Here is a 57205-nt window from a genome sequence, read left to right as displayed (position 1 = left end):
GTCCCCGTCCTCGTGCTGTACGAAGGTCCGGCGCGCCTCGGACCAGCCGTGGCTCATGATCCGCCGGTAGATGGTGTCGCGGCTCGACCGCCAGCCGGGAAGGTCGGCGGGCAGACCGCGCCGGGTGGCCATGCGGACGGCCCGCTCGATCGCCACCCAGCACATCAGCTGCGAATAGAGGAACTTCCTGCGTCCGCCGCGCGTTTCCCAGATGCCCTCGTCGGGCTGGTCCCAGTGCGTGCACACCCAGTCCACCAGCGCGCACACGCGGTCCCACTGCTCGCTGGAGATCGGCTCGGCCCACTTGTCGTACAGATAGAAGGAGTCGATCAGCGCCCCGTAGATGTCGAGCTGCAACTGGTCGGCCGCCGCGTTGCCGACCCGCACCGGTGCCGAACCCCGGTACCCCTCCAGATGGCCGAGTTCGCGCTCGGACAGGTCGGTACGGCCGTCGATGCCGTACATGATCTGCAGCGGGCCGGAGGGGCACCCGGCGCCGGGGCTGACGTGCCGGGTCACGAATCCCATGAACGCCTTGGCCTCCTCGGAGAAGCCCAGCCGCAGCAGCGCGTACACGCAGAAGGCCGCGTCCCGCATCCACACGTACCGGTAGTCCCAGTTGCGTTCCCCGCCGAGCCTCTCCGGCAGGCTCGTCGTGGGCGCCGCCACGATCGCCCCGGTCGGCGCGTAGGTGAGCAGCTTCAGGGTGAGGGCGGAGCGGTGCACCATCTCCCGCCACCGGCCGCGGTAGCGCGAGGAGGACAGCCAGCGCCGCCAGTACCGCACCGTCGCGCCGAACTGCTCCTCCGCCTCCCGGTGCGCGCAGTGGCGGGGGGCCACCTCGCCGCCGACCTGGTCCAGGGTGAACACCGCGGTCTCGCCCTCCGCCAGTTTGAAGTCGGCCCGCGCGTCCGGGCCGTCGGCCTCCAGCGGGACGGTCGAGGTGAGCGCGAGGGACAGCGCCTCGGACTCGAACACCGCCAGGTCGCCGGCCAGCCGCAGGGTGTGCGGCCGGGTGCCGTACTCGAACCGCGGGGCGGCCCGCATCCGGAACGGGAGGGCGCCGCGCACGCACAGCACCCGCCGGATCAGCCGGTGCCGGCCCTCCTCGGCCGGCTCCGGCTCCCCGGTGACCGGCATGAAGTCCTGCACCTCGCCCACGCCGTCCTCGGTGAAGAACCTGGTGATCAGGACATTGGTGTCGGGGAAGTAGAACTGCTTGGTGCGTGCCGGCACGGCCGCCGTCAGCTCGAAGGAGCCCCCGCGCTCGGCGTCCAGGATCGCGGCGAAGACACTGGGCGCGTCGAAGTCCGGGCAGCAGTACCAGTCGATGGTGCCGTCGGTCGCCACCAGCGCCACGCTGCGCAGATCGCCGATCAGGCCGTGGTCGGCGATCGGCGCGTACCGCTGCCCGCCGGACGTTCCCCGCTCCCTCGCCGTTTCGTCCATCGCAGCCTCCCTGGCCCGCGGTACGTGCCGCTCTGTCTGCCAGCTTAGGCAGGCCCGGCCGGCCCGCGGTGCGCGGTTCACGCCACGACGACGCGCAGTCCCGCCTCCTCGAACCGGCGCACCGTCTCCGGGGCCGCCGCCGCGTCCGTGACCAGGATGTCCACCGACTCGGCCGAACAGATCCGGGCGAACGCCCGCCGGCCCAGCTTGCTGGAATCGGCCGCCACGATCACCCGCTCGGCCCGCTCGCACAGCAGCCGGTTGATCGCCGCCTCCGCCTCGTCGTGCGCCGCCGCACCGTGTACGACGTCGAAGGCGACGACGCCGAGCACCGCCACGTCGAGCGTGATCTGCCCCAGCACCCCGTCCGCGAGCGGCCCGACCAGCTCGTACGACTGGGCCCGCGCCACACCGCCCGTCACCACGATCTTGAACTGCGGGCGCACGGCGAGTTCATTGGCGATGTTGAGCGCGTTGGTCACCACCGTCAGCGCGGGCGATCCGGATGCGAGATCGCCGCGTACCGCCAGCGCACGCGCCACCTCCGTGGTGGTGGTGCCGCCGGTCAGCCCGACCGCCTCGCCCGGTGCGAGGAGGCCCGCCACCGCCTCGGCGATCCGCTGCTTCTCGGAGGCGCGGCGAGCGGTCTTGTAGCGCAGCGGCAGCTCGTACGACACCCCGTGCGCCACCGCCCCGCCCCGGGTGCGCACCAGCATCTGCTGCCCGGCGAGGGTGTCGAAGTCCCGGCGGATCGTCGCGGCCGACACCTCCAGTTCGGCGGCGGCCTCGTCCACGTCCAGTCGGCCCCGCTCGACGAGCAGTTCCAGCAGCGCCCGCCAGCGGGCGTCCCGCGACATCCGCCCTCCCGTTCTGCGGTCACCCGCCGTCTCCCGGCCTCCGGCGACCTTAGCGTCTGTCCGCCGGACAGGCGCCGGCGCACTCGACGATCTCTGCCCGGATGCTTGATCGTGCTTGAAACTCCCCTCTATCTTGCAACAACAATCACCGAGGAGGGTGGGGCGGACATGACGCACGTCGAGGACGAACTGAGGAGTCAGCCCGAGTGCTGGACGCGGGCCGCGACGCACGCGGCCGAGCACACCCGGGTCCTCCCGGCACCGGGGGAGCGGGTCGCGGTCGTCGGCTGCGGCACCTCGTACTTCATGGCGCAGGCGGTGGCGGCCCTGCGCGAGGGAGCGGGCCAGGGCGAGACGGACGCCTTCGCCGCCTCGGAATTCCCGCACGGACGCGCCTACGACCACGTCGTCGCCCTCACCCGCTCCGGCACCACCACCGAAGTCCTGGCCCTGCTCGACCGGTTGAAGGGCAGCACCCGCACCACCGCGCTCACCGCCGACCCGGACACCGCCGTGACGGCATCGGCGGACGAGACCGTCGTACTCGACTACGCGGACGAACGCTCCGTCGTCCAGACGCGGTTCGCGACCACGGCCCTCACCCTGCTCCGCGCCCACCTCGGCCTGCACACCGAAACAGTCGTCGAGGACGCGCGAACCGCCCTCGCGCGGCCGCTGCCCGAAGGGCTCGTGCACTGCACCCAGTTCACCTTCCTCGGTCGCGGCTGGACCGTGGGCCTCGCCCACGAGGCGGGTCTGAAGATGCGGGAGGCCGCCCTGGCGTGGACGGAGGCCTACCCGGCCATGGAATACCGGCACGGCCCCATCAGCGTCACCACGCGTGGTACGGCCACCTGGATGCTGGGCGACGCACCGGACGGTCTGGCCGCACAGGTACGGGACACCGGTGGATCGTGGATCCAGGGCACCCTCGACCCGCTGGCCGAACTCGTCCGCGCCCAGCGCCTCGCCGTCGCCGTCGCCGAGGCCCGCGGACTCGACCCCGACCGCCCCCGCCACCTCACCCGCTCAGTCGTTCTCGAGCCCTGACCCCGCCGGAAGGACCGGAAAGAACCGGAAAGGAGCGGACGTGCCCCTCACCACCACCGGCGAACTCGTCGACCGCGCCGCCGCGGCAGGCTCCGCCGTCGCCTCGTTCAACGTCATCACGCTGGAACACGTCGAAGCCGTCATCGCCGGGGCCGAGTCGGTGGACGCCCCCGTGGTCCTCCAGGTCAGCGAGAACGCGGTCAAGTTCCGCTACGGTCGTCTGCTGCCGCTCGCCCGCGCCGCCGTCGCCGCCGCCGAACGCGCCGCCGTTCCCGTCGCGTTGCACCTCGACCACGTCCAGAGCGACGCCCTGCTGCGCCAGGCCGCGGACGCCGGCTTCGGCTCCGTGATGTACGACGCGGCCCGGCTGCCCTACGCCGAGAACCTCGCCGCGACCCGGGCGGCCGCCGACTGGGCGCACGCCCGGGGCCTGTGGATCGAGGCGGAACTGGGGGAGATCGGCGGCAAGGGCGAAGCGCCGCCGCTGGACGCCCACGCGCCCGGCGCCCGCACCGACCCCGACCAGGCCCGCGCCTTCGTCGCCGACTCCGGCGTGGACGCCCTGGCCGTCGCCGTCGGCACCACCCACGCCATGACCACCCGCACCGCCACCCTCGACCACGCCCTCCTCGAACGCCTCTCCGCGACTCTGGACGTCCCCCTCGTCCTGCACGGGTCCTCGGGCCTGCCGGACACCGAACTCACCGCGGCCGTCGGATCGGGCATCGCCAAGGTGAACATCGGCACCGCCCTGAACGTCGCCATGACCGGCGCCATCAGGAACTTCCTCGCCGCCCACCCCGAAGCGGTCGACTCCCGCGGCTACCTGACCGTGGGCCGGGAAGCGATGACCCGCGCGGTGGCGGACGTCATCGTGACGCTCACCCCCCACTGACGCGGGCCGTCAAGGGCGCTGCGTCGCTAACGCTTCACGGACTTCAGAACGACGAACTTCGGGTCGCTCGCCACCACTTCACTGTTCCCGAACAACCGCCGCAACTTCACGTGGTACCCCAGATGGCGGTTGCCGACCACCCACAGCTCACCACCGGGGCGCAGGGTGCGCCTCGCGCCGGTGAACATGCGCCAGGCCGTCGCCTCGCTGGTCGCCTGGTGGGAGTGGAACGGCGGGTTGTTGAGTACCAGGTCGACGCTGCCGTCCGGCACGCCCGCCAGGCCGTCGCCGACCCGGAACTCGGCATGCCCGGGTACGCCGTTGGCCCGGTACGTGGCCTCCGCGGACGCCACCGCCTGGAACGACTCGTCGACGAACAGCACCTCGGCCCGCGGGTCGGCCAGCGCCACCGCCGTACCGACGACACCGTTGCCGCACCCGAGGTCCACCACCCGGAGCCCGGTCCGCCCGGTCGGCAGGTGCTTCAGGAGGAACCGGGTGCCGATGTCGAGCCGGTCGGCGCAGAAGACCCCCGCGTGGTTGACGACGGTCCGGCCCGAGACCGCGCCGACGCCGTCGGGCAGCGCGTAGCTATACGGCCAGGGACTGGGGGGCCGGGCCAGGGCAGGGTCCGGGGTGCAGAAGATGAGCCGCGCCTTCTTCTCGGCGAGGGAGGTCCGGGTGGGGCCGATGATCCGCTCGAAGAGTTTCAGCGTCGAGGTGTGGATCTCCTTCACCATGCCGGTTCCGACGACGACCGTGCCCTCGTGCACGGCGGGCGCCAGCCGCAGCAACTGGTCCTCCAGCAGCGCCAGACTCTTCGGCACCCGCACCAGCAGCACATCGATCCGGCCCGGCGGCGGATCCTGCGTGGTGAGCAGCCGGACCGTGCCCGGCTCGACACCGGCGCGCGCCAGGTTCGCGCGGGTCGCCTCCTGCCCCAGCCAGGAGTCGGTGATCTGTGTCGGCCGGTGCGCGGCGAGCGCCGTGACCAGCGCCCCCCAGCGGTCTCCGACGACCACGACCGTGCCGTCCAGCGGGATCGGTTCCCGGTCGAGGTGCCCGAGGAGGTACTCGTCGGAGGCGTCCCAGGCGCGCAGCCTGTCGCGGGGGTCCTCGGGGAAGCGGGACAGCACCGGCGCGCCCCACGGAGTCGTCATACGGTCGTTCATCGTGCGACCAGGCTAGCGGAGCCCGGAGTTCCAGCCCGGGCGGTGTCGGACGGGAGGGAGACCTCGGGCGCCGGGCTGCCCCCGGCCCGGGAGACAGCCCGACCTCGGTCCCGGGGACAGCCCGGCCTCGGTGCCGCCCGTGTCCTCCGTTTCGGCGGGCCGTCACGGCTCGCCCACCACGGGGACCCGCGCGTGCACACGGGTGCGGCACCACCGGAGTGGGGACCGGCCGGGCGGCCGAGCATCCCGCTCCGGGCCGGCGGCCGACAGCCCGCCGCCGTTTCGGATCATGGGAGACTCACCCTCATGAGCGGGAAGGCGGACCCCCGGCCGGCGGGGGAAGGGATCACCTCGAGGACGCGGCTGGACCGGGGACGCGGAGCGCTCGGGCCCGCGTTGGAGCTCGTGCACACCGGACGTGCCCCGACCCGTGCGGTGCTCACCGCGGAACTGGGCGTGACGCGGGCGACCGCCGGCGCCGTCGCCGCCGAACTGGAGGCGCTCGGCCTGATCAGGGTGGACGCCCGGCCCGGCGCGGCCGCCGGTTCGCAGGGCAGGCCCTCGCACCGGCTCTCGATCGCCGAGGACGGACCGGTGGCACTGGCCGCGCAGGTGCACTCCGACGGGTTCCGGGCCGCCCTCGTCGGCCTCGGCGGCCGGATCGTCGCCACCGCGCCCGGCAGCGAGGTCATCGACGCCGACCCGGCGAAGGTGCTCGGCTCCGTCGTCGCGGCCGGCGCCGAACTGCTCCGCGAGACCGGACGCCGGTGTGTCGGAGCGGGGCTCTCCGTGCCGTCAGCGGTGGCCGAACCGGAGGGGCTGGTGTTCAGCCCGCTGCGCCTGGCCTGGCCCACGGGCGCCCCGGTGCGGGAGATCTTCGCCGAGCAGGTGCGCGCCGCCGGTCTCGACGGCCCCGCCTTCGCGGCGAACGACGTCAACCTCGTCGCCCTCGCCGAGCACCGGCACGGCGCGGGGCGCGGCTCGCGCGACCTGCTGTGCGTGGCCACCGGCCACCGGGGCGTCGGCGGCGCGCTGGTGCTCGACGGCCGTCTGCACACCGGCAGTTCCGGTCTCGCCCTGGAGGTCGGCCACCTCGCCGTCAACCCCGGGGGCCGCCCCTGCTACTGCGGCAGCCGGGGCTGCCTGGACGTGGAGGCCGACCCGCTCGCCTTCCTCACCGCGGCCGGACGCGAACCCGGCCCCGAGATGTCCCTTCTCAAACAGGCCGACACACTGATCCACGAGCACTACGACGACCCGGCCGTCCGCGCCGCCGTCGCCACCCTCGTCGACCGCCTGGGGCTGGGTCTCGCCGGCCTGGTGAACATCCTCAATCCGGACCGGATCATCCTCGGCGGCCTGCACGGCACCCTCCTGGACGCCGCCCCGGACCGGCTGCGCGCCGTCGTCGCCGACCGCAGCCTGTGGGGCCGCAGCGGCGGCGTTCCGATCCTGGCCTGCACCCTGGACCACAACAGTCTGGTCGGCGCCGCCGAACTGGCCTGGCAGCCGGTCCTCGACGATCCGCTGGGGGCCTTGGCATAACGGTCCGGCCGGTGGGCAGGCGGATGCCCGAGTCGACAGGCGGAACCACGGCCGGGGACCGCACAATGATCCACGAAACGCGATCGGTGAAGCACTGCCGGACAGTGCGCGCGCCGACCGGGTCCGGGACACCCGCCCCGGACCCGGCACCGGAGCACGAGGCACTGCCCACCGCACACGGAGCGACCGCCCCGACCCGCAGAAAGCCGAGGCCATGACCGACCAGCTCACCGTGACCGTCCTGGGCACCGGCATCATGGGTGCCGCGATGGCCCGCAACCTCGCCCGGGCCGGCCACGCCGTCCGTGTCTGGAACCGCACCCGCGCCAAGGCCGACCCGCTCGCCGCCGACGGCGCACACGTCGCAGGCACCCCCGCCGAGGCGGTCGAGTCCGCCGACGTCGTCCTGACCATGCTCTACGACGGTCCCGCCACGCTGGAGACGATGCGGCTGGCCGCCCCCGCCCTGCGGCGCGACACCGTCTGGGCGCAGTCCACCACCGCCGGTCTCGAGGGTGTCGCCGAGCTGGCCGGCTTCGCGCGCGAGCACGGCCTGATCTTCTACGACGCCCCGGTGCTGGGTACCCGGCAGCCGGCCGAGGCCGGACAGCTGACCGTGATCGCCGCCGGACCGGCCGCGGGCAGGACCACGGTGACCCCGGTGTTCGACGCCGTCGGCGCCCGCACCGTGTGGACCGGTGAGGACGGGGCGGCCGGCAGCGCGACCCGGCTCAAACTCGTGGCCAACAGCTGGATCCTCGCGGTCACCTCCGCCGTGGGGGAGACCCTCGCCCTGGCCGAGGCGCTGGACGTCGACCCCGGCGGCTTCTTCGACCTCATCGCGGGCGGCCCGCTCGACATGGGCTACCTGCGCGCCAAGGCGGGGCTGATCCTGGACGGGCCGCTGACCCCGGCCCAGTTCGCCGTGACCACGGCCGCCAAGGACGCCGGTCTGATCGTCCGGGCCGGCGCACAGCACGGTGTACGCCTGGACGTGGCCGCGGCCGGTGCCGAACGCCTGGAACGCGCCGCGGCCCAGGGCCACGGTGATGAGGACATGGCCGCCGCCTATTACGCCAGTTTCGCCCGTCACGACGAATCCACCACCTGAGCACCCGGTACGAAGCGTCCGGGGAACCCGTTCGACGACCCACCGAGGAGTCCGTAGTGTCCAAGCCCCCGCTGCCTTCCGAGGCCGACGGCCTGCTGCGCCGCCCCAACCCCTGCGTCATGGCCACCCTCCGCTCCGACGGCACACCCGTCTCCACGCCCACCTGGTACGTGTGGGAGGACGGCCGCGCGCTGATCAGCCTGGACGAGGGCAGGGTCCGACTGAAGCACCTGCGCCGCGACCCGCGCGTCACCCTCACCGTGCTGGACGAGGACAACTGGTACACCCATGTCACCCTCATCGGCCGCGTCGTCGAGCTGAAGGACGACGAGGGCCTGGCCGACATCGACCGCCTCTCCCGGCACTACACCGGCAACCCGTACCCGAACCGGGACCGGGCCCGGGTCAGCGCCTGGATCGAAGTCGACCGCTGGCACGGCTGGGGCGCGATGAAGGACAGCGACCAGGCGTCCACCTGAACCCGACGGGGGAGGGGGCAGGTGCCGCCGTCCCGGGCACTTCCCGTGGGGTGCACGCGGTGCCGCCGGCCGTACGACGACCCGGTACCCCCTGGGGGCGACTCTCGGAAGTGTCGCGTCACCACGACGCGACAGCGCGTCCGAGGAGCTGAACGATCGTGCAGACCCCGGCGCACCTCGGTGCAGGAGGGCCCGGCCCGTGGATCCTGCTCTTCCCCTCCTGATCCGGGCTCTGGTCATCGGCGGCGGCATCGCACTGCTGCGCCGCACGGTACGGCGGGGACGCCGTGGCCAGGCTCCGGCCCACCGTGGCGGACGGCCCGCCCGTCAAGGTGCCCGGCCACCGCTTCGCCTCCGGCGAGAGCGACCGAGAGCGACGAGGACGAGTACCGGCGGCGGCTCTCCGTCCTGGACGAGGGGTTCGGCCGGCGCGGCGAGGGCGGCGCGGCATGACCACCGGAGTCACCGCCCGGTCAGCCGACAACGGCGGACCGGGCGGGTTCCGGTTCGTGCCGGTGTCCCTCGACGGCGTGCTCGACGAGTGCGACCTCCGCGAACCGGTGTGCGGCGTGCTCGACGGCATTGATCCTCGGACACCGCTCCCAGTCCGCGACGGGAGTCGCGGACGGCGTCGGCAGCGTGAACCACACGACCTTGCCCGACTCGCCGTCCGGCAGCGCGCCCCAGCTCTCGCTCATCGCGGCCACCATGGCCAACCCCCGCCCGCAGGTGGCGAGCGGACCGGCGTCCGCCACGACCGGCAGCCGCGGGTCGTGGTCGCGCACCGAGACCTTGAGCCGGTCGAGCAGTACTTCCAGCTCGACCGTGCAGCTCTTGTCGGGCTGGGCGTGCCGGTGGACGTTGGACAACAGCTCCGTCACACCGAGCGAGGCCCGGTCTATCAAAATCTCCATGTGCCAGTAGCGCAATTGCGCAGATACGATTCTGCGGACCTGGCCGATCCTCGAAGGCAGAGCCTGGAGCTCCACCGTGCAGTGTCTGCTTGGGTGAGTGATCACAGCTGCGACTCCCCGGTGTCAGGCCCGGACGGACGTCCGGAAGAACACGGAGTACGGATCCAGCAGGGTGCCCGCGTGACGTGGCCGCCTGCTGTCGTGGCCGGCGGGCTGGTTCGCAGCGTTATCGCCGGTAAACCCAGAGTGACGTGAAAACAGCGTGACGCAGGGCCTGAAGTGACGCAACTCACGGGCATATCAGGCGCCGCGGCCCGATGCCCGGCGTACGGCTTCGATGAAGCGGCGGGCCGCGGGCGGTCCCGGCTCGCCCGGCGCCGGGTCGTGGTCGCCCAGCGTCAGCAGGTACCGATGGCCGTTGAGGTCGGCCAGGGCACGGTCCTCGGGGGCGAACCAGGGCCGGGAGGCGCGTACGGCCTGCACCGGCGCGCTGTCGATCTCGGTTCCGTGGCTGGTGAGCAACTCGAGCCTGCCGTCGCTGATCCGGACCTGCCCGGCCCGGGTGAGCGACCGCAGCCGCCTGCCGATCCGCACGCCCCTGGCCGTGAACTCCGGCTCGGCCATGCCACCCGCCCCCTCGTGCGCGTCGGTGTACCGGACCGTGCTCCGCGGGCCGGCTCATGTCCAGATCCAGTGTGCCCCCGTCCGGGACCCTGCTCCGCCGGTGCAGTCTGCCCGCCCCCGCCGCCGAGCACCAGTGCACGCACCTCCGTTCCCCGCGGTGCCCGAAGCACTCGCGCGAATGCGCCCCCGCAGCCGCGCCCCGGGCGCCCCGGGCAGGGGGCCGGGACCCCCGTGGTGCCAGGGTTGTCTTTGGGGCGCTCAAAGAGATGTTTATGCAGGTGAGGCGGCGATTCTGGGGTGCATATGATCGGGGGTGTCGGCCGCGTGGGACGCCGTCGGCGTTCAGCGTGAGGAGCCCTGCCGTGAGTACCCCCCAACAGCCCCCGAGCGGCGTCACCCTCGATGTCGACCACAGCGACCCCGGCTACCGCGACTGGCTGAAAGAGGCCGTGCGCAGGGTGCAGGCGGACGCCAACCGGTCGGCCGACACCCATTTGCTGCGCTTCCCGCTGCCCGAGCGGTGGAACGTCCACCTTTACCTCAAGGACGAGTCGACGCATCCGACCGGCAGCCTGAAGCACCGGCTGGCCCGCTCCCTCTTCCTCTACGGGCTGTGCAATGGCTGGATCCGTCCGGGCCGCCCGGTGATCGAGGCGTCCAGCGGTTCGACCGCCGTGTCGGAGGCCTACTTCGCGAAGCTGATCGGTGTGCCCTTCATCGCCGTCATGCCGCGCACGACGAGCGCCGAGAAGTGCCGCCTCATCGAGTTCCACGGCGGCCGGTGCCACTTCGTGGACGACCCCCGCACGATGTACGAGGCCTCGTCCGTCCTCGCGGCGGAGACCGGCGGCCACTACATGGACCAGTTCACCTACGCCGAACGGGCCACGGACTGGCGGGGGAACAACAACATCGCCGAATCCATCTTCCGCCAGATGGAGTCGGAGCCGTTCCCGGTACCCGAGTGGATCGTCGCCACGGCCGGCACCGGCGGAACCTCGGCGACCCTCGCGCGCTATGTCCACTACATGCAGTACGACACCCACGTCTGTGTCGCCGATCCGGAGAACTCCTGCTTCTTCGAGGGCTGGACCACCGGCGATCCGGACGTCACCTGCGACAACGGTTCCCGCATCGAGGGCATCGGCCGGCCCCGGATGGAACCGAGCTTCGTGCCCGGTGCCATCGACCGGATGATGAAGGTGCCCGACGCGGCCGCCGTCGCCGCCGTACGGGCCCTGGAGCGGGTCATAGGCCGCAAGGCGGGCGGCTCCACCGGCACCGGGCTGTGGAGCGCGCTGAAGATCGTCGCGGAGATGGTGGCCGAAGGACGGCAGGGGAGCGTGGTGACGCTGCTCTGCGACCCGGGGGACCGCTACCTCGACAAGTACTACTCGGACGCGTGGCTGGCCGACCAGGGTCTGGAGATCGCCCCGCACACGGCGTCGATCGAGACGCTGCTGCGCACCGGGGTCTGGCCGGACTGACGGCTTTCGGGCGGTCCGAACGGCGGGGTCAGCCGTCCGCGGGATCCGCGGGGCCGTCGGGTTCCCCCGCCACGATCAGGTGCCGCAGATGCTCGGAGACCTCGAGGCGGGCCTCGGCCGGCAGCCCGGAGTCCGTCACCAGCGTGTCCACCTGGTTCAGAGAAGCGAACGAACTCAGGCCCACCGTGCCCCACTTGGTGTGGTCGGCGACCACGACCACCTGCCGCGCCGACTGCACCAGACGCCGGTTGGTCTCGGCCTCCGCGAGGTTCGGCGTCGACAGCCCGGCCTCGACCGATATGCCGTGCACCCCCAGGAACAGCAGATCGAAGTGGAGCGTCGCGATCGCCTGGTCGGCCACCGGCCCCACCAGCGAGTCCGACGGCGTGCGCACACCGCCGGTCAGCACGACGGTGGCCGTGCCCTGCCGGGGGCCCGAGGTGCGCTGCGCCGCGTGGAAGACGTCCGCCACCCGCACCGAATTGGTGACCACCGTGAGGTCGGGCACCTCGAGCAGCCGGCCGGCCAGCGCGTACGTCGTCGTGCCGCCCGAGAGGGCGATCGCCGCACCCGGGGCGACCAGTTCGGCCGCCGCCCGCGCGATGTCGTCCTTCGCGCTCAGCTCCAGACCCGACTTGGCCTCGAAACCGGGTTCGTGCGTGCTGGCCTCGACCAGCGGGACCGCGCCGCCGTGCACCTTCTCCAGGACGCCCTGCCGGGCCAGCGCGTCGAGGTCGCGGCGGACCGTCATGTCCGACACGCCGAGCTTGCGGGTCAGTTCGTTGACCCGGACCCCGCCGCGGCGCCGGACCTCGTCGAGGATCAGGGCGCGCCGCTGCTCCGCGAGGAGGTTCTGATTCTCGCTCACGTACGCTCCGGTCCTTTCGCCGCCAAGCCGTCCGACACGCCGCACACGCCCGGCCCGACTGGCACGTTCTTCTGGTCACCGGTGCGTCGGCGTCCCATCCTCGCATGCCGGTACAGGGGCGGCGCACCCGGCTGTTCGTCGCGAACATGCCATCGTTGTCCCGTGGATCCGTTCTGCGGGCCGCCCGAACCTCCCCCGGATCGGGGAGATTCCGTGAGAACAGGTGTGGGCCGCTCCGGCAGGGGAGATCCTGTGCCCGCACGGACGGATCCGACGGCGTGTCACGGGGGAAGTGCGAAGCAGTGGAGCGTGCGCGGGAACACGGACCGGCCGAGGGCGCGGACGACCCGGCCGAGCGGGCCGGGGAAGCCGGAGCGGCCCTGGAACTCCTGGTCCACGGGGTGGGCGGCACCACCCCGCAGGAGATGCTGAATGATCCGCGCACGGTGCGGATCACGGGTGACGACATCGCCGCCGTGTTCCGGCGTGCCGACGACGCCGACGCGGAGCGCCGGCCCGCCGACCGCCAGGACGGCCCGGTCCCCGAGGCGTACGTCTGGTGCAACCTCACCTCCGGCAACGGCACCCGCGCCCTGTGGCTGTTGCTGCTGCCCTTCATGGTGGTCAACCTCGCCCACTGGATGCGCCCGACGGCCCGGGGCCGCAGACGCCTCGTGAGGCTGTACGGACTGCTGGTGCGGCTGGCCGGACTGAGCCTGACGGTGCTGCTCGTCGCGGCCGCCTGCGAGGTCGCCCTGGACCTCGCGGCCTGGCAGTGCGCGGGCACGCACGCGTGCGCCGCGCGGCACTCCTGGCTCGGCTTCCTGTCGCCCGAGGCCTCGGACGGCGGCTGGTGGAGCCTGCCGGGCCGCCGGCTCGCCCTCGCCGCCCTGGTGCCCACAGCCCTGACCGGGTTGCTGTGGTACCTGTCCCTGCGCACCTGGAGCGCGTACGAGTCCCAGCAGCCGATGGCCCACGAGATCGAGCCCGAGGGGCCCGAGGAGGAAGTCGGCCCCACCGCCCTGGGCCGGCCCGGCTTCTGGTACGGCCGTCGCCTGGTCGCCCGGCTGCGCGCCGCGCACACCGCCGCCGGACTGCTCACCGTCGCCGCCGCGGTCGGCAGCGCGGCCGCCCGCCACGACCGTGCTCCCGGCGGCCCCGCGGCGCTGGGTGTCCTCGGCCCGCTCCTCGAGGCGGCGCTGTTCGCCGGCGCGGCCGCCGTGGTGTGGGTGGTCTGCCGCCGCGGCCGCACCGACCGCCGGCTGGACGGCGCACTCGACACCCGCGTGGTGCGCCTGCTGCCCCTTGCCGCACTCGCCCTGCTCGTCCTGACCCTGGTGTACGCCGGATGGCAGCGCCCCGGCTGGGAGTCGGCGGGCCGGCTGTCCGGTGATGCGACCTTCGGAACCATCACCCTCGCACAGGGCCTCCTCGTGATCGTGCTCGCCGGGGTCGCCCACGCCCTGCACCGGAGCGCCCCCGACCGGCGTGCCGCCATGCGGGGACTGGCCGGACCCGCGGTCGCGATGCTGGCCTGCGCCCTGGGCGGCGTGATGTCCGGCGGCGTGGCCCAGCGGGTCTCCGACTGGCTGGACGGCACCGGGGCGTCGATCCCCGGGCCACCGGTGGTGCTCACCTGGCAGGCGTCCGTGATCCCGCCCCTGCTCGTCCTGCTGCTGGGGCTCTGCGGCTGGCTGGCCCGGCGGGCCTGGCGCATCGCCCGCGACGAGCGCGCCGCCGTGGCGCACGAGTTCCCGGGTGAGACCGGCGACCCCGCCCGTACCCGGCGGATCGCCTACGTCCGCGCCATGGCCACCCTCACCGACCGGGCACCCCGCATCGTCGCCGTCACCTCCGCCGCGACCCTGCTGCTGGGCGCGGGCGCCCTCGTCGGTGCCCTGACCACCGACCGGACGCCCGGCCAGGCCGCACGAGGCACCTACGCCGTGGTGCACGGCGCCGCCGAGACGGCGCAGGCACTGGGCTCCTGGCTGATCGGACTCGGCTTCATCCTGTTCGTCACCTGGGGCCGGCGCGCCTACAAGGACGCCGCCGCGCGGCGCACGATCGGCATCCTGTGGGATGTCGGCACCTTCTGGCCGCGCGCCGCCCACCCCTTCGCACCACCCTGCTACGCCGAACGGGCGGTGCCGGACCTGACCTGGCGGATCGAGACCTGGACGCGGTCCACCGGCGGACGGCTGGTGCTCTCCGGACACTCCCAGGGAAGCGTCCTCGCCGCCGCCGCGGCCTGGCAGCTCACCCCCGCCACCCGCAACCGCGTCGCCCTGCTCACCTACGGGTCCCCGCTGGAACGGCTCTACGGCCGCTGGTTCCCGGCCCACTTCGGGCCCGCCGCGCTCGGCGCCCTGCACCAGGAGGTCGACTGCTGGCGCAACCTCCACCGGCTCACCGACCCCATCGGCGGCCCGGTGCGGCTGCCCGGCGACTGCGGCCCCGAGGTGGACCGCCCTCCGCTGGGGGACCCCCTGGCGTACGGCCGCACCGAGGCCCACCCGCTGCCCGCGCCGATCCTCGGCCACTCCGACTACCAGGCGGACCCGGCCTTCGCCGAGGAACGCCGACGCCTGCTGGCCCGGCTGCGGCCGGAGGTTCCGGCACCGCGGCACCCGGGAGAACCCGACGGCGGCGTCCGCAACGGCTCCGGCGCGCCCACCGCGTGAGGCCCGCGCCGCGTGACGCGCGGCGGTGGGATCAGGGCAGCTCGGGCAGGTCGTCGGCGTAGAGCAGGGTCAGGTCGTCCGTACTCGGCTCCGGCAGCTGGGCGACCCGGCTCGCGTGCCGCTCCACCATCGCCTCGAACGTCTGCCGCGCGGTGCGGCCGTTGCCGAACGCGGGACCCTTGGGGATCTCCGTGAAGTACTTCAGCAGCCCCTCCGAGGCACCCGCCGCCAGCCGGTACTCGTGCTCCTCGGCCTGCTGTTCCACGATGCGCAGCAGTTCTTCGGCCCCGTAGTCACCGAAGGTGATGGTCCGGGAGAAACGGGACGCCACCCCCGGGTTGACGGACAGGAACCGCTCCATCTCCGCCGTGTACCCCGCGACGATCACCACGACCGCGTCCCGGTGATCCTCCATCAGCTTCACCAGCGTGTCGATGGCCTCCTTGCCGAAGTCCCGCCCGGAGTCCTCGGGGGAGAGCGCGTACGCCTCGTCGATGAACAGCACACCGCCGCGCGCCTTCTCGAACGCCTCCTGGGTGCGGATCGCCGTGGAACCGATGTGCTCGCCGACCAGATCGACCCGGGAGACCTCGACCAGATGGCCCTTCTCCAACACGCCGAGGGAGGCGAGGATCTCGCCGTACAGGCGGGCGACCGTGGTCTTGCCGGTGCCGGGGGAGCCCGTGAACACCAGATGGCGCTTGACGGAGGCCGCCTTCAGCCCGGCCTGCTGTCGGCGCCGGCCCACCTCGATCATGTCGGTGAGGGCCCGCACCTCCCGTTTGACGCTCTCCAGGCCCACCAGTGCGTCGAGTTCACCGAGCACGGTCTTCGACGGCCGCAGCTCCTTCTCCGGTTCGGCGACGGGGGCGGGCGGTGCCTGCTCGGCACGGGGCCCGGGCACGGCGCCCAGCAGACCGGGGGAGTGGGCCACGGTCTGCACGGCCGGTTCCGGTGCCGTCGGCGACGCGGGATGGCCGCTCTCGTCACTGGTGCAGTCCTCCACCACGGGACCGCCCGCCCCGGCCGCTCCGCCGCTCTCGGCGAACTCGTAACCACCGCGCGCGCAGCGCTCCGTGCGGCACTTCCGCAGCGTGGTCCGGCTGCCGTCTATCACGTGGAAGCCGTACCCGCCGCTGCCCGTGACCCGGCAGCCCAGGAAGCTGCCGCGGCCACCGGCCGAGACGTAGACACCGGCCTCGGCCGGGGAATCGATGGTGCAGCGCTCGACGGTCGGATCGGCTCCCTTGGTGACGATCACACCGGTCTGCATGCCGTCCAGGGTGCAGTTGCTGAGGGTGCCCCCGCTGCCGTGGTCCCGGAACCAGGCCCCCGTGGCCGCCTCCCGGATCCGGCAGTCGTCGAGCTGCGCGGTGGCGCCGTCGCTCACCGACACCGCGGTGTTGCGTACCTGCGACAGGTCGCTGTCGACCACGTCCGCGCGTGAACCGCGGTCGAGGACGAACAGGGCGTCCGGCACGTCGTGCACCCGGCAGGAGTCCAGTACGACGGTCGCGCCGTCACTCACCCACACCGCCGGATAGTCGCCGGTGCTGTCGGAGATCTCGCACTGGTTGGCGTCCGCGCGGGTGCCCGGGTCCCACAACGACAGGCCGTTGCGGCCGAACTGCCGAACGACGGTGCGGGTCATGGTGAGGACGGAGCGGGAACGCAGATCGACCGCGTTCTCCGGGATGTCGTGGATACGGCAGTCGGCCAGTGTCAGTACCGCGTCGGTGTCGAGGGTGACACCGTCGCCGGTGGTGCGGTGCACCTCGCAGTCGGTGAGGTGCGCGGTCGCCCGGCCGGTCACCTGGACACCGCTGCCCCGCACCTCGTAGACCTCGCAACCCACCGCCTCCAGCGCCGAGTCCTCCCCGGTGGCGGTGAGTCCCGAGCCGGCCGTGTGGTGCACGCGGCAGCGCTCGAGCCGGGGGTGCGCGCCTCCGCGCACCGCGACGCCCGCCTGCCCGGCGGCGACGACCTCGCACTCCTCGAACACCCCGCCCCCGCCGTCGAGTACGGCGATGCCGACCCCCGCCGGGTTGTCGACCGTGCAGTGGCGGACCGTCGGCCGGGCGCTGCCGCGCACCTCTATGCCGACAGCCGACCGGGTGACCACCCGTACGTCCCGCAGCTCCGGGGTGCCCTCCTCTATCAGCAGGGCCGGCGCCGCGGAGTCCTGCCCCTCCACATGCAGGTCCTGGACCATCGCGGACGCGCGTACGGTCAGCGGGACCCCGTCCACCGGGGCGATGCGCACCGAGCCGGGCGAACCCTCGGGTCCGCGCAGGGTCACCGCCCGCTCCACGACGAGGTTCTCCCGGTAGGTCCCGGGAGCGACGGTGAGGATGTCGCCCTCGGCCGCGGCCTCCAGGGCGGCGGCGAGCGACGCGTATTCACCTGTGCGGCGCCGCCATCGCGATGTGCCGGTGTGCGTCACCTGGACCGTGCCCTGTGCCATGGCGTAGCTGTGCCCCCACCTTGTCGTACGCGGGTTTGCCGTCGAATGCTCCGGCCGGACCACCGTAGCGTGCGCACGGCTGTCGCATTGACCAGAGGCACCAGGCCGTCAGCTTCCGGTGCCGGTCCTGCCCCAGTCGGGGCCCACCCGCTCCCAGGCCCGGTCCAGGCGGACGTACCGGTGGTGGACCATGCGCCGGACGACCAGCCGTCTGACGCCCTCGATCAGAACAGCCGTCAGCAGGGTCACGCCGAAGCCGGCGAGCACGGCGTGCGTCGTCGCCGTCACCGTGTCCATCGGCCGTGCTGTGATGCGGCCCCCGGCGTCGGTCCACAGGGGAAAGCGGTCGTCCGGCCGCGGGTCCTTCAGACGCGTCGACACCGGGCCGCTGTGCTCGGTGCCGTCGGAGGCGGTCCAGCGGGCGAGGACCCGGGTGCGCGGCTCCCCGCCGACGGAGCCCTCCGGGTCGACGCTCAGCGGGGAGGGGGCCAACTCGCGCATCACCGTGGCCCGCACCTGGTGCCGGTTCTCGTGCTGTTCGCGCACGGAACGCTGCAGGACGTCCTCGGTGGCGCCCCCGGCGAGGACCCCGGCGACCGGGGCGGCGAGGACGACGAGCACCAGCGCCACGAGCCCCACCCAGCCCTCGGCCAGATCGGTCGGGCGGCACAGCGGGTTGTGCCGCCAGCGCCACAGTCCGCTGATCGCCCGCACCGGCCGCACCGCCTTCCCGCTTCCGTGATTCCCGCTTCCGTGATAGCTCCCGGCGGAACGGCTCGTCCGGGGTTCCGTGGAAGAGAGAGGCACATCACCTCCCGTTCTTCGGGCGGGTACCCGCTCCGGCGCACGGCTCCCGTCCGGATCGGAAGCGGGACGACGAGGTGGAGCCCGGCCTGCCGTCCTGACCGCCGCCTGCCTCCTGACGACCGTCTGCTCGTGCCGCACCCCCACACGCCTGCCCCGCCCAGGACCGAGCGTCCCTGAACGTCTGTGCCGCCCCGGCGTGTCCTGCCGCCGGTCGGGGACACTGGAAGACGACGAACGTTCCTCGGGCGCTGACGAGGCGGGCCTGAACGGAGGGATCGCGTGGACCAGCCGGTCACACTTGGACGGAACGGGGAGAGGACCGGGGGCGGTGCACCCGCAGGCGACGGGAATGTGCCGCCCGGAGCCGGGCCGGACGCCCGGCGGCGCATTCCCCGTACCGACGCCGTCCTGCGTGATCCGCGTCTGCTGGAGGCGGCGAACCGACTGGGGCCCGGGCTGGTGAAGTCGGCGGTCCGGCAGGCGCAGGAGAGGGCTCGCGAAGGCGCCCTCGCGCCGGATCAGGTGGCCGACGCGGCCTGTGCCCTGCTGCCGCACACGGTGGGCGGACTGCGGCCGGTGATCAATGCCACCGGCGTGGTGCTGCACACCAACCTCGGACGGGCACCGCTGTCGGCGGCGGCCCGGCAGGCGGTGCAGGAGGCCGCCGGCCCCACGGACGTCGAGGTGGACCTGCACACCGGCGTACGGGCCCGCCGGGGCCGCACCGCCCTGGCGGTCCTTCGGGACAAGGTGCCCTCGGCCGCCGCGGCGCACCTCGTCAACAACGGTGCCGCCGCACTGGTCCTGGTGGCCACCGCGCTCGCGGCCGGACGGGAGATCGTCATCAGCCGGGGGGAGATGGTGGAGATCGGCGACGGCTTCCGCCTGCCGGATCTGCTGGTCTCCACCGGAGCACGGCTGCGCGAGGTGGGAACGACCAACCGCACGACCGCCGCGGACTACGCGGCGGCCATCGGCCCGGAGACGGCGTTCGTGCTGAAGGTGCATCCCTCCAACTTCCGGATCACCGGGTTCACCCATGCCGCCGACGTCGGCGAACTCGCCGCACTGGGAGTCCCGGTCGTCGTCGACATCGGTTCCGGTCTGCTGACTCACCACCCGTTGCTGCCCGGGGAACCCGATGCCGAGACCCAGCTGCGGTCGGGTGCGGCGCTCGTCACCGCGAGCGGCGACAAACTGCTGGGCGGACCCCAGTGCGGACTGCTCCTGGGGCGGGAGGACGTGATCCGCACCGTGTCCCGGCATCCGCTCGCCCGCGCCCTGCGCGTGGACAAGCTGACCCTGGCCGCGCTGGAGGCGACGCTGACCGGTCCCGAAACCCCCACGGGCGCGGCGCTGGCCGCCGACCCGCCGTGGCTGACGCGCCGCGCCGAGCGGCTCGCCACGGCACTGGCCGCCGACGCCATCGACGTCCGGGCCGTCGGGAGCACCGCGACGGTGGGCGGTGGCGGCGCCCCCGGCGTGACACTGCCCAGTGCCGCGCTGTCCCTGCCCGAACGCTATGCCGCCGCCCTGCGCACCGGGCCGGTCCCCGTCGTCGGTCGCCTGGAGGCGGGACGGTGCCTGCTCGACCTGCGGGCGGTGCCCGCGGAGGACGACGAGAAGTTGGCCGAGGCCGTGCGAGCGGTCGCGGGGAGGTAGGAGGGATGCGGGTACTGGCCACCGCCGGGCACGTCGACCACGGCAAGTCCGCCCTGGTGCGCGCGCTGACCGGGATGGAACCCGACCGTTTCGAGGAGGAGCGGCGCCGGGGGCTGACGCTGGACCTCGGGTTCGTGTGGACCCGACTGGACCCGTGCGGCGCCGACGGCTCCGAGGGGGAGCACATCGCCTTCGTGGACGTGCCGGGCCACGAGCGTTTCGTCGCCACCATGCTGGCCGGCGTCGGCCCCGTGCCCGCCGTGCTGTTCGTGGTGGCCGCCGACCAGGGCTGGCAGGAGCAGTCGCAGGAGCACCTCGAGATCCTGCACGCCCTCGGAGTGCGGCACGCCGTGCTCGCGGTGACCCGAAGCGACCTCGCCGACCCCGGACCCGTGCGAGCGGACGTGGTCCGGCGCATGGCCGCCACCACCCTGGGCACCGTGCCGTCCGTCGCGGTCAGCGCCGTGACCGGCGACGGGCTGGGCGAACTGCGCGCCGAGTTGAGCCGGTTGGCCCGGTCGCTGCCCGTCCCACCGGCCGACGCGGACGTGCGGCTGTGGCTGGACCGCGCCTTCACCGTGCGCGGCCGCGGCACGGTCGTCACCGGCACCCTGGGCGCGGGCACCCTGCGCGTCGGCGACCGGCTGGTGACGGGGGACGGCACGGACGGGCTGCGGGTGCGCGGGCTGCAGTGCCTGCACGAGGACAGGGCCGCCGTGCCCGGCGTGGCCCGTGTGGCGGTCAACGTGCACGGAGCCCCCGACGGCGTACTCGGCCGCGGCCGGGTGCTGCTGACCCCGGACCGCTGGTTGTCGACCGGGCTGATCGACGTCCGTGTCACCGGAACGCCGGCCGAGGAACTGCCCCGGACGGTGACCCTGCACATCGGCACCGCTGCGGTGCCCGTGACCGTCCGCCCGCTCGGTGCGGACACCGTCAGACTCACCCTGGCCCGGCACCTTCCCCTGCGCGTCGGAGACCGGGCCGTCCTGCGGGAACCGGGCGGACGGCGCGTGCCGTCCGGAGCGACCGTGCTGGACGTCCGTCCGCCGCGACTGGTCCGGCGTGGAGCAGCCCGCGCCAGGGCGGCCGAACTGGCGGGCATGACCGGTCGCCCGGACGGCGCGGCGGAACTGCGGCGCCGCCGGCTCGTCCGCCGCGCGGAGCTGGAAGCCATGGGAGTGCCCGCCCCCGCGCCGCCCGTCGCCGGGGACTGGCTGGCCGATCCGGCCCACTGGACGGCACTGCGCGACCGCCTGGCCGTCGAGGTGGCACGGCACGCGGCACGGCACCCGCTGGACCCCGGCCTGCCCACCGAGGCCGCCCGGCACCTGCTCGGCCTGCCCGACCGGGCCCTCGTCGACGCGCTCGTCGCGTCCTCGGACCGGCACCGACTCCGCAGCGAACAGGGCCGGTTGCACGGCCCCGGAAGCACGAAGCCCACTCTGCCGACTCCCGTCCGGAAAGCCGTCGACGCCGTGCGGCGGGAGCTTGAGCGGGCCCCCTTCCGTGCCCCGGAGGCCGACCGGCTGGCCGCCCTCGGACTCGATCGCAGGACGGTGGCGGCCGCAGCCGCGGCGGGTGCGCTGCTGCGGGTCGGTGATGGCATCGTGCTGCTGCCGGGGGCGGACGCCCGGGCCGCCGCCGTCCTGCGCGGGCTCCCACAGCCGTTCACCCTGAGCGAGGCCCGCAAGGCCCTGGACACCACGCGCCGGGTGGCCGTACCGCTGCTGGAGTTCCTGGACGGCCGGGGCCTCACCGAACGCGTGGACGGTCAACGCCGGCGTTGCCGGGCCGATGCGGGGAGCGGAGGCGGACGGGAATCGAACCCGCCTGCCCGAGATCCTCGGACACCTCGGTTTTGAAGACCGGGAGGGCCACCAGGCACCCACACGCCTCCACCGCCCGCCCAGGCTACCGGAGGACACCGGTGCCACCGCCCCCGGAACACGACAGCGACCACGGAGACAGGTATGACCACGACACGTGAAACCCCGGTACGTCTCACGCAGTTCGCCCACGGCGGCGGCTGCGCCTGCAAGATCCCGCCCGGCGAGCTGGAGGACGTCCTCGGCGACCTCGCCCGGCCGGTGCCGCCCTCCGGCGACACGCCGCTCCTGGTCGGGCTGGCCACCGGTGACGACGCGGCCGTGGTCGGCCTGCCCGCGCAGGACGGGGCCGCGGGCCGGGCCGTGGTCTCCACCGCGGACTTCTTCACCCCCGTCGTGGACGACGCCTACGACTGGGGCCGCATCGCCGCCGCCAACGCCCTGTCCGACGTGTACGCGATGGGCGGGCGCCCCGTCCTCGCCGTCAACCTCCTGGCCTGGCCGCGGGACGTCCTGCCCTTCGAGCTGGCGCGCGAGGTGCTGCGCGGCGGGCTGGACGTCGCGGCCGAGGCGGGCTGCCACGTGGGGGGCGGACACAGCGTGGACGACCCGGAGCCCAAGTACGGCATGGCCGTCACCGGCCTGGCGGACCCGGCCCGGCTGCTGCGCAACGACACCGGCCGACCGGGTGTGCCGCTGTCACTCACCAAGCCCCTCGGGGTGGGGGTGCTGAACAACCGCCACAAGGCCACCGGCGAGCGGTTCGAGCAGGCGGTGGCCACGATGGTGACGCTCAACCGGGACGCCTCGGCCGCCGCCCTGGCCGCCGGGGCGAGGTGCGCCACCGACGTCACCGGCTTCGGCCTCCTCGGCCACCTGCACAAGCTCGCCCGCGCCTCGGAGGTGACCGCCGTGATCGACACCGCCGCCGTGCCCTACCTCGAAGGGGCCCGCGAGGCGGTGCGGGAGGGCTACGTCAGCGGCGGCACCCGGCGGAACCTGGAGTGGGTGGCGCCGTTCACCGACTTCGGGACGGCGGACGCCGACACCCGCCTGCTCCTGGCCGACGCCCAGACCTCGGGCGGGCTGCTGGTGGCCGGGGAGGTGCCGGGCGCCCCCGTCATCGGGGAGCTCGTCCCGAAGGGTGCGCACTCCGTCGTACTGAGGTGAGCCCCTCGACACGCGATGCTCAGGGCTCGGTGCCGGTGTGCTCGTCGATGCCGGCCCGTGCCCGGTAGGCCCGCACCAGCTCCACGGCGGCCGGGCCCCTGGGACGGCGCCCCGCGCGGATGTCGACGGCGAACGCCTTGGCCTCCTGGATGTGGGTGTTGGGGTCGAGGGACAGGTGGAGCAGTTCGTTGGCCGCGTCGCCCGTGGTGTAGCCGTTCGGGCCCCAGTGGTAGGGCAGTCCCACCTGGTGCAGACGGCGGCCCTGCACGGTGAGGGGTGCCATGCGGTCGGTGACGAGCACCCGCGCCTCGATCACGCCGCGGGCGCTGACGATGGTCGCCCAGCCGGTGTGCTCCAGGCCGCGCTCGGCGGCGAGTTCCGGTGACACCTCGCAGAAGAACTCCGGCTGCAGCTCGGCCAGATAGGGCTGCCAGCGGGACATGCCGCCCGCCGTGTGGTGCTCGGTGAGCCGGTAGGTGGTGGCCACGTACGGGAACACCTCGGAGCCGGGCTCCCGGCCGCTGGGCTGGTAGCGGTTGTCGGGGTGCGGCGGCGGCAGATGCCGCACCGGGTTGCGCTGCTGCCGGTACAGCAGGTTCGGGAACGGCGAGTCCTGCGGCTCGTAGTGCGTCGGCAGCGGGCCGTCGGTGAGGCCGGACGGCACGTACAGCCACGCCTTGCCGTCGGCCTGCATGATGAACGCGTCGGTGCCCGACAGCGCCTCGGGCCCGGTCGCGTCCGGCGGCGGCTCGTGGTCGGGGGACTTGTCGGCCTTGAAGTCCGGGATGTCGTGACCGGACCACGATCCCTTGTCCGCGTCCCACCACACCAGCGCCTTGCGTTCGCTCCACGGCCTGCCCTCCGGGTCGGCCGAGGCGCGGTTGTACAGGACGCGGCGGTTGGCCGGCCAGGCCCATCCCCACTCGCCCGCGACCCAGTTCTGCTCCTTGCCCGGTTTGCGGCGCGCGGCCTGGTTGACGCCGTCGGCGTACACCCCGCAGTAGATCCAGCAGCCGCACGCGGTGGAGCCGTCGTCGTCGAGCTGCTCGTACGAGGCCAGGGGGTTGCCCTCGGCGTCGTAGCCGTTGATCTCGGCGAGCACGGCCTCCGCCTCGGGCTCGGCGTGTTCGCCCTTGGTGGGGTAGTCCCAGGTCAGGTCGAGCAGCGGCCGGTCCATCGGGTCGGTGGACGCGGCGAGCTTCTCGCGGATGATCCGTCCGAGGTGGAAGGTGAACCACAGGTCGCTGCGGGCCTGGCCGGGGGGCTCGACGGCCTGGTGGTGCCACTGCAGCAGGCGCTGGGTGTTGGTGAAGCTGCCGTCCTTCTCGGTGTGCGCGGCGGCCGGCAGGAAGAACACCTCGGTGCCGATGTCCTCGGTGCGCAGCTCACCCGTCTCGATCTCCGGGCCGTCCTTCCACCAGGTGGCCGACTCGATGAGGGAGAAGTCCCGCACGACGAGCCAGTCCAGGTTGGCCATGCCCAGGCGTTGCATCTTGGCGTTGGCGGAGCCGACCGCGGGGTTCTCGCCCATGAGGAAGTAGCCCCTGCAGGTGCCCTCCAGCTGGGCCATGATCGTTTCGTAGGTGGAGTGGGAGCCGGTCAGCCGCGGCAGGTAGTCGAAGCAGAAGTCGTTGTCCTCGGTGGCGGCTTCGCCCCAGTACGCCTTGAGCAGGCTCACCAGGTAGGCGCGCATGTTGCCCCAGTAGCCCTTGCGCGCCGCGTCGGCCCGGACGAAGGTGTCCAGATCCTGCTGCGCGTGCGCGTGCGGCATGGGGATGTAGCCGGGCAGCAGGTTGAACAGCGTGGGGATGTCCGTCGACCCCTGGATGGAGGCGTGTCCGCGCAGGGCGAGGATGCCGCCGCCGGGCCGGCCGATGTTGCCGAGCAGGGACTGCAGCACGGCCGCCGCGCGGATGTACTGGACGCCGACGGTGTGCTGGGTCCAGCCGACCGCGTAGGCGAAGGCGGTGGTGCGCTCCCGCCCGGAGTTCTCGGTGACCAGGTCGCACACCTGGTGGAAGTTCTCCTGCGGCACGCCGCAGATCTCCTCCACCATCTCCGGGGTGTAGCGCGCGTAGTGCCGCTTGAGCACCTGGAAGACGCAGCGGGGGTGGGTCAGCGTCTCGTCCCGCTCGGGCTCGCCCCCGGGGATCGCGGCGCCGCCGGAGCCGTGGGCCTCGCCGCGTGCCGCCTCCGCCACCGTGCTGTCCTCGTGGGTGCGCTTCTCGTACCACTGGTCGCGCTGGCCCGACGCTGCCTGGACCTCCCTCCCCGCATACTGCCAGCTGCTGTTGTCGTAGCTGCGGCTGTCGGGGTCGAGGCCGGAGAAGACGCCGTCGAGGTCCTCGGTGTCGCGGAAGTCCTCCCGCAGGATGTCGGGCCCGTTGGTGTAGGCCACCACGTAGTCGCGGAAGTACTTGTCGTGCTGCAGCACGTGGTTGATGATGCCGCCGAGGAAGACGATGTCCGAGCCGGCCCGCAGCGGCACGTGCACGTCGGCCAGCGCGCTGGTGCGGGTGAACCGCGGGTCGACATGGATCACCTTCGCCCCGCGGGCCTTGGCCTCCATCACCCACTGGAATCCGACCGGATGGCACTCGGCCATGTTCGAGCCCTGGATGACGATGCAGTCGGAGTGCTGCAGGTCCTGCTGGAAGGTGGTCGCGCCGCCGCGGCCGAACGAGGTTCCCAGACTGGGAACGGTGGAGGAGTGTCAAATACGCGCCTGGTTCTCGATCTGCACCGCCCCCAGGGCGGTGAACAGCTTCTTGATCAGGTAGTTCTCCTCGTTGTCCAGCGTAGCCCCGCCCAGGCTGGCGATGCCGAGGGTGCGCCGGGTGCGCGTCTCGTCGACCTCCCACTGCCAGCCCGCCCGGCGGGCCTCGATCACCCGGTCGGCGATCATGTCCATCGCCGTGTCGAGGTCCAGGCGCTCCCACCGCGTTCCGTGCGGGCGGCGGTACAGCACCTGGTGCTCGCGCGCGCCGCCGGTGGTCAGCTGCAGGCTGGCGGCGCCCTTCGGGCACAGCCGGCCGCGGGAGATGGGAGAGTCGGGGTCGCCCTCGATCTGGGTGACGTGCTCGTCCTCGACGTAGACGTTCTGACCGCAGCCGACGGCGCAGTACGGGCAGATCGACTTCACGACCCGGTCCGCGGAGGCGACCCGGGGCGTGAGCCGCGCGCTGGGTCCGCTCTTGGCGGCGGCGCCGCGGCCCAGGGGGTCGGTGCCCTTCAGCTGGCGGTAGACCGGCCAGGAGTCGATCCAGGTGCGTACGCCCATCACGCCTGCCTTTCCGTGGTGCTCGGTGCCGTTGCGGGTGCCCGGTTCTCCTCCGTTCAGTCGGATCGACGCGTGGACGGGACAAAGCGTCTTCCGCCGAACGACCTGGCGGCCTGGTGCTCTCTCCTCCTTGCGGCACATTCTCCTGCAGTCGCGCGGACACGGCATCCTCGGACACCGTGTGCGTGCGGTTGTGCCACGAGGTGTCCGACGGGCCCGTGCAGCCGCAGGACGGGGTCCAGCCCGTCAGGTGTTCCGCGCCTGCGCGGTCCGGTGCATCCGGGCAGCACGGCCGACCCGGCTTCTCAGCCACTCGCGCACGGCCTGTGTGCCGGTCGGATCGTCCTCCGGCGGGTTCGCCTGCTGCTGAGTGGATGCCTGGGGCGTGCCGGGACGGTGCTGCCCCCGGTGGTGAGGACGCCGTCGCCGTCGGACGGGCGCGTCCCGCCGCGCGCCCGTCAAGGACTCTCCGGTGCTTCTTCCTCCGCCTGTCCGCGCCGGTCGTTGTGCCATGCGACGGCGCGCCGGATCTCCGGCTCGTGCAGACCGGTGCGGCAGGCGAGCTGCAGGAGGGTGAGAGTCGGCGGGCCGGTGGTCAGGGCCTGGTGGATCTTCGCGGCCCAGAGCTCTTCCTCCACGAACGGGCGTCGCCGGTACTCCTCCCGGAGATCCCGGAGGTGGTCCTCACCGCATGCGGTGATGCGGCGGAGGCCGTCGAGCCAGTCACAGGTCGCGTGCACGGAGGAGGAGTCCGGCGCGTGCCCGTGCACGGCTTCCTCAGCCGGAAAGACCGCGGCGCACAGGTCGCACAGTTCGAGGGGCGAGGCTTCGGCGTGCCTTGTGCGCTTCCTGCGCTTCCTCATCGGGCCTCCTGAGGGCGGTGACGCGAGTGTTCCCGTGCTCCGGGCGGAAGCCTGCGGAGAGAAGGACGCCAGTGCGAGAGGGGCGGGCGGACCGGGATGCCGCGGCCGGGTGCCGACCACCTCGGAGGTCCGGGCATCCACCTCGTGGAAGCACGTCCGGACCGGCTCGACGACGGCGATGGTGATGGACCAGACCGTTCGTCCGCCGCGGTCCTCCTTCGGTCCGACCTCGCGCACCTTGCCGAAGTCCGGCCGCTTCACCTGCTCGACGGCTTCTTCGGGCAGCAGGTGTGCCGAGGCGACCAGCTCGGCCGTTCGGGCCTTGTCCGTCGCTGACTGCTCCGTCGGAACGGACTCGCCCCGCAGCCGTCCGCCCGTGGCCGCGACGCGGACCGGACACACCGATCCGGTGTCCTCGGCCGCACGGGCCGGCCACCTCGGTCCGTGGTCCGGCGCATGCGTCACCGGCGGTGAGCGGCGCCCCGACGAGGAGCAAGGCGCACGCACTCGACATGTGCCGTCGGTGCAGGACGGCTCTCCCCTCGGACCAGCGAGCCATGGGTGCTTGCCTTTCCTGTACGGGCCCACCGGGCCGGGTGGGTCGGCGGTGCACAGTCGCCCGGCCGGCGGATTTCGCGGGGCGAGTGTGGACCGACGGCTTCGGGGCACCCCGCCCTGCGGTGTGTCTGCGCGCGAAACATCCAGCACGACCGTAATGTCCGCCTGGTTCTACCTCAACGTGAGACGGGACTGATGGGGTGAATGTCGGGGGTCTCCCTGTGCCGGCAGGACGGTCACACGTGGACCGCCGCCCTCGACCGAACACCGCTGACAAGGCGGGAAGGCGGCGCGGTGAAACAACGTCACATCTTCGGCGAAGTCTTCGCGCTGGAGTCGATCGTCGCGGGCGTGGTGTTCGTGACCGTGCTGGCGGTGCTCGGTTACGCCCTGATCAGGCGACGTGCCGCGCGGCAGGTGACCCCCTCCCGGCGAGCGGAACGTCCGCGCCTGGAGGCTTACTACGTCGGCGTCCTGAGCGTCTTCGCGGTGTTCCTGGTGGTGTGGACGGCGTGGCAGAACCATCGCGAGCACCAGGTCGCAGCCCGCCCGCCCGTGCGTGTCGACGTCTCCGGCTTCCAGTGGTGCTGGACCTTCGCGTACCCCCAGGCCGCCGAGCGACGTAGTGTCTCCGGCACCTGCCGGGGCGACGACCTGCCGACCCTGGTGGTGCCGACCGGCCGCCCCGTGCAGCTGCGGCTGACCTCACGCGACGTCATCCACTCGCTGTGGGTCCCGGAACTGCGGTACAAGATGGACGCCTTCCCCGACCACGTGAACACCTTCACCCTCACGCTGGACCGGGCAGGCCGCTGGATGGGCAAGTGCGCGGAGTTCTGCGGGCAGCGGCATTACACGATGCACTTCTGGATCAAAGCCGTGTCGCCCGAGGAGTACGACCGGTGGTTGCAGGGCGGCAGCGGGCAGGGCGTGCCGGCGTGACGTCCGCGCCCCCCGCCAGCGAGGAGAAGAGCGCCGGACGGCCCGTTCCGCCGAGCAGCTGGCTGGGATGGGTGACCAGTACCGACCACAAGCGCATCGGTCTGCTGACCATCGCCACCTCCCTGGTGCTGTTCGTGCTCGTGGGCATCATCGCGCTGATCATGCGCTCCCAGCTCGCCCGACCCGAACAGCAGCTGGTGGACGCGCACACCTACAACCAGCTGTTCACCATCCACGGCTCCGGCATGATCTACATGGTGATCACCCCGTTCGCGATCGGGATGGGCGTGTACCTGGTACCGCTGCAGATCGGTGCTCCCGCCATCGCCATGCCACGCCTCACGCTGCTGGGCTACTGGCTCTACGTCTTCGGAGCGGTGGTCATGCTGGCGGGCTTCGCCACCCCGCAGGGCGCGCACGCCGACGGCTGGTTCTCCTATCCACCCATGGCGGACAGCGTCCACTCGCCCGGCATGGGATCGGACCTGTGGATCGCCGGGGTCTTCCTCACGACCTCCGGGACCATCATCATGGGCTGGGCGGTGCTCTGGACGGTGCTGCGCAAACGCACGCACGGCATGACCATGCTGCGCCTGCCGGTGTTCTCCTGGTCGATGGTCGTCACCTGCCTGATGGTGATCGGCGCCTTCCCCGCGCTGCTGGCCGCCCTCACCCTCCTCGCGGTCGGGCGTGCCGACCCGTCCGTCTTCGACTCCAACGTGTGGAACATCGGCTACCAGCACCTGTTCTGGTTCTACGGCCATCCCGTGGTGTACGTGATGTTCTTCCCGTTCCTGGCCGCGGTGGCGGAGGTACTGGCCGTCTTCTCCGGACGCCGCTTCTTCGGTTACACGGGCACCGTCCTGTCGCTGCTGGTGTTCGCCGCGCTGTCGATGAGCGTGTGGGGCCACCACATGTTCGCCACCGGTCAGGCGACCAACGACTACTACTCGCTGACCTCCATCCTGCTGCTCGTGCCCGCGGGCGTGGAGTACTTCGGCCTGCTGGGAACCATCATCGGCGGACGGCTGCGGCTGCGGACGCCGATGCTGTTCGCCCTGGCCTTCATCCCGCAGTTCCTCGTCGGCGGGCTCACCGGCATCATGGTCGGCACCCCGGTGATCGACTACCACGTCCACGACAGTTACTTCGTGGTGGCCCACCTGCACTACGTGCTGTTCGCCGGCAGCGTTTTCGGCCTGTTCGCCGCGATCTACTTCTGGTTCCCGAAGGTGACCGGCGTGATGATGAGCGAGCGGGGCGGCCGACTGCACTTCTGGTTGCTGGTGATCGGCACCAACCTGACCTTCCTGCCCATGTTCGGCCTCGGCTACGAGGGCATGCCGCGCCGCGTGGCGACCTACGCGGACTTCGACGGATTCGGCCTGCTGAACCTGCTGTCCAGCATCGGGGCCGCCTTCCTCGCCGCGGGCATGACCGCGTTCGTCGTGAACGTCCTGTGGACCCTGCGCCAACGCGCACACGGCCGTGCCGAACCGGCGCCGGACGACCCGTGGGAGGGGCACTCGCTGGAGTGGGCCACCTCCTCCCCGCCGCCCCGGTACAACTTCACTCCCGAGCACCCGGTGCCGCCCGTGACGAGTTTCGCCCCGCTGCTGGACCTGCGGCAGCGTGAGGGCCGGAGGGAACCCACGTCGGCGGAGGGGGGCGGGGCGTGAAGCGGCACCTCTCCGTCCTCGTGGTCGCCGGCTGGGCCGGGCTCAACGGGGTGCTGCTGGCCGTGCTCGGGATCTACGGCGAGAGCTCCCTGGTCTTCTGGCTCTGGGGCAGCGTCGGACTGCTGCTGGGGCTGGCCGCCGTGCTCGTGTTCCTCTCCTCGCGGTCCGGCCCCGACCAGCAGGTGCGCTACCGGGTGCCGGACCGCGGTGCCGGTGCGGCGCTGCCCGCCGCGTTCGGCTTCCTGCTCGTCGCGCTGGCGTTCGTCTACGGCTTGTGGCTGCTGGCCCTGGCCGTCCCGCTGCTGGGCGTGGCGGTCGCGATGGCCGTGCGCGGCACGGCGCCCAGGGAGGAGTGAGACGGGATGGACCATCCGGTGCACCTGAGTCAGCTGTCGTCCGTGGCGGCGATGGCCTGGTCGGGCCTGGTCCTGGCCGCGGTGGTGCCGGGGGCGGTGTGGTTCGCGCGCCGGGCCCCGCTGTGGGAGCGGATCAGCGTGCCCCCGGGCCTCGCCCTGCCGCTGCTGGTCCTGCTGCACGCCTGGGCGATGCTCGGCGACCTGGTGGGCCTGATGCCCGCTGCCGGGCCGCTGGTGACGGAGCCGGTGCTGCTCGCCGGGGCCGTGCTGTTCTGGGTGCCGGTCGTGGCCCGGACCCGGCACCGCCTCAGCGACCCCGGCCGGTGCCTGTACCTGTTCCTGGCCGCGCCGCTGCTCGACCTGCCCGCCCTCGGCGTCATCGCCGCGGGACACTCGACGGAGGGCATCGCCATGATCGTCGGCATGCTGCCCCTGGCCGTCGCCGCCGCCGGCGTCACCTGGTCCTGGGCGAAGCGGGAGGAGAGGCTGGCCTCGGCGACGGACGCCTTGGCACCGGCCACGGGGGGCGGTGAACCCCCTGTCCGGTGAACCGCGCCCGGCCGTCCTCGTCATCGACGTGAACGAAACGCTCACCGACATGTCCCCGCTCGCAGGCCGCTTGGAGGACGTCGGTCTGCCGGGTCACCTGCTGCCGACCTGGTTCGCCGGTGTCCTGCGCGACGGCGTCGCCCTCACCCTGGCGGGTGGCCGGGCCACCTTCGCCGCCGTGGCCCGGGACGCCCTGCTCATCCTGCTGGCCGACGAACGGCCCGGCGGGCCGGACCCCGAGGCGGCCGTGGAACACGTTCTGGGCGCCCTGCCGGGACTTCCCGTGCACGCGGACGTCCCCGAGGGCGTACGGGCCCTGCACATGGCCGGACACCGCCTGGTCACGCTGACCAACGGTTCGGCGGACACCACCCGTTCGGTGATGGAGCGGGCCGGGCTGGCGGACTGCTTCGAAACCCACCTCGACGTCCAGGGAGCCGGCGGACGCTGGAAGCCCGCACCGGCCGCCTACGCGCACGCACTGCACGCCGTCGGCGTATCGGCCGGGGCGGCGGCGCTGGTCTCGGTCCACCCCTGGGACATCGACGGCGCCGCGCGCGTCGGCCTCACCACCGCCTGGTTGCGGCGTACGCCGGTTCCGTATCCGTCCGCACGGCTGCCCGCCGACCGGCAGGCGACGGGGATGACGGACTTGGCCCGTCGGCTCGGCGCGGCAGCGGGCTGAGTCAGGACTCGGGGCCGTCGCCGTCGAGCCCTTCGGACCGCGATCGTGCCCGAAGCCGTTCCCGCTGCGGCACGACCGTGTACTTGGGGTCTTCGGCCGAGGCCACCCCGGCGTGGAACACGCCGAACCGCAGGGCCGCGGAGCCGGCCAGCAGGGCTGTGCCCGCGACAGCGGCAAGGACTCGGCTGCGCCCGCCCGCGTACGCCGCCAGCGTGGCGCCCCCGGCCGTGAGCACCTCCGCGGCACGCAGCAGTTTGTGTGGCTTGCCTTCCCCGTAGGGTTCGGCCGCCAGCCCCATGCGTTGCTTCATCAGCCGGAAGGAGCCCAGTTCGAGTGCGGCGCCGAGGAGGGCCATGCGGCGCGCGGGGCCGGTCTGCCCGGCCGGTACGCAGGCCAGAGCGAGCCCGGCCGCCGCGGTGGCGGCGGAGCCGGCGAAGACGAAGGGCAGTTCGCGGTGGCCCTCGTGCCACGACGGCACGGCGGTGTCGGAGATCAGCACCGCGGTGTACGTCGCCACCGCCGGGCCGAGGGCGGCGGCGGACGCCGTGGCGGTGGCGCCCGCCATGCGGTACCGGCCCGTGACGTCGGCGGCTGCGGCGGCCATCGTGAGCGGTGCGTAGCCCGCCAGCAGCCACGAGCCCAGGTTCATCGGGGAGGTGGGTTTGACGACGCGGAGCATGTTGATGAAACGGGCGGGCCGGCCCAGGTCGTGCACCAGCGCGGCCAGCGAGAGGGAGATGGCGCCCGCCGCCCCGAGCTTCGCCGTGCGGGCCAGTGCCGGCCGGGCGGTGGCGTCCGCTCCGGCGGCCAGCAGCGACGAGGCGCCGGCGAGGCCGCCGAGGTAGAGGTAGCCCGCGATGTCCAGCGGCTTCCACGTCGGTTTGTTGAGGACCGGTTTGCCGTAGTACGAGGAGAACTCGGCGTCGGGCACCATGGTCTGCTCGCCGCGTCCGCGACGCCGTCGGCGCCCGGCGTGGGCGCCGACGGGGGCGTCGCGTCCGGGGCGAGCACCCTCCACCCCGTCGCGGGTGACGTCGGATCCGGTCATCACGGCCTCCTGGTGAAGCTGACGGCGGCCAGCGCGGCGAGCGAGGCGGCGGCCGCCGCCGCGTGCCGCCACATGGCGGGCAGGTCGCGGGTGGTGACGACCGGGTCGGGCGGCAGCCCGTAGACTTCCGGCTCGTCCAACAGCAGGAAGAACGCGCCGTCGCCGCCCACGCCGTCCTCCGGGTCCTCGCCGTACAGGCGGGCATCGGTGACACCGGCCGCGTGCAACCGGGCGACCCGGGCGGACGCCCGCTCGCGCAGTTCGTCCAGCGGGCCGAACTGGATGGAGTCGGTGGGGCAGGCCTTGGCGCAGGCCGGTTCCATGCCGACGCCGAGCCGGTCGTAGCACAGGGTGCACTTCCAGGCGCGTCCGTCGTCCGGGCGCTGGTCGATGACGCCGTACGGGCAGGCCGGCACGCAGTAGCCGCAACCGTTGCAGACGTCCTCCTGCACCACGACCGTGCCGAACTCGGTCCGGAAGAGGGACCCGGTGGGGCACACGTCCAGGCATGCGGCGTGTGTGCAGTGCTTGCACACGTCGGAGGACATCAGCCAGCGCAACTCGGTGCGCCCGTCGGGGGCGAGGGGGGAGATCTCCCCGGCCGGGGCGCCCGCGGGGGCGGCGCCCGGCGCCGGGGCGGTCGCGCCCGGGCCGGGGGAGTCCGGCGAGGTGCCGAGCCCCCGGGCCGCGGCGAAGACGTCGACGCCCTCGTGGCCGACGCCGGGCTCCTGACCGCCCAGCGGCTTGCGCTGCTCGATGAAGGCCACGTGCCGCCAGGTACTGGCACCCAGCCCCTGGGTGTTGTCGTAGGACATGCCGGTCAGTTCCAGGCCGTCCTCCGGGATCGCGTTCCACTCCTTGCAGGCCACCTCGCACGCCTTGCACCCGATGCACACCGAGGTGTCCGTGAAGAAGCCCATGCGCGGCGGGGTGTCCGGGTACCCGGCGGCTCGCGCCACGTCGGGCTGCGGACCGAAGAGCAGGTTGTCCCGCGCCGCGTCCTCGTTCGTTCCCGCCGCCCGCGCGGCGGTGTCGTCCGTCATGTCCCGACCTCCTCGTTCATGTGCCGTCGGCCTCCTCCGCCCCCGGTGCGGCCCGTACCGCCTCGATGCGCTGCCGCTGCCCCTCGGTGACGGGCAACTCGACCCGCTTGCCGAAGTACCACCGGCTCAGCGCGTTGCGGATGCGGTGCTTGTGGAACCAGCGCCACGCCTCCGTGCCGTGGGTTCGTGGCCGTGGCTCGTCGCGCACGAGGATGCGGTACACCTCGGCCGCGGGCAGCAGCGTTTTCGCCCCCTGGTACCCGCCCTCCGCGGTTCGCCGTACTTCGGTGGCCGCACGTCCCTCCAGCAGGCGTCGCCGGTCGGCCGCCTGCAACCCCAGGCACGCCCGTTTCGTGGCGTGATAGGCGACGAAGGGCACCACGAACAGGGCGGTGCGGAAGGAGTACGTCAGCACTTCCAGGCGGATGCCGAAGACGCGGACGAAGACGTCCTGCCCGCCCGCCATGAGCAGCACGGCGTACGCCGACACCGCGGCGGCGCCGAGCGCGGTGCGGGTGGGCTGGTTGCGCGGACGGTCGCACAGGTGCTGCTCGGGCAGGGGACCGGTGACCCACCGCTCGAAGTACGGATAGCCGTAGAGGACGAGGAACAACGCCGTGGGTAGCACCACGCCCGGCAAGAGGACGTTCCAGACGACGGTGTGTCCTGCGACGTCCGTCTCCACGCCGGGCATCAGGCGCAGGGCACCCTCCAGGAAGCCCACGTACCAGTCGGGCTGGGCGTCGATGGAGACGTGGTCGGGGCGATAGGGACCGAATTCCCATACCGGGTTGATCTGCATCAGGGCGGACATCAGGGTGAGGACGCCCGCGACGGCGAAGAGCAGGCCGACGGACTTGGCCGTGTACTGCAGGAAGAACGGCTTGCCGACCACGTTGCGGTTGGTCCGGCCGGGCAGGGCCCACTGGGTGTGCTTGTGGTAGATGACGAACGCCAGGTGGACCACGACGAGTGCCAGCAGCAGCCCGGGCAGCAGCAGGATGTGGGCCACGTACAGGCGCGGGATGATGTCGTGTCCGGGGAACTCGCCGCCGAAGACGAAGAACGTCAGGTACGTGCCGACGATCGGGATCGAGAGCATGATTCCCTGAGTGGTGCGCAGACCCGTGCCCGAGAGCAGGTCGTCGGGCAGCGAGTAGCCGCAGAAGCCCTCCAGCAGGGCCAGCAGGAACAGCGTCACCCCGATCGTCCAGTTCACTTCCCGGGGGCGCCGGAAGGCGCCGGTGAAGAAGATCCGCAACAGGTGCACGCCGATCGCGGCGACGAACACCAGCGCGCCCCAGTGGTGGACCTGCCGGACCAGCAGACCGCCGCGCACGTCGAAGCTGATGTGCAGCACCGAGACGTACGCCTCCGACGTCATCACGCCCTGCAGCGGCACGTACGAACCGGTGTACGGCTGTTCCGTCATGCCGGGGTGGAAGAAGAAGGTCAGGAAGACGCCCGTGACCACGAGGACGAGGAGGCTGTAGAGGGTGATTTCGCCGAGCAGGAACGACCAGTGGTCGGGAAACGCCTTGCGCAGGAACTCCTTGCCGGCGGCGGAGACCGGCAGACGCTTGTCGAGCGCGGCAGCCATCCGTTCCCCGCGCGCAGCGGGCCGGGCCGCCTGGCTCTCGTGCGACACCGTCACGGGTGTTCGTCCTCCTGCCGCCCGGTTCTGCCCACCGCCCGCTGTGTACGAGGCCACTGTTCGTCTCGAGCCTCGCACGGGTGCCCTCGGCACGCGCGGCCGAAACGGCAACGGGGGGGAAGCAGCGGGAGGAAGGAGACGCCGTGGCAACGGCGGGTGGAGCACGGGGAATCACGGCATGCGGCTGCCGACCAGGCCCGGTCGGCTTGATCACGCCGCGGTTTGTCGGCGCGGCCCCGGGCTACCCGGTCGGGCGAGAGCCGGTTCAGGATGCGGGAGGTCTGCGTGACCAGCGTCTCCGAGTTCATCGCGGCACGTCTGCACGCCTGGGGCGCGGACAGGGTGTTCGGCACGCCCGGACAGGACGTGGACCCCTTGGTCGCCGTGCTGACCGGTGGACCACAGGCCCCTGAGTTCCTCCAGGCGCGGAACGAGGAGTCGGCCGCCCTCATGGCATGTGCCCACGCCAAGCTCACCGGAAGGGTGGGCTGCTGCCTCGCCCCCTCCGGCCCCGGCGCACTGCGCCTCCTCGGCGGCCTGTACGACGCGGCGCTCGACCGCCGGCCGGTAGTGGCCGTGGTCGGCCAGGAACCGGTGCCCCCGGGCCTCGGCGACCGACGGCGCGCCGTCCGCGCCTCGCACCTCTTCGCTCAGGTGTCGGAGTACTCGGAGCTGGTCTCCGACCCGGTTCTGATGGAAGACGCACTGGACCGTGCCCTGCGTGCCGCACTGAGCGACCGGGGTGTGGCCACGCTGATCGTGTCCCGTCCTGTCCTCGAGGCCGAGGCGCCACCGGAGCCGCACGGTGACAAGGAGGCCATCTCGTCGCCGCTTCACCTCCACCCGCCGTTGCGGCCGCTCGAACGGGATGTCCGGCGTGCGGCCGACAGCCTGAACGACGGCCACAGAGTCGCCGTGGTCGTCGGACCGGACGGTGCGGAAGCGGCCGATCGGGTGATGGACGTGGCCGAACGGCTCGGCGCCGGTGTCGCCAGGACTCCTCTGGGCCGCGACGTCCTTCCGGACGACCTGCTCCACGTCACGGGCGTGGCCGCCTCACTCGGCAGCGCGCCCGCCGCCTCCCTGGTCCGAGACTGCGACACCCTGCTCCTCGTCGGGGCCCACGACTTCGACACCGGACTGCTGCCGGAGCCCGGATCGCTCCGCATCGTCGCCCTCGACGCGGATTCCGGCGCGTGCCCCGTGGACGACGACGCGTTCTCCACCGTGCGACTGACGGGTGACATCGCCACGGCACTGGACGCCCTTCTCCCCCTGCTCCACCGCACGGACGACCGCCGTTGGCGCGCCGCCGTCGAGCACGCGGTGCGGGAATGGCGCGAGGAGGGGCGTGCGAAAGCGCACCGCTTCTTCGGTACGGCCGTCAACCCTCGCTCCGTGGTCGCCGAACTGTCCGCGCGGCTACCGGACCGCGCCGTCGTCATCACCGACTCGGGGACGGCCCTGGACTGGTGTACCCGACACCTGGAACTGCGCAGCGGAATGCGCGCTGCTCTCTCGAGGCACCTGGGCACGCCCGGAGCGGCCGTTCCCTACGCGCTGGCCGCCCGTCTGGCCTTCCCCGAACGCCCGGTGATCGCCCTGATCGGCGACGGAGCCCTGCAAGCGGGTGGCATGAACGAGTTGATCACCGTGCGGCGACACCTGGAGCGGCTCGCCGCCCTGCCACCGACGATCTTCTGCGTCCTCAACAACGGGGACCTCAGCCGGCTGACCTGGGAACGTCGGCAGGCGGCCGGAGACCCCCGCATCCCGGCCACCGGCGAGGTGCCCGCGGTGTCGTACGCACGGTACGCCGAACTGCTCGGGCTGCCCGCTGTCCGCTGCGCGCACCCGGGCGAGGTGGTCTCCGTCTGGGAGGACGCACTGGCTGCCGCGGGCCCGATGCTGCTGGAGTTCATGGTGGACGGGGACACGCCGCCGGACTGGGCGGAGCCGGACGGCAGGGCACGCGGAAGCCGGGGCCCCTCGCTCCGGCACGCCGCCGAGGGCTCGTGGCGGCGCCGGATCACCACGTCGATGGGCGGCTCGCTCGGCTCGGCCTGACACCGGGGGAGGCGGACCTCGTCGGGTGGCGACGGCCGGAGGGTCTGGGAGCAGCTCGGGGACCGGTGGTGCTCAGCGCAGGGTGAGGGGGGCGCGGATGCGACGCGGGACAGTTCCTCCGGGTTGCGGACGTAGTAGAGACCGGTGATGCGGGCGTCCTCGACCCGGACCGCCAGGACGCCGTCGAGCCCGCCGTCCAGGTGCACGACGAGGGCCGGGCCGCCGTTGACCACGGTGGGTCCGGCGGTGATCGGGAGCCGGTTCCCGCCGAGGCCACCGATCATGAAGCGGGCGACCTCGTCGGCCCCGTCGACCGGCCGCACCGCGGCCTGCTTGATGCCGCCGCCGTCGCTCAGCAGGACGACCTCCGGGGCGAGCACGTAGAGGAGGGCCCGCAGGTCCCCGCTCTCGAGCGCGCAGCAGGGCCAGGTCGGCGATGGCTTCGTCGCCGTCGGCGGCATCACCGCGACGTCGACCGCGATGCGGTCTGGGGCATGGCCAGTGCCTCGCCGCAGCGGGCGCAGCCTGTCGGTGAAGGGCCGCGATCAGACCGGTGGCATCAGCGAGGGCGATCTCGAGTTCCCGGCCGCTGCGCGGCGTCGGGGCGGGACGCCCGCAGTCCGGGCGCCGGAAGAACGGTGGCGTGCCCACCGGAAACTCCTCGGCGCACGGTTCGCACCGGACGCGCGCGGGTACGTGCTCGACGACGAGCCGGGACGTGGCGCGGGCGGTGCCGTCGCGGGCCACCCCGAAGGCGAAGTCGAGGGCCTCGGGCACCACGCCCGCCGGCTCACCGACCCGTACGATCACCGCCGAGACGGATCGCGTCCCGTCCGCCCGCACCACGCCGCTTCGCCGACCCGTTCCACGATCGCGGTCGCGATCGACAGCTCATGCACGCCCGGTTCGGAAGGGGGTGCCGGGGCCGGGGCGGAAGCCGGCCATGCGCCACAGCCGGATCTCCCGCACGATTCCCGGGAACTCCACGATCAGCAGCGCGAGGGCCGCTCCACCGAGTACCACCGCCTCCGCCATCAGAATCCGCTTGGCGTTCATCACCACTCCCTGCTCGCTCGTGTTCCTCGTGCCGTGGCCTTCGACCGGGCTCAGCCCGGGGAGATGCTCGGCATGCTGTCCATGACCCTGTTGTGCCGCTTCCAGTGGATCCCGGTGGAGCGGCGCGCATCGGCCTTGCCGTCCTCGTGGTGCCCGGGCTGCCGGTGACGCGGGCCCCAGTTTCCCTGGTGGAGGCCTTTGACGTGAGTGGGCGTGTCAGGTTTCGCCTGGGACTTGCCGACCTTGATCGTGCCCATGCCGTGCTCCTTTCCCGTGGTGTTCCGCCGCGCCCGGCGGCGGCTTCCGGCGCCGCGCCGGTCATGACCGTTCGGCCAGCCCGGCGAAGAACTCCTCGACGGCGGGCCAGAGGCGGCCGCCGCCGGACAACCCCCGCCACTCCCGGCGGACGAGGGCGACCAGTCGGAAGCACTCGTCGACCGGCACGATCCAGTGGTGCCGCAGGTTCCGGGCGGTGTTCACCAGCAGCGCCTCCACCTCGGGTACCACACCCGCGAGATCCGGACACCGCGACACCGCCTCCTGCCACGCCGAGGCATCCACCTCCCACCGGGTGGCTCCGGCCGGGCTCGGGTAGTGCGCGACGACCGCGCCGTCCTCCCGGAGCACGAAGAACGCCATGCCCACGGGCACCCCGAGCGGTCCGGTCTCGACCGGCGGCAGCTTCACCCGCCGGCGCGGGATCAGCCGGTACTGGCGGTCGCCCGCCCCGTCCCCCGCGAACAGCACCGAGCACGCCGGACAGGCGCACAGCGCCTCCTCGCGGCCGGCGTCGTACAGGTGCCGGTGGTCGTCCGCGAGCGGCGAGGCGCACAGCTCGCACCGTTCCGCGGGGCCTCCGGCCCGCTGTGCGGCGGAGGAGCGGATGAGCGCGGCCAGGGCGCCGCCGGTCACGTCGCCTCCTGAGGCCCGGTGGGCCGGCGCACCAATGCGTCGACGGGGACGAACGTGGGGGGCCGGGACTTCGTCTCCGGCACCGTCTCGACCGCCGTCAGCTCCGGTGCCGCGGCGAGCACGGCCTCCCGCACGGCCTCCTCGACCCCGGCGGAGGCCGAGCCGCATCCGGCGGTGCGCAGCCGCACGCGGGCGACCGGCCCCTCGACACCGTCCAGCGCCACGTCGCCGCCGCGCTCCTGCACGGCGGGCCGCAGTCGCTCCACGGCGCGGACGGCGCGGCGCTCCGGTGGCTCGGGGTGCACGTCGTGCAGCACGAGCAGGTGGCCGATGAGTTCGTCCTCGGCCAGCCGCTCGGCCAGGGCGGCGTCCGCGTGGTCCAGGACCCGGGCCAGCGCCTCGCCGTAGACCTCGGTGAGCGTGCGGACCGCGTCGACGGCCGTCTGCGCCATGGGCCCGGGCGCGATCTGCACCTTCTCCAGCAGCTCGTCGATGCGGGCGATCCGCGCCGCCACCTCGCCGTCGTCCAGCCGGAAGCCGGGCCCGGCGCCGTGATGCGGTTGCGATACCGGCGCGGATGTGGGCTCAGTCATGGGACGCGCCGTAGGTGGGGGAATGCGTCTTCGTGAGCGTCTTGCCCTTGCCCAGGTACATGTGTACGCCACAGGGCAGACAAGGATCGAAGCTGCGCACAGTGCGCATGATGTCGACGCCCTTGAAGTCCTCCGGCCCGTTCTCCTCGAAGATGGGCTGGCCCTGGACAGCGTCCTCGTACGGGCCGGGGGTGCCGTAGCTGTCGCGCGGGCTGGCGTTCCAGGGGGTCGGTGGGTACGGGTGGTAGTTGGCGATCTTCTTGTCCTTGATCACCAGGTGGTGCGAGAGCACCCCCCGCACCGCCTCGTGGAAACCGACGCCGACGGCCTCGTCGGGTACCTCGAAGTTCTGGAACACCTTGGTCTCGCCGGCACGCATCATCTGCATCGCCTCCTCCAGGAACTGGAGGGCCATGGCCGCTGCGTAGGCGACGAAGTAGGGGCGGGCGCGGTCCCGTTCGATGGTGTTGCTCCACTTCGGGATGTGCCACTCCAGCGTGGTCTCCGGCAGCTTCTCGCTCTTCGGCAGCGAGATCCGCACGCTGCGCCCCGTGGCCTTCACGTAAGGGGTGTCGACCAGGCCGTTCAGGGCCGTGGACCACAGCCGGGCGAGCGGACCACCGCCGGTGTCCAGGGCGAGGTGGGAGTCGCTGTCCTTGTGGTACCAGCGCGGGCTCATCACCCAGCTGTACTTGGCGTCGAAGTCGCGCTTCTGCGGTACCGGCACGGTGGTCTGGTTCCACGGGTGACGCATGTCGACCGGGTTGCCGAGCGGATCGTGGGTGACGAAGGGTTCCTGGTGCTCCCAGTCCTCGTAGTAGGAGCTGCCCAGCAGGATGCGCAGGCCGAGGTTGATGTCGACGAGGTTGTTGGTGACCAGCTCGCCGTCGACGATGATGCCGGGGGTGACGTACATCGCCTTGCCCCAGTGGTTCATGTTCTCGTAGCGGTAGTCGACGACGGCAGGGTCCTGGAAGGCGCCCCAGCAGCCGAGCAGGATCCGGCGGCGGCCCACCTCCTCGTACCCGGGCAGTGCCTCGTAGAAGAAGTCGAAGACGTCGTCGTTCAGCGCCACGGCCTCCTTGACGAAGTCGATCACCTTCATCAGGCGCGAGAGGTAGTCGGTGAAGGTGTTCGGCTGCGGCATCGTGCCGACGCCGGCGGGGTACATCGTCGACGGGTGGACGTGGCGCCCTTCCATCAGGCAGAACATCTCCCGGGTGATCCGGCTGACCTTGAGCGCCTCCCGGTACACCTCGCCCTCGAAGGGGTTGAAGGCGCGCATGATGTCGGCGATGGTCCGGTAGCCGTGGATGTCTCCCCGGGGCGCCGGGGTGCGCTCGGCCCGGGCCAGCACGCCCGGGTTGGTGGCCTTGACCATCGCCTCGCAGAAGTCGACGAAGACGAGGTTGTCCTGGAAGATCGTGTGGTCGAACAGGTACTCGGCGGCCTCGCCGAGGTTCATGATGTGCTCAGCAAGCGGAGGGGTCTTCACGCCGTACGCCATCTGCTGCGCGTAGTTGGAGCACGTGGTGTGGTTGTCGCCGCAGATGCCGCAGATACGCGAGGTGATGAAGCCCGCGTCGCGTGGGTCCTTGCCCTTCATGAACACCGAGTAGCCACGGAAGAGGGACGAGGTGCTGCGGCATTCCACCACTTCCTGGTTGGCGAAGTCGATCTTCGTGTAGATGCCGAGGTTGCCGATGATCCGGGTGATCGGGTCCCAGGACATGTCCACGATCTGCGGAGGTTTCCGCTCGGTGGTCCCGGCCCGGTCCTCGGTTGTGGTCATGTGCGTTCCTGTTCTCGCTACTCGCTGCTCGCTGCGGTGGACGGGGGAGAGGGCGTGTGCGGGGCGCGGCCCGGCGGGGGGCCGGGCCGCAACGTCACGGGCGCCAGTGGGGGTCGTAGCCGGAGGTGAGCTGTGGCTCGTTGTGGCGCCACTTGGGTTCGCGGTTGACGACGGCGTTGGTGATGCCGCGCATCCGCCGGATGAAGGACCCATAGGGCCTGATCATGAGGGAGGAGAAGCTGCCGCCCGGCGGCTCGTCCATGAACGGCATGAACGCGTCGGGGAAGCCGGGCATGGTGCAGCCGATGCAGATACCGCCGACGTTGGGGCAACCGCCGAGGCCGCCCATCCAGCCGCGCTTGGGCACGTTGCAGTTGACGACGGGACCCCAGCAGCCCACCTTCACCTGGCACTTCGGGGAGTTGTAGTCCCGAGCGAAGTCGGCCTGCTCGTAGTACGCCCCGCGGTCACAGCCCTCGTGCACGGTCTTCCCGAACAGCCACTGAGGGCGCAGCATCTGGTCCAGCGGGGGCGGCGGGGCGGCCCCCGCCGCGTGGTAGAGGACCCATAGGAGGGTCTCCATGAAGTTCTCCGGCTGGATCGGGCAGCCGGGAACGTTCACGATCGGTAGCCCGCCCTGCGACGCGAAGTCCCAGCCGAGGTAGTCGGCCAGGCCCATGGAGCCGGTGGGGTTGCCCGCCATCGCGTGGATGCCGCCGTACGTGGCGCAGGTGCCGGCGGCGACCACCGCCCACGCCTTCGGGGCCAGCCGGTCGATCCACCAGTTGAGGGTCAGGGGTTCACCGGTCTCCGGGTCGTTGCCGAACGACGTCCAGTACCCGTCGCCCTCGATGATGTTCTGGTTCGGGATCGAGCCCTCGATGACAAGGATGAACGGCGCGAGCTCGCCGCGGATCGCCGCGCGGTAGGGAGCGAGGAAATCCTCGCCGCCGAGGCTCGGCGAGAGCACCTTGTTGTGCAGGTTCACCTTCGGCAGGCCAGGGATGAGTCCGAGGACCAAGTCCTCCACGGCGGGCTGTCCAGCCGCGGTGAACGACACCGAGTCGCCGTCGCAGCTCATTCCCTCGGAGATCCAGAGGATGGTGATCTCCTCGAAGCCTTCGCGCGCCTCGGCGCGGCTCGGCTCGGTGGCAACGTCATGCGTGCCGCTGTCAGTGGTCATGTCTTGGGCCTCCGCTGCTGTCGGTCCCCGAGTCGGTCGTGTGCTGCGGCCGGCCGCTCGACGAGCGCGGGCGGACGGTATGGGCATGAGGGTGAGGTCGGGCCGGTGCGGTCCGTACGCAGCCGAAGCGAACGTCGGCCCGGCGGCGGTTGCGCGGCGAGGGGGCGGCACCGCGGCGGGGGAGTGGTGGTCGACCGCTCTCCCGGCGCCGCGTGCTCGGGGCGCCCGTGGAACAGCCCGGCGCCGACCTCGTGATCCCGTGCCGCGGTGTCAGGCCCGTTCATCGCACCGTCCCTCCCCCGGACCGTCGGCCGGCTGTCCGGGCCGTTCGTGCGACGGGGAGAACGGCTTCAACGGCTCCGCAGGGCCCGCGGCGTGCGGGGACACCCGCGGCTCCAGGGGCTCGAGTTCATCGGGCCGGAAGTAGTGGAAGCGGCCGTACCAGCCGTTCAGCTCGGCTCCGGGATCGTCGTCCAGCGTCACGGCGAGGTACACGCTGTCGTCCACGTCGTGGAAGACGGCGGCGACCCGTGCTGTCCGTCCGGCCAGGAACATGTCCTGGGCGTCGGTACCCCGGCTCCGCGGGCGCAGCCGCACCCGGCTGCCCCCGCCCAGCGGAACGCCGTCGACCGGCACCGTGTCGGTCGTGGGGGACACGTCGTCGGAGCCCTCCTGCCACCACGTCGGCCGGTCGCCCGTGAGGGCGGTCGCGGACCCGGGCGAAGCCGCGGCTGCGGCGGCCGACGAGGATGCGGCGAGGTCTGGCGGCGTGGCCGGGACCAGCGATCGGATGGTGCCGTGCAGCCGGGCGAAGACCTCCGGCGGCATGGTCTCCACCCGGTCCAGGATCCGGGCGGCACGCGGGTCGGTGGCGCGCGCCTCACGCTTCTCCTGGTCGGTCAGCAGCAGCGTGCGCAGCGTCAGGATCTCGTCGATCTCCGCGGCGTCGTACAGGTCGCCCGGGCTCTCGGGCGCCACCTGCGGGCGGTCGGGCAGGATGATCGGCGAGGAGATGAGGAGGAGGGCACAGGCCTCGTCGGGGGTTCCTCCGACGGGCTCGTCACACGGTGCGGTTCCGGGCGGCGGTCCGCCGAGGACCGGGAAGGTGAACGCGTTGCGGCACGCGCGGGCGTGCCCGAGCAGGTTCTCGGGCGGGTCGATGAGCGAGACGAACTGCGCGCCGTCGCCGCCGACGAGCGTGTGCGTCGCGATGAGCGCGCCACGCAGCGCCTCGTCGCGAACGGCCCGTGGGTCCGGTGTCGGCCCCGCGTTCTCGGTACGGATTCGAAGACGGCAGACACCGTCCTCGAGCCGCTCGGCGGTGACGGCTGTGCTCGCCTGGACGGCGGAGCGCCGCCGTACCAAGCGCCCGGCGCCCCCGGGGAGCACCTCGGTTTCCTGCCCGGCGGGTGCCCCGACCGGGAAGACGGTCTCCCGGCCGAGCAGATCCTCCAGGCGTACGACGAGATCCGTCTCGCGCGGCACCGCTTCGTCGAAGGTCAGGTGCACGGTGCCGTCGTCCGCGCTCAGCGACTCGACCGGGCGGTACCGTCCGTCCCGGTCGGCTTTCTCCACCTGCTTGTGCTGCATCTGCAGGTACCGCACCCGCACGCGCACCACCGCCTGCGGCCGGCGGACGCGCAGGAGGCACTCTGTCTGCTGGTACCAGGAATCGGCGGATCCCGAGATGCCGGGAACGACGGGACCCTCCCGCTCCACCCAGTCACGGGGAAAGAGCACACCGAACTGCCAGCGCACCCGATTCTTGGCCGAAGAGCGGCGGTAGGGGTAGAGCAGGTACCCCTCGTACAGGATGGCGTCGGCGACGGCGCTCAGCTGATGGAGGTCGCCTCCCGGGCTGGGCGGCGTCGCGGCCGCATCCGCTGCTGCGACGGCGCACTCAGCGACATCGCCGACTCCGGTATGCGGCATTTCGACTCCTTGATCCGCTTCTGTGTCCCGCTCCTCCCGCACCATGGCACTTCTTTTACGCACGTGCCCGCCCAGCGTGGCGGAACTGGGCCGTTCGAGGGGCTGATGACCCCCGAGCGCTGAACGCGGCCGCTGATCCCGAGGAAAGGGCGAGGTCCCGGTCGGGGAGCCGGGCCCCGGGCGCGCGGTCATCCCCGACGTCGACAGCGCTGTCCGGCGAACGGTGACCGCGGCTGCGGAGCGCGGCATCGACGCTCTCCACAGGCGGACCGCCGGAGGCCGGACAGGACCGCACGTCCGGGTCAACCGTGATGGCGGGCGGACCAGGATGCGGCGAGGGTGGAATGGCGATCGACGTCGCAGTCGACCGGTCCCCTCTGTCGCCCTCCGAAGGAGCACCTCATGTCCGGACGCCATACCTGGATCCGCAGTCTGCACGATGTGGGCCTGGCCGCCTGGTTCGGCGGCTCACTCATGGGCGCGGTCGGCCTCAACGGCGCGGCTGAGGACGAAGGCGGAACCGGTGAGACCAGTGCACGCATCGCTTCGTCGGGCTGGGCGAAGTGGGCACCGGTCAACGCCGCCGCCCTCGGCGCGCACCTGTTCGGCGGCGGTGGGTTGCTGGCCGTGAACGCCCACCGGGTCGCCGCGCAGCAGGGCGTGGCCGCCTCCACCGCGGCCAAGACCGTCGTCACCGCCGCGGCCCTGGCCGCCACCGCCTATGCCCGTGTCCTCGGCAAGAAGGTCGAACTGGCATCCTCCCGCGATCCTCAGGACCACGAGAAGGCGGCCCGTCACCCTGTCGACATCGACCAAGCGCGGCGTCAGCTGACCTGGGCCCAGTGGGCAGTGCCGGCGCTGACCGGATGCCTGGTCGTGCTCAACGCTCTGCACGGCGAACAGCAGCGTCCTGCCGAGCAGCTGCACGGTATGTGGGAGCGAGCCCGCTCCGCCACCCCGCTCATCCACTGAGGGCCCGCAGAGAAGCAAGGTGGTGCTTCCGTGGACCTGGCTCGTTGATGCGGTAGGGCCATATCACGGGAGGCTCGGGATCAACTCGCCGTGAGATTCGCGGTGTTGTTCCCGCATCTGGGCGAGCGCCGGCGCCGTCTGCTGAGGGGAGCCGAGGCCCGGATCCTGGGACACGGCGGGATCCAGGCAGTCGTGCGGGCGGCCGAGGCCGGCGAGACCACCGTCCGCAACGGCGTCGACGAGCTGGAAGCGGGTACGGAGCCGCTGGGTCGGGTCCGTCGCCCCGGTGGCGGGCGCAAGAGGGCTGCCGAGGTGGACCCGGGATCGCGTCCGGCGCTGTCGGCGCTGGTGGAGCCGGACATGCGCGGGGATCCGGTGTCGCCGCTGTGCTGGACGACGAGGTCGACACGCAACGGAGGTTGTCACATCGGGGTGCGTTGCTCCTGTCATGGCGTCAGGACGAGGCCGGTCTCGGCGATGACGCCGTCCAGGGGGCCCGGGCGGTACTGCATCCGCTTGAGCCGGGTCCGTATCAGAGCGGCGATTTGGTCGGTGGTGCAGGCGGCCAGGTTGGCCAGTGTCTTCTTCGGGCTCGCCCGGCCTGGGCGGAACGACGGAAGTACCGCGCACATCGGTGATGGAGGCAGGCCGGGTGGGAAACCGTGTCCGGAAGGTCGGACGCGCACCGCCGACAGGACGGAGAACAGGTGATGGCCACTGCAGCGGGCACCACCCGGGCGCATACGGCGGCGCCGAACAGTCTGCAACTGCCCGGCATCGTCCTCGGAGTGGGCCTCGGCGGGTTCGTCGACGGCATCCTGCTGCACCAGCTCCTGCAATGGCACCATATGCTCTCCAGCACCAACCAGGACCACATCGGAGTGAAGTACTACAACCCGAAAACGGTCTCCGGGCTGCAGATGAACACCCTGTGGGACGGCCTCTTCCACGCGGTGTGCTGGATCGCCGTCCTGCTGGGCCTGGCCATCCTGTACTCCCGGGTCACCCACAACCGGCGGGCGGTGTGGACCTCGCGGGTCCTGTGGGGCTGGATCCTGGCCGGTTGGGGCCTGTTCAACCTGGTCGAGGGGCTCCTGGACCACCAGATCCTGGGCATCCACCACGTCCACCCCGGCCCCTACCAGACATGGTGGGACGCCGCCTTCCTCGTCCTGGGCGGCCTGCTCCTGACCGGCGGCTACCTGCTCCAGCGCAGCGGTCGGCCCTTCGACCCCGACGCTCCCCGCGGTGCCGGGCGGGCCGGAGGCCACGCCTGATGGACACCACGCACCACCACGGCGAAAGCGACACCGGCCTGCCGGGGGCGGCGCTGGCCGCGCTGGTCCTGCTTGCCGCGGCCGTCGGCTACTTGCTCGCCGTCCGCCGGGCCCGGCACCGCAACCCCGCCCAGGGCTGGAACCGGTGGCGAGCGGCTTCCTTCCTCGCCGGGCTGGCCCTGCTCGCTCTCGCGCTGCTGCCGCCGCTGGCGCCCGCCGCGCACTCCGACTTCCGCGGGCACATGGTCCAGCACATGCTCATCGGCATGTACGCGCCGCTGGTCCTGGTGCTCGCCGCCCCGGTCACCCTCCTGCTGCGCACCCTGCCGCCGGCCTGGGCCCGCCGGGTGACGAGGGTCCTGCACAGCCCGCCTGCGCGGCTGCCGGCCCACCCCGCGGTCGCACTGGCGCTGAGCACCGGCGTTCTCGGCCTGCTGTACTTCACGCCGCTGTACAACACCGCCATGGGCCACCCCGCAGGGCACTGGCTGATGAACGCCCACTTCCTGGCTTCCGGGTGCCTGTTCGCCCATGTCATCGCCGGTCCCGACCCCGCGCCCGCCCGGCCCGGCGTGCGGGCCCGCCTGGTCTACCTGGGCATTGCGATCGCCGCGCACGCTTTGATCGCCCAGGCGATGTACGGCGGATTCTTCGTCGACATCCACGCCCCCATCGACCAGGTCCAGCACGGCGCGGAGATCATGTACTACGGCGGGGACATCGCCGAACTGCTGCTGGCCGCCGCACTGGTGGCCACCTGGCGGCCCGAGCGCCGCCCCGGGCCGCCGGCGCCCTCCACGGTCCACCGCCGCTCAGGCCACTTTCCTGCCCGGGCCGGCAGCCGTCGATAGCCGACCAGGGTGGCCCCGATTCGGATCGAGGCGATCGGCCGGTCGGTCATCGGGTCCACCGCGGTGGCGATGTGCGTGGGCTTGTGCGGGTCGACGCCGAGCAGGATCACCGTGCAGCTCCTCGGAACGAGACGGCAGGAGATCCACGGCCGACACGCCGACTTCCGGAACCAGTCCAGCCCGGGTCACACCTCTGTCGAGTCAGGCCGCGGACGGACATCGGATGAGGAGAACACCCCGGGAGAGCCATGGTTCGGCAAGCGGTTCACGAGCCACCCCAGCCGATTTCCTGCAGCACGCTACGGTCAGCCGATCCGCCCACGCACCACTGCCGCCATACAAGTCAGCGGTTCAGCCAGGGGGATGTCCCTGGGCAGGTCGGACGGCCAGACCCGGGTCGGCCTGTCTTTGCCGTCGGACCATTCCGCCAGACCCGGGCGTGCGGCTCTACCAGGACCGTCGCGCCCGCCTGCCGAAGAGGATGCCGGCCGGTTCGGGTGGTGGGGGAGTGCCCGGTTTGAGGGGCCGGGCGATCAGCATGCCCACGATGAAGCCGAGCAGGTGGGCCGCGTAGGCCACCGTTCCGGCGCCGGTGACGCCCGCGCCGGAGGAGTAGGCCGCCTGGAGGACGAACCACAGGCCCAGCACGGTCCGGGCCGGCAGGCGCAGGGACAGGAAGATCAGGAAGGGGACGAGGACCCGGAGGCGGCCCTTGGGGTAGAGGACCGGGTAGGCGCCGAGGACGCCGGCGATGGCGCCCGGGGCGCCGATCAGCGGGGTGGTGGCGTTCGGGTGCGTGAGGGCGGATCCGTAGGCGGCCGCGTGGCCGCAGACCAGGTGGAACAGCAGGTACCGCAGACGGCCCGTGCGGTCCTCGATGTCGTCGCGGAAGATCCGCACCCGCTCGGTGCGGCCCGAAGGAGGGACGGGCACCGTGACGGGATCCGTTCCGGGCGCGGACAGCCGGAGACCGCCGCCGGGCAGGAGGGCGGCGGTGGCCAGGGTGAGGCGTGGATGCCCGCGTTGGGTGACGACTCTCCCCCGTCGTCGATCAGCATCCAGCGCCGGTCCCCGGCCGGTCCCCAGGGCTCCACGGAGACCTCCCGGAGGGACAGGCTCCGGAAAGCCTTGACCGGATGTACGTGGATCGAGTGCAGCAGTGCGGTCCCCATGGAGTCGTCGTGCCGGCCGGCGGCGATGGCTCCATGGGGCAGGGCGGCCCGCGGAACGGCTCCGTGTCCGGGATCAGTAGCCGCGGTACTGCTGGTTGTTGTACGGGTCCTGGTACGGGGCGGGCGCCGGCCGCGGGGCCGCGGGGCGCATCGCCTCGTAACCCGAGCCGGGAGCGGCCGGACGCGGCGGCTGCGACTGGGGATAGCCGCGCGGCGCGGTCGCCTGCTGCGGGATGTACGCGGTGGCCTGCTGCGGGACGTACGGCGCGTGCGCCTGCTGGAGCGGGGCCGGCTGCTGCGCCTGCGGGTAACCGTGGGCGGGCTGGGAGGGGGCCGCCGGGAGGGCGGGCAACGCCGAGGGAAGTGCGGGGAGATGGCTGCCCGGCACGTCGTAGGCGGAGGGGACCCGGATCGGGGCGATCTGCGGGGTGCCCCGCTCGGCCACGAGCGAGTCGTAGATCGGGGTGTCCGGGAAGGAGGCGGAGTAGTAGCCGCCGCCATAAGTGGAGCGGGGGGAGGTCATGGCCATAAGTTAAGCCCACGATGTGCTGGTTGGGGAGACCGATAAGAGGGTTGTTTTCCGTGTCCTCAGCGACCAGGGATCACTAAAACGGGCGAACTTGGAGAAAATGGCTGTTATTTCGGATGGCCTTCTGGTAAAAGCCGAGTTCCGGGCGGGTTACCGGCTGGTCGTCACTTCTCCGCGCATGCCCCGTGGGACTTCCCGCGCGCGGGCACTAGGTTGGGCGGACGAGATCCGACGGACGCCGGGTGTGACCTGGCGAGGTGACACGTGATGGGGGCGGGCATGTCAATGTCGAAGGGATCGAACACACCGGTGCCGACCGCGGCACTCAGGGTGGAACTGGGGTGGCGCCCGGGCCCCGGCGTCCCCGACGCGGACGCCTCCGCGCTGCTGCTGGTCGGCGGCAAGGTCCGTTCCGACGGCGACTTCGTCTTCTACAACCAACCCGCCCACTCCTCCGGGGCCGTCCGGCACGAGGGCAAGCGGAACGCCGGCGGGCAGGTGACCGACACCCTTCTCGTCGATCTCACGCGCGTGGAGCCCGGTGTCGAGACCGTGATCCTCGCGGCCTCCTCCGACGGTGGCACCTTCGGCCGGATCCCCGACCTGTACATCGAGGTCAGGGACGCCGTGCGGGGCACCGTCGCGGCCCGGTTCGACAGCACGGGCGCGACCAGCGAGAGCGCCTTCGTGCTCGGTGAGTTCTACCGCCGTCAGGGAGCCTGGAAGTTCCGCGCGGTGGGGCAGGGCTACAGCAACGGACTCGAGGGCCTGGCCACCGACTACGGCATCACCGTGGACGAGCCGCAGCACGCCGCCCCCGCCGTCCCGGCCCCGCCTTCGACGCCCCCGGCCGCCACACCTCCTCCGGCCCCCGCGGCCCGGCTCCTCGCCCCGCCCGCGCCCGCCACGTCGCCGGCGCCGGTCCGGCTCACCAAGGTGACGCTCACCAAGGAGGCCCCGGCCGTCTCGCTGACCAAACAGGGCGGAACCTCGGGTGCCCTCCGGGTGAACCTCAACTGGCAGGTGCGCAAACAGTTCTCCGGCTGGGCGGGCAAGCTGGGCCGCCCGGTCGCCATGCACTCCGACCTCGACCTCGACCTGTGCGCCCTGTACGAACTCACCGACGGCAGCAAGGGAGTCGTCCAGGCCCTGGGCAACGCCTTCGGATCCCTGCGGCGGCCCCCGTTCATCCACCTGGACGGCGACGACCGTACCGGCGCCGTCGCGTCCGGCGAGAACCTCACCGTCAACCTCGACCACCAGCAGTCCTTCCGGCGCATCCTCGTCTTCGTCACCATCTACGAGGGCGCCCGCTCCTTCGCCGACCTGCACGCCACGGTCACCCTCCAGCCGCAGCACGGCGCCCCGGTCGACTTCTCGCTCGACGAGTGCACCGTCCCCTCCACGGTGTGCGCCCTCGCCCTCATCACCAACACCGGTGGCGACCTCGTCGTCCAGCGCGAGGCCCGCTATCTGGTGCCCGAGCGGGGAGCGAGCCCCCAGCGCACCGTCGACCGCGCCTACGGATGGGGCATGAACTGGACCCCGGGCCGCAAGTGACCCTCGACGGCCGGCCGGCTCAGCCCTCGTCGGGCAGCGCGCCCGGACGCGGGTAGGTGCGGCCCTTCCAGGCCGCACCCCGCCCGCGGTGGTGCCGCACCGCCGAATCGACCGTCATCAGGAGGTACAGGAACGCGGTGAACGGCAACAGGGGAGCGAGCCACCGCGGTTGCCGGTAGTAGCGGAGCATCGGGACGTACGTCCCCGCCATCACCAGCCAGGCCGCCGCACCGAGGGCCACGACCCCCCGGTCCCCGGCCGCCAGCCCCGCGACGACGGCCACCGGCGGCACCAGGTACACCAGCGCCAGCCCCACGACCGTCGCGGCCAGCAGCACCAGGCTGTGCCGCAGTTGCGCGTACGCGCTGCGCGACACCATGCGCCACAGGTCGTCCAGCCGCGGATACGGGCGCACACTGTCCACCCGGTCCGCCAGCCCCAGCCAGACCCGCCCGCCGCCGGCCTTGACCGCCCGCGCGAGGGCCACGTCGTCGATGACGGCCTGCCGGATGGCGTCGGGGATCCGCGCCCGCTCGGCCGCCTCGGCGCGCAGCAGTACACAGCCCCCGGCCGCCGCGGCCGTCCGCGTTCCGTTCCGCCCGATCCGGCGGAACGGATACAACTGCGCGAAGAAGTACACGAACGCCGGTACGACCAACCGCTCCCAGACGCTCTCCACGCGCAGCCGCGCCATCTGCGAGACGACGTCGAACCCCCCGGTACGGGCTGCCGCGACCAGCCGGCGCAGGCTGTCGGGCGCGTGCGCGATGTCGGCGTCCGTCAGCAGCAGGTACTCGGGCGCACGCGCGCGTGCCAGCTCGATGCCGTGCCGCACCGCCCAGAGCTTGCCGGTCCAGCCGGCCGGCGGCTCGCCGGGCGAGCCCACGGTCAGCGGCAGGCCCCCGGGCCGACCCGCCAGCTCATGCGCGAGCTCCCCGGTGCCGTCCGTACTTCCGTCGTCGACCAGGAAGACCTCCGCCCGCCCGGGGTAGTCCTGGGCGAGCAGCGACGGCAGGCTCGCGGGCAGTACCGCCGCCTCGTCACGCGCGGGGACGACCACGCACACCGACGGCCACGCCTCGGGCTCCCGCCGGGCCGGCAGCCGGACATCCGTACGCCAGAAGAAGCCCTGGAAGAGCAGCAGCCACAGCCAGGCGGCGAGGGACACGGCGGCGGTCCACACTACGGCGCTCACGCCCGCAGTCTGCCCCACGGGAGCGGTCGGAAGCGGCTCATCGTCTATCGTGACCGGGTGAAGATCGCGCTCATGGACTCCGGAATCGGCCTGCTGGCAGCCACCGCAGCGGTACGGCGCCTGCGCCCCGACGCCGATCTCGTCCTCTCCCTCGACCCCGACGGCATGCCCTGGGGCCCCAGGACTCCCCAGGACCTCACCGCCCGCGCCCTGGCCGTCGCCGAGGCGGCTGCCGCACGGCGGCCCGACGCCCTGATCGTCGGCTGCAACACCGCCACCGTGCACGCCCTCACCGCCCTGCGCGACCACCTCGAACCGGTCCTGCCCGTCATCGGCACCGTCCCGGCGATCAAGCCGGCGGCCGCCGGCGGCGGGCCGTTCGCCATCTGGGCCACCCCGGCGACGACCGGCAGCCCGTACCAGCGGAATCTGATCCAGGACTTCGCCGACGGCGTGACCGTCACCGAGGTGCCCTGCTGGGGTCTCGCGGAAGCCGTGGAGCACGCGGACGAGAACGCGATCGACGCGGCCGTCGCCGCCGCCGCCGAACTCACCCCGGAGGACGTGACGACCGTCGTCCTGGGCTGCACCCATTACGAACTGGTCGCCGAACGCATCCGGGCCGCCGTGCGGCGCCCCGGCCGGCCGCCACTGGTCCTGCACGGCTCCGCCGGAGCGGTCGCCGCCCAGGCCATGCGCCGGGTCGGTGAACGGCCTGCCCCCGAGGCCCCGGCGACCGGCACCCTCACGGTGCTGCTGAGCGGCCGCGAGGGCACGCTTCCGCCGGCCGCCCTCGCCTACGCGGAAGGCCGACTGCTGCAGGAGGTCACCCCTGCCGGGTGAGGCCGTCGAGGGACCGGTTCACGCCCGGTCGGCGCAGTCACGCCGTGCGACCCCGTACCCACACGGCGAAACCGAAGTAGCCTCGAGCGCATGAGGGACCACCCCCGCAGTGCCCACCCCCCGCACCCCCATGTCTGGACCGGCCGCGCGACCAACCGCGTGCAGTGGTTACTGGCACTCATCGGTGCCGCCTGTATGGCGCTCGGCATCGTGCTGGCCGTCGACTCGACGTGGACGACCGGCGTCGCACCGTTGGTCATGGCCGTCGTCGGGTGCATCGCCGCCGGGCTGCTGGTCCTGTTCGGCACGCTCGCCTTCGTGCACGTCGCGCTGCGTGTCGACGAGGACCACCTCGAGGTGCGCTGCGGTCACATGGGCGTGCCGCGCCGCCGCATCCCGCTGTCGCACGTCGCCGGAGCCGAGTTCGTACCGCACGTCACCCCGCGGCACTGGGGCGGCTGGGGCTACCGCTGGCGGCCCGAGAAGGGCACGGCGGTCGTCGTGCGCCGTGGTGAGGGCCTCGTCCTGAGCCTGTGGGACGGACACACCTTCACGATCACCGTGGACGACGCGGAGGCAGCGGTGCGCGTCATCCGCGACCGCCTGCGCCCGCACCGGCCGGGCCCGGTCCACTGACCTGCCGGGGGAGCGGTCACCGCGATTGCCTCGGCCGGCAGACGCAGCGCGACCCGTGCCGCCCGGTGGCCGGGCCCCGGCCGGGCCGTGCTCCGCAGCCGGGCGTTCGTGCGGTCGGCGCCCAGGTCACGCGCCGTAGACTCTCCGGGTGACCGTCACCGCAACCTCCGTCGGCGAGCCGGCCCCGATGCCGCCGCAGACCGCGCCCAAGGCGTGGCCCAGGCGGCTCGCGCGCCTCGTTCCGGCCGCAGCGGCAGCACTCTCCGGGCTGCTCCTCTACCTCAGCTTCCCGCCGCGCACCTTGTGGTGGCTGGCGCTGCCCGCCTTCGCCGTCTTCGGCTGGGTGCTGCGCGGGCGCGGCTGGAAGGCCGGGCTCGGCCTCGGCCACCTCTTCGGGCTGGGCTTCTTCCTGCCGCTCCTGGTCTGGACCGGCGTGGAGGTCGGACCCGGTCCGTGGATCGCCCTCGCCGTGATCGAGGCGCTCTTCGTCGCGCTGGTCGGCGCGGGTGTCGCCGCGGTGTCGAAGCTGCCCGGATGGCCGGTGTGGGCCGCCGCGCTGTGGATCGCCGGTGAGGCGGCACGTGCGCGTGTGCCGTTCCACGGGTTCCCCTGGGGCAAGATCGCGTTCGGGCAGGCGGACGGCGTCTTCCTGCCGCTCGCCGCGCTGGGCGGGACCCCGGTGCTCGGCTTCGCGGTCGTGCTGTGCGGCTTCGGCCTGTACGAGATCGTGCGGGTGGCGGTGGACGCCCGCCGTACCGGGACCGTGCGGTGCGTCGCGGCGGCCGTCGGCGCGCTGGGCGTGGCGGTGCCGGCCGTGGCCGCGGTGTCCGCCCGGCCGCTGGTGAGCGACACGGCCGAGACCGGTACGGCGACCGTCGCGGTCGTCCAGGGCAATGTGCCGCGGCTGGGGCTCGACTTCAACTCGCAGCGGCGGGCCGTTCTCGACCACCACGCGCGCGAGACGGAACGCCTGGCCGCGGAGGTCGACGCGGGCCGGGTGGAGCGGCCCGACATCGTGCTGTGGCCGGAGAACTCCTCCGACATCGACCCCTTCGCCAACCCCGACGCGTACGCCGTGATCGACCGGGCGGCCAAGGCGATCGGTGTGCCCGTCTCGGTCGGCGCCGTGGTGGGCAAGGACGGCAGGCTGCTCAACGAACAGGTCCTCTGGGACCCGGTGAAGGGCCCCGTCGACACCTACGACAAGCGGCAGATCCAGCCGTTCGGCGAGTACCTCCCGCTGCGCCCCCTGGTCGGGGCGATCAACGACGACTGGACGTCGATGGTCCGCCAGGACTTCAGCCGGGGCACCGAACCGGGCGTGTTCACCATGGCCGGGACCGGGGTCGGCCTCGTCACCTGCTACGAGGCGGCCTTCGACTGGGCGGTGCGCGACACCGTCAAGGACGGCGCCCAGCTGATCTCCGTCCCCAGCAACAACGCGACCTTCGGCCGCAGCGAGATGACCTACCAGCAGCTCGCCATGTCCCGGGTCCGCGCCGTCGAGCACAGCCGTACCGTCACCGTCCCGGTGACCAGCGGGGTGAGCGCGATCATCATGCCGGACGGGACGGTCAGCCAGAAGACCGGCATGTTCGTCGCCGACTCCCTGGTGCAGGAGGTGCCGCTGCGCTCCTCGCAGACCCCCGCCACCCGCCTCGGCGCACTCCCCGAGACCGCTCTCGTCCTGGTCGCCGCGGGCGGCCTGGGGTGGGCCGTGGCCGCCGGTGTGCGCGGGCGGCGCGCCGGTGGCGCGTAGTCGTACGCCCGGCGCACACGCCCTGAAGCGCCGCGAAGCGGCCCGACCCGCCCGCTAAGGTCCCCAGCATGGCTACTCCTGACTTCATCAGCACCCTGCGCGCCTCCGTCGGCCACCAGTTGCTCTGGCTCCCCGGAGTCACCGCCCTCGTCTTCGACGACGAGGGCAGAGTGCTGCTGAACCGCCGGTCCGACACCCGTGAGTGGTCGGTGATCGGCGGCATCCCCGACCCGGGGGAGCAGCCCGCGGCCTGTGCCGTGCGCGAGGTCGAGGAGGAGACCGCGGTGCACTGCGTCGTCGAGCGCGTCGTCCTGGTCCAGGCGCTGAACCCGGTGACCTACGACAACGGCGACATCTGCCAGTACATGGACATCACGTTCCGCTGCCGGGCCGTCGGCGGCGAGGCACGGGTCAACGACGACGAGTCGCTGGACGTCGGCTGGTTCGCCGTGGACGCGCTGCCGGATCTCAACGAGTTCGGGCGCTTCCGGATCAAGCAAGCCATGGCCGACGCACCCACATGGTTCGACTCCACTGGTTCCGGCTGAACTGTGGGGCGTCACCCTATGGGGCGGGGCAGGGGGGGCTGCCTAGGGTCGGAACATGACCGCGCCCCACGCCCGCCAGGCCCGCCGCGCTCCTCACGTTTCCCCGCTCGACCTCGGTGGCCGTACCGCTCTGGTCACCGGCGCCGCCGGTGGCATCGGCCGCGCCTGCACGCTGCGGCTCGCGGCCGCCGGGGCCGAGGTGAGAGCCGTCGACCGGGACGCCGCCGGCCTGGAGGCACTGGCCGAGCAGGCCCGGGGCCTCGGGGGCGGCGTCGAGCCGCACGTTCTCGACCTCATGGACCTGGACGCCGCCGAACTCGTCGCCGTGGGCACGGACGTGCTGGTCAACAATGCCGGACTGCAACTGGTACGGCCGATCGAGGACTTCCCGCGGAGGTGTTCCACACGGTGCTCACCGTGATGCTGGAGGCGCCGTTCCGGCTCATCCGCGGAGCCCTGCCCCATATGTACGGACAGGGCTGGGGCCGCATCGTCAATGTGTCCTCGGTCCACGGGCTGCGCGCCTCGGCATACAAGTCCGCCTATGTGGCCGCCAAACACGGTCTCGAGGGGCTGTCCAAGACCACCGCCCTCGAAGGCGCAC

Annotated in this window: 46 protein-coding genes, 1 tRNA gene and 7 pseudogenes (2 of these 54 only partly in view); 27 read left to right on the top strand and 27 right to left on the bottom strand. The window is 72.5% G+C overall.

The annotated features are described in order from the left end of the window. Together AB0I73_RS01980 and AB0I73_RS01975 are read right to left on the bottom strand one after the other, a co-directional pair. Positions 1 to 1449: the 5' portion of a glycoside hydrolase family 15 protein gene (locus tag AB0I73_RS01980; protein ID WP_363032773.1), read on the bottom strand. It extends 393 nt beyond the left edge of the window; only the first 1449 of its 1842 coding nucleotides appear in the window; it begins with the start codon at positions 1447 to 1449; the stop codon falls past the left edge of the window. Positions 1450 to 1526: 77 nt separating this feature from the next. Then, a complete protein-coding gene (locus AB0I73_RS01975) occupies positions 1527 to 2306 on the bottom strand; it encodes a DeoR/GlpR family DNA-binding transcription regulator (protein WP_363032771.1) in 780 nt (259 codons plus the stop codon). A gap of 168 nt (positions 2307 to 2474) precedes the next feature. Between AB0I73_RS01975 and AB0I73_RS01970 the strand changes: the two genes are divergently transcribed. After that, complete coding sequence (locus tag AB0I73_RS01970) at positions 2475 to 3356, top strand: SIS domain-containing protein (RefSeq protein WP_363032769.1); 882 nt, start codon at positions 2475 to 2477, stop codon at positions 3354 to 3356. Positions 3357 to 3396: 40 nt separating this feature from the next. Continuing rightward, positions 3397 to 4251: a ketose-bisphosphate aldolase gene (locus tag AB0I73_RS01965; RefSeq protein WP_363032767.1), complete on the top strand. Its 855-nt coding sequence runs from the start codon at positions 3397 to 3399 to the stop codon at positions 4249 to 4251. A 26-nt stretch (positions 4252 to 4277) separates the two neighbouring features. On the opposite strand, the gene AB0I73_RS01960 is transcribed toward AB0I73_RS01965, so the two are convergent. After that, on the bottom strand, positions 4278 to 5411 hold the full coding sequence (locus AB0I73_RS01960; protein WP_363032765.1) for a methyltransferase: 1134 nt from the start codon (positions 5409 to 5411) through the stop codon (positions 4278 to 4280). Between the two features lie 318 nt (positions 5412 to 5729). Between AB0I73_RS01960 and AB0I73_RS01955 the strand changes: the two genes are divergently transcribed. From AB0I73_RS01955 to AB0I73_RS01940, 4 genes and pseudogenes are all read left to right on the top strand, one after another. Then, entirely contained in the window at positions 5730 to 6968 is a 1239-nt protein-coding gene (locus tag AB0I73_RS01955; protein WP_363032763.1) for an ROK family protein, read from the top strand. 214 nt (positions 6969 to 7182) lie between these two features. After that, on the top strand, positions 7183 to 8079 hold the full coding sequence (locus AB0I73_RS01950) for an NAD(P)-dependent oxidoreductase (protein WP_363032761.1): 897 nt from the start codon (positions 7183 to 7185) through the stop codon (positions 8077 to 8079). A gap of 56 nt (positions 8080 to 8135) precedes the next feature. Continuing rightward, positions 8136 to 8558: a PPOX class F420-dependent oxidoreductase gene (locus AB0I73_RS01945; RefSeq protein WP_363032759.1), complete on the top strand. Its 423-nt coding sequence runs from the start codon at positions 8136 to 8138 to the stop codon at positions 8556 to 8558. A 158-nt stretch (positions 8559 to 8716) separates the two neighbouring features. Continuing rightward, a pseudogene (locus AB0I73_RS01940) lies at positions 8717 to 9011 on the top strand (SHOCT domain-containing protein). Between the two features lie 20 nt (positions 9012 to 9031). Here the strand turns inward: AB0I73_RS01940 and AB0I73_RS01935 are convergent. Together AB0I73_RS01935 and AB0I73_RS01930 are read right to left on the bottom strand one after the other, a co-directional pair. Further along, on the bottom strand, positions 9032 to 9577 hold the full coding sequence (locus AB0I73_RS01935) for an ATP-binding protein (protein WP_363032757.1): 546 nt from the start codon (positions 9575 to 9577) through the stop codon (positions 9032 to 9034). 195 nt (positions 9578 to 9772) lie between these two features. Further along, entirely contained in the window at positions 9773 to 10096 is a 324-nt protein-coding gene (locus tag AB0I73_RS01930) for a hypothetical protein (protein ID WP_109382788.1), read from the bottom strand. A 362-nt stretch (positions 10097 to 10458) separates the two neighbouring features. Here AB0I73_RS01930 and AB0I73_RS01925 point away from each other — a divergent pair, with 362 nt between their 5' ends. Continuing rightward, positions 10459 to 11583: a PLP-dependent cysteine synthase family protein gene (locus tag AB0I73_RS01925; protein WP_363032755.1), complete on the top strand. Its 1125-nt coding sequence runs from the start codon at positions 10459 to 10461 to the stop codon at positions 11581 to 11583. A 28-nt stretch (positions 11584 to 11611) separates the two neighbouring features. Here the strand turns inward: AB0I73_RS01925 and AB0I73_RS01920 are convergent, their stop codons facing one another. After that, a complete protein-coding gene (locus AB0I73_RS01920) occupies positions 11612 to 12451 on the bottom strand; it encodes a DeoR/GlpR family DNA-binding transcription regulator (protein ID WP_363032753.1) in 840 nt (279 codons plus the stop codon). Positions 12452 to 12753: 302 nt separating this feature from the next. Between AB0I73_RS01920 and AB0I73_RS01915 the strand changes: the two genes are divergently transcribed. Further along, a complete protein-coding gene (locus tag AB0I73_RS01915; RefSeq protein ID WP_363032751.1) occupies positions 12754 to 15135 on the top strand; it encodes a hypothetical protein in 2382 nt (793 codons plus the stop codon). A gap of 31 nt (positions 15136 to 15166) precedes the next feature. On the opposite strand, the gene AB0I73_RS01910 is transcribed toward AB0I73_RS01915, so the two are convergent. After that, entirely contained in the window at positions 15167 to 17599 is a 2433-nt protein-coding gene (locus AB0I73_RS01910) for a right-handed parallel beta-helix repeat-containing protein (RefSeq protein ID WP_363032749.1), read from the bottom strand. Between the two features lie 108 nt (positions 17600 to 17707). Beyond that, positions 17708 to 18313, bottom strand: a complete 606-nt coding sequence (locus AB0I73_RS01905; protein WP_363032747.1) for a hypothetical protein — start codon at positions 18311 to 18313, stop codon at positions 17708 to 17710. A 444-nt stretch (positions 18314 to 18757) separates the two neighbouring features. Here AB0I73_RS01905 and selA point away from each other — a divergent pair, with 444 nt between their 5' ends. Then, positions 18758 to 20068 carry an L-seryl-tRNA(Sec) selenium transferase gene (selA, locus tag AB0I73_RS01900; RefSeq protein WP_363032745.1) on the top strand — a complete coding sequence of 437 codons (1311 nt, stop codon included), beginning with the start codon at positions 18758 to 18760 and terminating at the stop codon, positions 20066 to 20068. A 5-nt stretch (positions 20069 to 20073) separates the two neighbouring features. Beyond that, positions 20074 to 21792, top strand: a pseudogene (locus AB0I73_RS01895) (GTP-binding protein); the annotation flags it as partial. 83 nt (positions 21793 to 21875) lie between these two features. On the opposite strand, the gene AB0I73_RS01890 reads toward AB0I73_RS01895, so the two are convergent. Then, a tRNA-Sec gene (locus tag AB0I73_RS01890) sits at positions 21876 to 21968 on the bottom strand. Between the two features lie 73 nt (positions 21969 to 22041). Between AB0I73_RS01890 and selD the strand changes: the two genes are divergently transcribed. Then, entirely contained in the window at positions 22042 to 23067 is a 1026-nt protein-coding gene (gene selD / locus AB0I73_RS01885) for a selenide, water dikinase SelD (RefSeq protein ID WP_363032743.1), read from the top strand. Positions 23068 to 23086: 19 nt separating this feature from the next. Here the strand turns inward: selD and fdh are convergent, their stop codons facing one another. Together fdh and AB0I73_RS01875 are read right to left on the bottom strand one after the other, a co-directional pair. Next, a complete protein-coding gene (gene fdh / locus AB0I73_RS01880; protein ID WP_363032741.1) occupies positions 23087 to 26347 on the bottom strand; it encodes a formate dehydrogenase in 3261 nt (1086 codons plus the stop codon). A 458-nt stretch (positions 26348 to 26805) separates the two neighbouring features. Then, on the bottom strand, positions 26806 to 27612 hold the full coding sequence (locus AB0I73_RS01875) for a hypothetical protein (RefSeq protein ID WP_363032739.1): 807 nt from the start codon (positions 27610 to 27612) through the stop codon (positions 26806 to 26808). A gap of 450 nt (positions 27613 to 28062) precedes the next feature. Here AB0I73_RS01875 and coxB point away from each other — a divergent pair, with 450 nt between their 5' ends. Genes coxB through AB0I73_RS01850 form a run of 5 tightly spaced genes read left to right on the top strand, consistent with a single transcriptional unit; the run spans position 28063 to position 31979 of the window. Next, positions 28063 to 28710, top strand: coding sequence for a cytochrome c oxidase subunit II (coxB, locus tag AB0I73_RS01870; RefSeq protein ID WP_363032737.1), 648 nt, complete (start codon positions 28063 to 28065; stop codon positions 28708 to 28710). Continuing rightward, positions 28707 to 30389 carry a cbb3-type cytochrome c oxidase subunit I gene (locus AB0I73_RS01865; protein ID WP_363032735.1) on the top strand — a complete coding sequence of 561 codons (1683 nt, stop codon included), beginning with the start codon at positions 28707 to 28709 and terminating at the stop codon, positions 30387 to 30389. Before coxB ends, AB0I73_RS01865 begins: the two co-directional genes overlap by 4 nt. Next, positions 30386 to 30745 (top strand): hypothetical protein, encoded by a 360-nt coding sequence (locus AB0I73_RS01860; protein ID WP_363032733.1) that lies wholly within the window; start codon positions 30386 to 30388, stop codon positions 30743 to 30745. The genes AB0I73_RS01865 and AB0I73_RS01860 overlap by 4 nt, the downstream gene beginning before the upstream one ends. Before the next feature lie 6 nt (positions 30746 to 30751). Then, on the top strand, positions 30752 to 31294 hold the full coding sequence (locus tag AB0I73_RS01855) for a hypothetical protein (protein ID WP_363032731.1): 543 nt from the start codon (positions 30752 to 30754) through the stop codon (positions 31292 to 31294). Then, entirely contained in the window at positions 31275 to 31979 is a 705-nt protein-coding gene (locus tag AB0I73_RS01850) for a haloacid dehalogenase type II (RefSeq protein WP_363032729.1), read from the top strand. Before AB0I73_RS01855 ends, AB0I73_RS01850 begins: the two co-directional genes overlap by 20 nt. Position 31980: 1 nt before the next feature. Here AB0I73_RS01850 and nrfD read toward each other — a convergent pair whose 3' ends face one another. Genes nrfD through AB0I73_RS01835 form a run of 3 tightly spaced genes read right to left on the bottom strand, consistent with a single transcriptional unit; the run spans position 31981 to position 35670 of the window. Continuing rightward, positions 31981 to 33027 carry an NrfD/PsrC family molybdoenzyme membrane anchor subunit gene (nrfD, locus tag AB0I73_RS01845; protein ID WP_363032727.1) on the bottom strand — a complete coding sequence of 349 codons (1047 nt, stop codon included), beginning with the start codon at positions 33025 to 33027 and terminating at the stop codon, positions 31981 to 31983. Beyond that, positions 33027 to 34070, bottom strand: a complete 1044-nt coding sequence (locus AB0I73_RS01840) for a 4Fe-4S dicluster domain-containing protein (protein ID WP_363032725.1) — start codon at positions 34068 to 34070, stop codon at positions 33027 to 33029. Before AB0I73_RS01840 ends, nrfD begins: the two co-directional genes overlap by 1 nt. Positions 34071 to 34086: 16 nt before the next feature. After that, on the bottom strand, positions 34087 to 35670 hold the full coding sequence (locus AB0I73_RS01835; protein WP_363032955.1) for a cytochrome b N-terminal domain-containing protein: 1584 nt from the start codon (positions 35668 to 35670) through the stop codon (positions 34087 to 34089). 339 nt (positions 35671 to 36009) lie between these two features. Between AB0I73_RS01835 and AB0I73_RS01830 the strand changes: the two genes are divergently transcribed. Further along, complete coding sequence (locus AB0I73_RS01830; RefSeq protein WP_363032723.1) at positions 36010 to 37791, top strand: thiamine pyrophosphate-binding protein; 1782 nt, start codon at positions 36010 to 36012, stop codon at positions 37789 to 37791. A gap of 95 nt (positions 37792 to 37886) precedes the next feature. On the opposite strand, the pseudogene AB0I73_RS01825 reads toward AB0I73_RS01830, so the two are convergent. The 9 genes and pseudogenes from AB0I73_RS01825 to AB0I73_RS01785 form a co-directional block, all read right to left on the bottom strand. After that, positions 37887 to 38207: pseudogene (locus tag AB0I73_RS01825) on the bottom strand (RNA polymerase subunit sigma-24); the annotation flags it as partial. 154 nt (positions 38208 to 38361) lie between these two features. Then, a pseudogene (locus AB0I73_RS01820) lies at positions 38362 to 38690 on the bottom strand (hydrogenase maturation nickel metallochaperone HypA); the annotation flags it as partial. Then, the gene (locus tag AB0I73_RS01815) at positions 38683 to 38847 is read right to left on the bottom strand and encodes a hypothetical protein (RefSeq protein ID WP_363032721.1); all 165 of its coding nucleotides are present in this window, start codon (positions 38845 to 38847) and stop codon (positions 38683 to 38685) included. The pseudogene AB0I73_RS01820 and the gene AB0I73_RS01815, both read right to left, overlap by 8 nt. A 50-nt stretch (positions 38848 to 38897) precedes the next feature. Next, positions 38898 to 39104, bottom strand: coding sequence for a hypothetical protein (locus tag AB0I73_RS01810; protein WP_363032719.1), 207 nt, complete (start codon positions 39102 to 39104; stop codon positions 38898 to 38900). Positions 39105 to 39165: 61 nt separating this feature from the next. Then, positions 39166 to 39759 carry a DUF5947 family protein gene (locus tag AB0I73_RS01805; RefSeq protein WP_363032717.1) on the bottom strand — a complete coding sequence of 198 codons (594 nt, stop codon included), beginning with the start codon at positions 39757 to 39759 and terminating at the stop codon, positions 39166 to 39168. Beyond that, positions 39756 to 40352 carry a NifU family protein gene (locus AB0I73_RS01800; RefSeq protein WP_363032715.1) on the bottom strand — a complete coding sequence of 199 codons (597 nt, stop codon included), beginning with the start codon at positions 40350 to 40352 and terminating at the stop codon, positions 39756 to 39758. The genes AB0I73_RS01805 and AB0I73_RS01800 overlap by 4 nt, the downstream gene beginning before the upstream one ends. Further along, positions 40345 to 42144 carry a nickel-dependent hydrogenase large subunit gene (locus AB0I73_RS01795; protein ID WP_363032713.1) on the bottom strand — a complete coding sequence of 600 codons (1800 nt, stop codon included), beginning with the start codon at positions 42142 to 42144 and terminating at the stop codon, positions 40345 to 40347. The genes AB0I73_RS01800 and AB0I73_RS01795 overlap by 8 nt, the downstream gene beginning before the upstream one ends. 94 nt (positions 42145 to 42238) lie before the next feature. After that, positions 42239 to 43327 carry a hydrogenase expression protein HypE gene (locus AB0I73_RS01790; protein ID WP_363032711.1) on the bottom strand — a complete coding sequence of 363 codons (1089 nt, stop codon included), beginning with the start codon at positions 43325 to 43327 and terminating at the stop codon, positions 42239 to 42241. 270 nt (positions 43328 to 43597) lie between these two features. Further along, positions 43598 to 45259, bottom strand: coding sequence for a hypothetical protein (locus AB0I73_RS01785; RefSeq protein ID WP_363032709.1), 1662 nt, complete (start codon positions 45257 to 45259; stop codon positions 43598 to 43600). Between the two features lie 402 nt (positions 45260 to 45661). Here AB0I73_RS01785 and AB0I73_RS01780 point away from each other — a divergent pair, with 402 nt between their 5' ends. Both AB0I73_RS01780 and AB0I73_RS01775 read left to right on the top strand, forming a co-directional pair. Then, entirely contained in the window at positions 45662 to 46231 is a 570-nt protein-coding gene (locus AB0I73_RS01780) for a hypothetical protein (RefSeq protein WP_363032707.1), read from the top strand. Between the two features lie 90 nt (positions 46232 to 46321). After that, a pseudogene (locus tag AB0I73_RS01775) lies at positions 46322 to 46642 on the top strand (ISAzo13 family transposase); the annotation flags it as partial. A 35-nt stretch (positions 46643 to 46677) separates the two neighbouring features. Here the strand turns inward: AB0I73_RS01775 and AB0I73_RS01770 are convergent. Further along, the gene (locus AB0I73_RS01770; RefSeq protein WP_363032705.1) at positions 46678 to 46863 is read right to left on the bottom strand and encodes a hypothetical protein; all 186 of its coding nucleotides are present in this window, start codon (positions 46861 to 46863) and stop codon (positions 46678 to 46680) included. Between the two features lie 78 nt (positions 46864 to 46941). Here AB0I73_RS01770 and AB0I73_RS01765 point away from each other — a divergent pair, with 78 nt between their 5' ends. After that, a complete protein-coding gene (locus AB0I73_RS01765; RefSeq protein ID WP_363032703.1) occupies positions 46942 to 47508 on the top strand; it encodes a DUF2243 domain-containing protein in 567 nt (188 codons plus the stop codon). Next, complete coding sequence (locus AB0I73_RS01760) at positions 47508 to 48359, top strand: cytochrome c oxidase assembly protein (RefSeq protein ID WP_363032701.1); 852 nt, start codon at positions 47508 to 47510, stop codon at positions 48357 to 48359. Before AB0I73_RS01765 ends, AB0I73_RS01760 begins: the two co-directional genes overlap by 1 nt. Before the next feature lie 447 nt (positions 48360 to 48806). On the opposite strand, the pseudogene AB0I73_RS01755 reads toward AB0I73_RS01760, so the two are convergent. Together AB0I73_RS01755 and AB0I73_RS01750 are read right to left on the bottom strand one after the other, a co-directional pair. Continuing rightward, positions 48807 to 49531, bottom strand: a pseudogene (locus AB0I73_RS01755) (rhomboid family intramembrane serine protease). A 73-nt stretch (positions 49532 to 49604) separates the two neighbouring features. Continuing rightward, complete coding sequence (locus AB0I73_RS01750) at positions 49605 to 50054, bottom strand: DUF6643 family protein (protein ID WP_363032699.1); 450 nt, start codon at positions 50052 to 50054, stop codon at positions 49605 to 49607. A gap of 291 nt (positions 50055 to 50345) precedes the next feature. On the opposite strand from AB0I73_RS01750, the gene AB0I73_RS01745 reads away from it, so the two are divergent. Next, positions 50346 to 51620, top strand: a complete 1275-nt coding sequence (locus AB0I73_RS01745; RefSeq protein ID WP_363032953.1) for a TerD family protein — start codon at positions 50346 to 50348, stop codon at positions 51618 to 51620. A 19-nt stretch (positions 51621 to 51639) separates the two neighbouring features. On the opposite strand, the gene AB0I73_RS01740 is transcribed toward AB0I73_RS01745, so the two are convergent. Then, a complete protein-coding gene (locus AB0I73_RS01740) occupies positions 51640 to 52833 on the bottom strand; it encodes a glycosyltransferase (protein WP_363032697.1) in 1194 nt (397 codons plus the stop codon). Between the two features lie 39 nt (positions 52834 to 52872). On the opposite strand from AB0I73_RS01740, the gene AB0I73_RS01735 reads away from it, so the two are divergent. The 5 genes and pseudogenes from AB0I73_RS01735 to AB0I73_RS01715 form a co-directional block, all read left to right on the top strand. Further along, positions 52873 to 53658 (top strand): aspartate/glutamate racemase family protein, encoded by a 786-nt coding sequence (locus AB0I73_RS01735; protein ID WP_363032695.1) that lies wholly within the window; start codon positions 52873 to 52875, stop codon positions 53656 to 53658. 90 nt (positions 53659 to 53748) lie between these two features. Further along, positions 53749 to 54294: a hypothetical protein gene (locus AB0I73_RS01730; protein ID WP_363032693.1), complete on the top strand. Its 546-nt coding sequence runs from the start codon at positions 53749 to 53751 to the stop codon at positions 54292 to 54294. A gap of 148 nt (positions 54295 to 54442) precedes the next feature. Continuing rightward, complete coding sequence (gene lnt, locus AB0I73_RS01725; RefSeq protein ID WP_363032691.1) at positions 54443 to 56053, top strand: apolipoprotein N-acyltransferase; 1611 nt, start codon at positions 54443 to 54445, stop codon at positions 56051 to 56053. 68 nt (positions 56054 to 56121) lie between these two features. Next, a complete protein-coding gene (locus AB0I73_RS01720) occupies positions 56122 to 56601 on the top strand; it encodes an NUDIX domain-containing protein (protein ID WP_363032689.1) in 480 nt (159 codons plus the stop codon). Between the two features lie 55 nt (positions 56602 to 56656). Further along, positions 56657 to 57205 (top strand): annotated as a pseudogene (locus tag AB0I73_RS01715) (3-hydroxybutyrate dehydrogenase) (it continues 260 nt past the right edge of the window).

Origin of the sequence: Streptomyces sp. NPDC050388 (assembly GCF_040655635.1) — a bacterium.
Taxonomy (GTDB): Bacteria; Actinomycetota; Actinomycetes; order Streptomycetales; family Streptomycetaceae; genus Streptomyces.
This window is presented reverse-complemented; position numbering and strand designations above follow the sequence as displayed.

Excerpts from the sequence above, each read along its gene's own strand:
- AB0I73_RS01730 (WP_363032693.1), top strand. The coding sequence starts at position 53,749 with ATGAGGGACCACCCCCGCAGTGCCCACCCCCCGCACCCCCATGTCTGG.
- nrfD (WP_363032727.1), bottom strand. The coding sequence starts at position 33,027 with ATGACCGGATCCGACGTCACCCGCGACGGGGTGGAGGGTGCTCGCCCC.
- AB0I73_RS01815 (WP_363032721.1), bottom strand. The coding sequence starts at position 38,847 with ATGAACGCCAAGCGGATTCTGATGGCGGAGGCGGTGGTACTCGGTGGA.
- AB0I73_RS01780 (WP_363032707.1), top strand. The coding sequence starts at position 45,662 with ATGTCCGGACGCCATACCTGGATCCGCAGTCTGCACGATGTGGGCCTG.
- AB0I73_RS01955 (WP_363032763.1), top strand. The coding sequence starts at position 5,730 with ATGAGCGGGAAGGCGGACCCCCGGCCGGCGGGGGAAGGGATCACCTCG.
- AB0I73_RS01790 (WP_363032711.1), bottom strand. The coding sequence starts at position 43,327 with ATGACCACTGACAGCGGCACGCATGACGTTGCCACCGAGCCGAGCCGC.
- AB0I73_RS01720 (WP_363032689.1), top strand. The coding sequence starts at position 56,122 with ATGGCTACTCCTGACTTCATCAGCACCCTGCGCGCCTCCGTCGGCCAC.
- AB0I73_RS01975 (WP_363032771.1), bottom strand. The coding sequence starts at position 2,306 with ATGTCGCGGGACGCCCGCTGGCGGGCGCTGCTGGAACTGCTCGTCGAG.
- AB0I73_RS01910 (WP_363032749.1), bottom strand. The coding sequence starts at position 17,599 with ATGGCACAGGGCACGGTCCAGGTGACGCACACCGGCACATCGCGATGG.
- AB0I73_RS01960 (WP_363032765.1), bottom strand. The coding sequence starts at position 5,411 with ATGACGACTCCGTGGGGCGCGCCGGTGCTGTCCCGCTTCCCCGAGGAC.
- AB0I73_RS01785 (WP_363032709.1), bottom strand. The coding sequence starts at position 45,259 with ATGCCGCATACCGGAGTCGGCGATGTCGCTGAGTGCGCCGTCGCAGCA.
- AB0I73_RS01970 (WP_363032769.1), top strand. The coding sequence starts at position 2,475 with ATGACGCACGTCGAGGACGAACTGAGGAGTCAGCCCGAGTGCTGGACG.
- AB0I73_RS01795 (WP_363032713.1), bottom strand. The coding sequence starts at position 42,144 with ATGACCACAACCGAGGACCGGGCCGGGACCACCGAGCGGAAACCTCCG.
- AB0I73_RS01930 (WP_109382788.1), bottom strand. The coding sequence starts at position 10,096 with ATGGCCGAGCCGGAGTTCACGGCCAGGGGCGTGCGGATCGGCAGGCGG.
- AB0I73_RS01800 (WP_363032715.1), bottom strand. The coding sequence starts at position 40,352 with ATGACTGAGCCCACATCCGCGCCGGTATCGCAACCGCATCACGGCGCC.
- AB0I73_RS01765 (WP_363032703.1), top strand. The coding sequence starts at position 46,942 with ATGGCCACTGCAGCGGGCACCACCCGGGCGCATACGGCGGCGCCGAAC.
- AB0I73_RS01760 (WP_363032701.1), top strand. The coding sequence starts at position 47,508 with ATGGACACCACGCACCACCACGGCGAAAGCGACACCGGCCTGCCGGGG.
- AB0I73_RS01840 (WP_363032725.1), bottom strand. The coding sequence starts at position 34,070 with ATGACGGACGACACCGCCGCGCGGGCGGCGGGAACGAACGAGGACGCG.
- selD (WP_363032743.1), top strand. The coding sequence starts at position 22,042 with ATGACCACGACACGTGAAACCCCGGTACGTCTCACGCAGTTCGCCCAC.
- AB0I73_RS01950 (WP_363032761.1), top strand. The coding sequence starts at position 7,183 with ATGACCGACCAGCTCACCGTGACCGTCCTGGGCACCGGCATCATGGGT.
- AB0I73_RS01745 (WP_363032953.1), top strand. The coding sequence starts at position 50,346 with ATGTCGAAGGGATCGAACACACCGGTGCCGACCGCGGCACTCAGGGTG.
- AB0I73_RS01835 (WP_363032955.1), bottom strand. The coding sequence starts at position 35,670 with ATGGCTGCCGCGCTCGACAAGCGTCTGCCGGTCTCCGCCGCCGGCAAG.
- AB0I73_RS01810 (WP_363032719.1), bottom strand. The coding sequence starts at position 39,104 with ATGGGCACGATCAAGGTCGGCAAGTCCCAGGCGAAACCTGACACGCCC.
- AB0I73_RS01770 (WP_363032705.1), bottom strand. The coding sequence starts at position 46,863 with ATGTGCGCGGTACTTCCGTCGTTCCGCCCAGGCCGGGCGAGCCCGAAG.
- AB0I73_RS01855 (WP_363032731.1), top strand. The coding sequence starts at position 30,752 with ATGGACCATCCGGTGCACCTGAGTCAGCTGTCGTCCGTGGCGGCGATG.
- AB0I73_RS01750 (WP_363032699.1), bottom strand. The coding sequence starts at position 50,054 with ATGACCTCCCCCCGCTCCACTTATGGCGGCGGCTACTACTCCGCCTCC.